The following is a 57671-nucleotide window of genomic DNA, read 5'->3' as shown; positions in this document are numbered from 1 at the left end:
ACAAAGGGGATAATCAGGTCCAGTCCCGCCTCTTCGTACATCCGGGCGAGCTCCTCCTTATAGGCCGCAGGGTCCGGCACACTGCCGAGATCCTCTTCCACCATGGCGTTGAGCTCTCCATAGGCGGACTGCATCTCCCGAATCCGAAGCTCCGCCTTTAAAAGATACCCGTCCTGGCTGTCCGGGTCCAGCTCCAGGAGCTTTTTAGCCGCCTGCATCGCATATTCGTATTTTCCCTCGTCGCCGTACTGCCGGGCGAGGGTCTCAAGCGCTTCGGCAGAGGCGGCGTCCGTGATGGCTTTTTCCTCCGAAGAGATTTTTGATGCCGAGGAGGAGGCGCAGGAAACAAGGCCCAGAACCAATATCAGGCTCAAAAACAGGCTGAATAGTCTTTTCATCTTCCGTTTCTCCTTTGCCGGAAAATCTCAGGCGGTGCAAACCGGGCTGCAAAAAACGCCCCACAGGCATTGTACCATGCCCGCGGGGTGTTTTCCAGATTCAACCTTTTCCTTTTACCGGTTCAGGCGGCAAGGCTTAAATAAATCTTCTCCAGATTGTCCTCCATCCGCTCCAGATAGGACTTGTCATCCTCGGCGCTCTCCATGGTGTAGATCGTCTCCACGGAGGCGCCCACCTCCCTTGCCAGGGTCTCCGAAATGTCGGGGCTTGCCATCTCCTCGGCAAATATGGTGGTAACGCCGTTTTCCCTGCAGTAGTCCACCAGTTCGGTCAGCTGTTTGGCGCTGGGCTCTCCCTCGGCAAAGACGTCCTCCACGCTGTTCTGCTCCAAACCAAAATCCCGGCAGAGATAGGCAAAGGCCGCGTGCCCGGTGACAAAACTCTTCTTCTCCGTAGAGCCGAACTTCTCGCTGTACCGGGTGTACAGAGCCTCCAGCTTCGCGATATACTCACTGCAGTTGGTCTCATAGTATTCCTTATTGTCGGGGTCGGCCCGCACCAGGGCATCCTTGATGTTTGTCACTTCCGTTTCCGCCCCCTTGAGGCTCAGCCAGACATGGGGATCATACTGCCCGTGTTCCTGAATTTCATCCTCCTCAGCGTTTGAGATGGGGGTCACGCCGTCGGAGGCTTCCACCACGATCAGGTCCTTGTTGTCCGCCGCCGCAACGGCATCCTCCGCCCAGGCTTCCATGTCAAGGCCGTTATAAACGAATACCTGCGCTGTGCTCATTCCCGCCAGATCCTGGGCCTTCGGCTCAAAATCGTGGGGTTCCGTCCCGTCGGGGATCACCGCGGTGACCTCCACCTTGTCTCCTCCCACCGTCTGGGCGAATTCCTTCAGCGCGTTAAAGGAGACATAGACCTTCAGCTTTTCGTCCTCGCTAGTTTTACCCGAAGCGCCGCAGGCTGTGAGGCTCAAAACGGCCGCCAGGCACAGCAGCAGTGCAATCCACTTCTTTTGCATTTTGCGGTTCCTCCCAAAATTTCACTTGCAAATGATTCGCATTTGCGTCTATAATAGATGGTAGCTCCACAGGAAGAATCTGTCAAGAGGAAAATGGACAAATCCCGAGGCGTGATACACGGCCGTCAAAAACCGATGTTTCCCGATGGAAGCGCAGAAAGACCGCGTCTTATCCAGGGCGCGCAAAGCATGGCAGAAGAATCAGACCGAATAAAAGGTGATGCGCAATGATACAGGCAGAAAATCTGGCTTTTTCCTATACGGGTTCCCCTCCCTTCGTGCTGGACGGCATCCGGTTTGCCGTGGAGGACGGAGATTACGTGTCGATTTTAGGTGACAACGGGTGCGGGAAGAGCACACTGGTGAAGCTTATATTACGGTTTCTACGGCCGACCCGCGGGAGCATCGAGGTCAAGACAAAGCGGATCGGCTACGTGCCCCAGCGAAGCGACGCGGCAGCTTCCGGCTTTCCCATCACGGTGCATGAAATGCTGGATTCCTACCGGAGGCTTCTTAAGCTACGGGACAAGAGCGTAATTGAGGAAAGCCTGAACCGGGTCGGGCTTTCCGGTTGTTCCGGCGCCCTCATGGGCACCCTTTCCGGCGGTCAGAGCCAGAAAGCGCTCATCGCCCGGGCCCTCATGGGAGACCCCGAGCTTCTCATCCTGGACGAGCCTTCCGCCGGCGTGGACCAGGACAGTCAGCGGGAAATCTACGGACTTATCAAGGCGCTCAACGCGGTGAGGGGCATCACCGTGGTGTCCGTGGAGCACAATCTGGAGGCGGCGGTGGCCAACTCCACTCTCATCTACCACCTTTCCGGAGGAAGCGGACATATGTGCACCCCCCGGCAGTACGTGTCGGAATACCTCAAGCCGAAGGGGGACGAGGATCATGCTTAGCTATTCCTTCATGCAGAACGCCCTCTTCGTCTCCGTTCTCATATCCATTCTCTGTCCCTGCATCGGAATTTTCCTGGTTCTCCGGCGGTATTCCATGATCGGGGACACCCTGTCCCACGCCTCCCTGGCGGGGATCACCATCGGCCTTTTATACAACCAGAGCCCCGTCCTGGGGGCCTTTCTCTTCACGTCTTTGTGCGGCGGGCTCATCGAGTTTCTCCGGGGTTACTTCCGAAAAAACGCCGATCTGATCCTCTCCATCGTCCTGGCTCTGAGCGTGGGCACCGCCATCACGGTTATCAGCTCGGGGAAGCTCCGGGCCAACGCGGACTCCTTTCTTTTCGGCAGCATCCTTACAGTGACGCGCTCCGACATGATTTTGATTTCGATCCTCAGCGCCGTTTCCGTCCTGACGCTGATCCTTCTCTACCACCAGCTGGTCTATATCGCCTACGACGAGGAGGCGGCCAGGATCGCGGGGGTAAAGGTGCGGATCATCAATTATATTTTTTCCGTCCTGGTGGCCTCGGCCATCGCCGCTTCCATCCGGATCACGGGGGTTCTGGTCCTCAGCTCCATGATCGCTCTCCCGGTGGCGACGGCCCTGCAGCTGGAGCGCGGCTTCCGGCCGACCCTGATTTTTTCCGTCGTCTTCAGCTTCATCGACATCCTGACGGGGCTTTTCGTCTCCTATTATTTAAACGTCGCTCCCGGCGGATTCACGGCGCTGGTCTCCGTGGCCGTCCTTGCCGCCGTCATGATCGGAAAAAAGGTATATTCCGGCTTCCGGGCAGCCATGGTATAGGCTGTTACCGTTTCGGGTTATAAACGGCATATCTCAGCACTTAAAGTATAAAGGAGGGAGCGGCATGAAGAGTTTTACTCCTCTCAGAACGGAGCGGCTCGTTCTGCGCAGACTTTCTGCCCCGGACGCGGGGGACTTCTTCCGGTACCGCTCGCTTCCGGAGGTTTGCGCCTTTCAGCCCTTCCGGCCCAAAAGCGTCCGGGAGGCGGCCGGGTTCATCGCCGGGATCGCCCAGGAACCGGACATTCCCGGCACCTGGTTCCAGCTTGCCCTCTGCCTAAAAGAGGGCGGGGGGCTTATCGGCGACGCCGGCATCCATTTCATCGACGCCGACCAGGCCGAGATCGGCTATACCCTGGCTCCCGCCTTTCAGGGCAGGGGGTATGCCACGGAGGGAGCCGCCGCGATGTTCGCCTGGCTCTTCCGGGATCTCAAAAAGCATCGGATCACGGCGTCGGTGGACCCCGAAAACACCCGGTCCGTCCGGCTTCTCCAAAGGCTGGGCATGCGCCGGGAGGCCCATTTCGTGCAGAGCATCCGCCTGAATGACCGCTGGACCGACGATCTGGTCTTTGCCATCCTCCGGGAGGAATGGGAACAGACGATATCGGAAAATGATATACTTAACTGATTAAAAAAGTTAAGCGTGATTTGAAATAGCCGCCTCATAAGTACTTCTTTCCGCAGTACTTATGAGGCATTTTCATTTAAAAATGAGCCTCCCGCCTTGCCTCCCCCGGCGAGAGATGCCCGGCTTGACACTGTCTCTCCCGCATGATACGCTCCCTGTGGAAACAAATCCCTGCCTGATGCGCAGTCCGGAAAGGAGACGGGACGAAATGAGTAAAATCCTGCTGGTGGAGGACGATCTGGCCCTCGTTGAGGGGCTCACATTTTCCCTTCGGAAAAACGGGTACGCGGTCACCGTTTCAAGAACCGTGGGAGAGGCTCTCAGGGCGCTCGCGGAGGGAGATTTCGATCTGCTGCTTCTGGATCTGTCTCTGCCCGACGGCAGCGGGTTTACAGTGTGCGAGGCGGCACTGCGGAAATCCCGGGTCCCCATCCTCTTCCTCACCGCCTCGGACGACGAGGTGAACGTTGTGCGCGGCCTGGACATGGGCGGCGACGACTATATCACAAAGCCCTTCCGCCTCAACGAGCTCCTGTCCAGGATCGGGGCCGCCCTGCGCCGGTGGGGGATGACCGCCGGAACGGGAGCGGAGCTTCACTCCGGCGGGATCACCGTGAAGCTGGAGGAAAACCGGGTACTGAAGAACGGGAAAGAAATCGAGCTCACCGCCGCGGAATACCGGCTTCTTTGCCTCTTTCTCCAAAACCCCAATGCCGTTCTCACCCGCCCGGTGATCCTGGACCGGCTCTGGGACGGGAACGGCAGCTTTGTAGACGACAACACGCTTTCGGTCTATGTGCGCAGGCTGCGCGGCAAAATCGAAGACGATCCGGAGCATCCGGGCTGTCTTCTGACGGTGAGAGGAGTGGGATACCGGTGGAACGCTTCCAGATAACCGATGTGGGCATGCAAAAACAGCTTCTTGCGGTGTCTTTGTTCCTTTTAGCTTTTCTCCTGGCCGGGCAGCTTTCGTCGGCCTATATGGCGCAGGAGTACAAGACCGCCATGGCCGCTCACGACTCCGCCCTGGCAGGATATCTGCTTCAGAGCGGGAACGCGGGTGGGGGAAGCATCGCCGCGGTCTTCACCTCGGAAAAAACGCAGGCGGAGCAGGAGACGGGAGCGGCCCTGCTCTCCTCCTACGGATACGGCGCCGACATGCAGACAAGCCTTCTTCCCGAGGTTATGGAGTTTCGTCTGAGATCGGCGCTGATCATACTCGCGTATTCCCTTATATTTTCTCTTGGAATTCTCTTCGTTCTGCACCGGGGCTGCCGCCGCCGGGACGAGGAGCTGGACTTTGCCGCCCAGACGCTCCGGCGCTTTATGGACGGGGACTCCGGCCTTCGCCTTCCGGACTGCGGAGAAGGCAGCCTCTCCCGGCTTTTTGCGGAAATCAACGCCCTGGCCACCTCCCTGACGGCACACATCCAGCGGGAGCGGGAAAGCCGGCGGTTTCTGAAGGAAACCATCTCCGACATCTCCCACCAGCTGAAAACGCCCCTTTCCGCTCTTATGATGTACAACGAGATCCTCCGTGAGGAAGAGACGGAGCGTGAAACGGCGGCGGCTTTCACGGAAAAAAGCCGCCGGGAGCTTGAGCGCATGGAGCATCTGATCCAGAGCCTTCTCAAGCTGGCAAAACTGGACGCCGGAACCATTGAGCTCAATCAAGAGGTTCATCCGCTTAAAAGCTTCCTGGAGGGATGCCTGGAGTCCTTCTTCCAGCGGGCGGAGCACGAGGGAAAACACCTTCTGCTTTCCTGCGGGGATTGTGCGAAGCTGGCTTTCGACGAGCTGTGGCTGGGGGAAGCGGTGGGCAATCTCATCAAAAACGCGCTGGACCACACGGATTTTGGCGGTCGGATCGAATTGAGCTGCGGTGAAACAGCCGCGGCGGTGACGATTACGGTCAGAGACGACGGCGCGGGCATCCATCCCGAGGATCTTCATCATATATTCAAGCGGTTTTACCGGAGCCGCTTTTCCAAAGATTCTTCCGGCGTGGGAATCGGGCTGTCTTTGGCGAAGGCCATCGCGGAGAAGCACGGCGGTGTCCTCACGGTCCAGAGCGAGTTGGGCCGTGGGGCGGAATTCGCCATGCTCTTTCCACGGCTTTAAGCCGCCGGGGATTCCGCCCAAGCTTACAAAACCGTAAGATTCCATTCACCGCAATGTAAGACGGACGTGGTATCCTCTCTTGTATAAAGCCGTATGCGGGATGGTTTTTCACGGGAACCATATCCCTTGCCGCAGAAAAGCGCCGGAAGGCGGCACACAGAGGCGGGGGCGCATACAGCCTTCTTAAAGCGAGGTGTGAGGATTGAATATACTTTCCGTGCAGAATCTTTGCAAGACTTACGGCGAGGGCGAGGCCAGGGTGGAAGCCCTGAAGAACGTTTCCTTCTCCGTATCCAAAGGCGAATTCATCTCCATCATCGGGCCCTCCGGCTCCGGGAAGAGCACGCTTCTCAATCTCATCGGCGCTCTGGATTATCCCACGTCCGGTACCGTCACGGTGGACGGCAAGGACATCTTCGGGATGAAGGAGGAGGAGCTTTCGGTCTTCCGCAGGCGGAATATCGGCTTTGTCTTTCAGACGTACAACCTGGTGCCCGAGCTCAACGTGGAGGAAAATATGCTCCTGCCCATCCTGCTGGATCAGCGGAAACCGGACATGGGGTACATTCAGGAGCTTCTGGACATGCTGGGTCTTACCGCCAGACGGCATCATCTTCCGCATCAGCTGTCCGGCGGGCAGCAGCAGCGAGCAGCTATCGGGAGGGCCCTGGCTGCGCGGCCCGCCATCGTGCTTGCCGACGAACCCACCGGCAACCTGGACAGCAAAAACAGCCGGGACGTCATAGCTCTTCTCCGGCTCTCGGTGGAACGCTACAGCCAGACGCTCATCATGATCACCCACAATCCCGGCTTCGCGTCCAATGCCGACAGGGTCCTCGGCGTGGAGGACGGCGTCGTCACCGAGCTCGGGGGTGCCTGCGTATGACGGGGTATCTGGGGCTTTCCGCCAAAACCCTTTCCGCCCACAAAAAGAGGACCCGGCTTTCCACCTTCAGCATCATCCTGTCGGTGGCCTTGGTGGTGGGGATTTTCTCCATGCTGGACGTGCTCCTGAAGTTTGAAAAGCTGCAGGTCATAAACGATTACGGCAACTATCACATGTATATAACGGATGCAACGGATGCGGAAATAGGGGCGGTCTCCGGGCGCGCGGACGTGAAGAATACCGGCACGTGGATTGCTTTCAACAGCGGCAGCATTGCCGGAATTTCTTGTGATATCGTCGCTTTGGATGAAAATTTCGCCCCCAATATGGGCATCCGTCTGCTGGAGGGGACCTATCCCGAGGCCGGAGACGAACTGATGCTGGAAAGCTGGGCGGCGGATAAGCTGGGCGTCAGCGTGGGAAGCCGGATCTTTTTTTCTTTCCCGGGTCAGGAAGAGCGGTCCTTCAGAGTGAGCGGAGTCTTTTCCGATTTCAGCAGCACAAAGGCTACAGGAGAACCGGTAGTCATACCTTCCATGCAAGCCGCCGGATCTGCACAGGCAGAAAAGAAGCTTCTTCTCATTGAATTCAAGGAAAAGGCCAATATGCGCAGGGCAATCGAGGAAATCCGGGAAAATCTGAAGCTTTCCGACGAACGCGTGGGGCTGAACGACCGCCTGTTGGCCGTCCTGGGGCAAAGCGATTACAAAGCCGCCTTAGAGCTTTACCGGGTGGGTGCGGTCCTGTTTCTCATCGTGCTGGCAGCCGGGATCATGATGATCTACAATACCTTCAACATTTCCGTCATGGAGCGGATGCGCTCCTTCGGCCTTCTCAGGTGCGTGGGCGCGTCAAAAGCCCAGATCAAGCGGCTGGTCCGCCGGGAAGGATTTTTGCTTCTCCGCTGGGGTCTGCCGCTGGGTATCCTTCTGGGAATGGGCGCCACTCTATTCTGCTCTGCGCTTCTCAAATACTACAACGGTTATCTGTTTTCCGAGATCCCCCTCTTTACCCTCAGCCCCGTCGGGATTGCCGCCGGCGCCGCTGTGGGCGTGCTCACCGTCGCTCTGGCCTCCTCCCTGCCCGCTAAAAAGGCTTCCAAGGTATCTCCCGTGAGCGCCGTATCGGGAGCCGGCGAGATCCGGACGAAGAAGGCCGGAAAGCAAGGGCTCCTGACCCGGCTCCTTCCGGTGGAAACCGCCATGGGGATCGGCAGCGCTCTCATGAAGAAGCGGACCTTTCTCCTCATGTCCCTCTCCATCGCCGTGAGCATCGCGATGTTTCTGGGCTTCAACGTACTGGTCAACTTTATGTACAGCAGTCTGAAGACCACGAAGCCCTATACGCCGGACATCACCCTGACGGCGGAGGCCGGCTTCGATTCGGAGCTTTTTTCACGGCTCCGGGAGCTGGACGGGGTCAAATACGTCTATGGAAGAATGTTCGGCCATGTGACCGCCGCCTTCGACGCCGACAGGCTCACCGATACCTACCGGGAGCAGGCGGGGAATATCGAAACCGATGAAAACGGCCTTCTGATTCCCACGGAACAATCCTGGCTCATCTCCTATGACGCAAACCAGCTGAAGTGGGCCAAAACCGACCTCGCCGAGGGGACCCTTTCCCAGGAAAAGCTGATTGCAGAAAACGGCATCATCGCGGTATTCTCGAACATCCGGAAGGGCGTAACCACCACGACGGCAGATCTGAAGCTGGGAGACAAGGTCTATATCGACACGGCGTCGGGAAGAGAAGAGTTCACCGTCATGGCGATATTGCGCTCCGCACCCTTTTCCGACAGCAGTCTGAACCTGGCCACCTTCATCACGACGGAACAGCAATTTACGAATCTCACAGGAGACACCGCATACGACGTCATAGACATCCAGCTGAGAAACCATGATCAGGAGGCGACCGTATCCCAAATCAAAGCTCTGGCGGGAGCCGATACGACCTTCCTGGATTCGCGGCAGAAAAACAGCGAGATCAACCAGACCTTTTTCACCATGGCGGTCTTCGTCTACGGCTTTACGGCGGTCATCGCCCTCATCAGCATCCTGAACATCGTAAACACCATGCAGACCACCGTCTCCTCAAAAACGCGGTATCTGGGCGTGCTGCGCGCCGTGGGCATGTCGGGCAGGCAGCTGGGGCGCATGGTGGCTGCGGAGGCTCTAACCTACAGCATTTCCGGCGCCGTTTTCGGGTGCGTCCTGGGTGCTTTTCTCCAGTGGGTGCTGATCGCCCGGCTGCTCACGGCAATCCGGATCACCTGGGCCTTCCCCGCGGTACAGATCCTTTTCATCTTCCTGATTACAATTCTCGTATCCCTTTTTTCCAGCGCCGCCCCGCTGAAACGCATCCGCGCCATGGGCATTTCCGAAACCATCGGTTCCCTGCAATAAACGTTCCGACCACAAGAGGCTGTTGCAAAGTGCACATATTACACAATTTTCAATGGGATTCCCCCCGCGGACGGCGGGGGGAATCCCATTAAAAATCCAGTGTTTTTGTACATTCTTTGAATGATGCAGCAGCCCCTTGTGTCGATTCATTAAAAGAATCTCCCACCTGCAGCAAACCGATACCACAGGCAGTTTTTATCCTTCCGGCAATCCCGGCAAAAAATCAGCGGGGCATATCGGCAAAAAATACCGCAACTCCTGCTCTTCCGGCAGTTTCCTTCTTGCAAATTGTTCCATCAGGCATATATAATGATAGAAAAGTAATTTGAATACTTTTATGGGAGATGGCCGCATGTCGGAACTTAACCAAACAAAAATTAACCTCTACGATCTTCTTATCTGCCTGACAAACGCGGGGGATCTCATCCGTCCGGAGGTATCCAAACATCACCAGCAGGTGGCCTACCTTGCCTTTCGTATTGCCGATCAGATGAAACTGTCCGCGGAACAGAAAAAAGAGCTGATGCTGGCGGGGCTTACCCACGACGTGGGAGCCTTTTCCCTGGACGAAAGGCTCTCGCTCATCGAGGAGGAGCCCCCCACATCCCAGGATCATGCTTTCCGGGGGGCGCGGCTGCTGGAGGGCTTTTCTCCCCTTGCCGGCGCAGCGGGGATCATTCGGTACCACCATATCCCCTGGAGTAACGGAGAAGGCCGGACATTCCGAGGGGAAGAGGTATCCCCGCTGAGCCATATCCTTCACCTTGCGGACCGGGCGGCCGTCGCCGTGGATCGGAAGACCGACGTCATCGGTCAGATCAAGAATATTCAGGGGAGAATCCTGAAACTCAGAAATTCCGTCTTCATGCCGGAGGCAGCGGACGCTTTTCTGGAGATCAGCGAACAGGAATATATCTGGCTGGACATGGTATACGAGCCGCTTCTATACATACTTCCGGATATTGTGGTGTTCGACACGGTGGAACTGGACCTGGACGAGCTGACGGAGCTTACCAAAATTTTCGCCAATATCATCGATTTCAGAAATCCCTTTACCGCGACCCATTCTTCGGGAGTGGCTGCCGCGGCGGAGAAGCTTGCGGAGCTGGCGGGCTTTTCGAAAAACGAGTGCAAAATGATGCAGTCGGCGGGCCATCTGCACGATCTGGGAAAGCTGGCGGTAAGCCGAAGCATACTGGAAAAGCCCGGCGCTCTGGACGCTGACGAGCTTAACCGGATCCGAAGCCACACCTTTTACACCTACCGGCTGCTTCAGGCAATCCGCGGATTTGAAACCATCAACCAGTGGGCGTCTTTTCATCACGAAAGGCTGAGCGGAAACGGGTATCCGTTTCATCTGGGCGAGAACAGTCTCTCACTCGGGTCCAGGATCATGGCTGTGGCGGATATCTTTACGGCCATTATGGAAGACCGCCCCTACCGGAAAGGGATGGCCCCAGAACAGGCGGTTGCGGTGCTCAACACCATGGTTCTGGAGAAGGCCATCTGTCCCTATGTCGTTTCCATTCTCATGGAAAACTTCGACGCCGTGGACAATGCGCGGCGGAGGGCTCAGAGCACCTCATCCGGCAGGTACGACTATGTCATGAACGCCCCTTTATAATGCCCACGGAGCAAATGCGATTGCAAAGCGCGCCAAAGGCCCGCTGTGAACGGCAACCAGTCCGGGTTGCCGTTTTCATATCCGCTTATTCATTGTCCGGTTCGATTTAAAATCATCTCATCCGACATTTGTCTTAAATCTGAGCGGCGGCCGAACAGCCGCCGCTCCCGTTTAATCGGAATCAGAACCGGATCGCCGAGGAATCGATGCTTTTCAGATCTTTCGCCCCGGTGAGGCTCATAACGCGGCGGAGCTCCTCGTTCATGCCGGAGAGGATCTGTTTGGCTCCCTCCTTCCCCGAAACGTCGTATCCGGCCAGCACCGCGCTCCCCGCCAGCACACCGTCGGCCCCAAGAGCCAGGGCCTTGAAAGCGTCGGTTCCCCTGTCGATGCCTCCGTCTATGAATACAGGAATTCTTCCGCCCACCGCCTTTGCGATTTCCGGCAGAATTTTCAGGGGCGGCACCGCGCAGTCCATGACGTTGCCCCCGTGGTGGGAGACAACAATGGCCGCCGCGCCGGCTTCCAGCGCCTTATACGCGTCCTGCACGCTGAGAACGCCCTTGAGGATAAAGGGAAGCCTGGTTGCCTCAACATAGCTCCTGATGTCGGTAAGAGTCTTCGGGCCCATGAGGTCCGGGCGGATCAGGCTGTCCCCCACCTTCCCTCCGAATACGAAGTCGATGTCCATCCCCAGGGCGAAGGCGCCGTGTTTCTCCGCTTGGTCGATTTTTTCGAAGATCAGATCGGTATCCCTGTAAGGTTTGATAATCTTGGCGACTTTCGCTCCCGTTTCGATCATGGCCACCAGTTCGGCCTCGTCGCCGATGCCCGCCCACATCACGGCTCCTGTTTCCGCCGCCGCAGACGCGATTTCGGCCATTCCCTTTCCGAGCCCGGAAATCGCGGCCACCATTATGGGGGTGGAAAAGACCTCACCAAAATAACTTGCTTCCGTGGAAGCGGGAATCGCGTCGATAACCCGCATCTCGATGGTCAGTGAATCGATGTAATCCCGTGAGAGTTTCAGGACGTTTCCGGTTTCCGCCCCTCTCTTCCGGACCGTTTTGCTTCTGCCTTCCGCCAGTAATTTCCCTATCATGCCAGTCGCCTCCTTATTTTATGTTACATTCCGCCTGGTGTACCATGCCCGCATCTTAAAGCGCGGGTATTTTCTTTATTCACCTCCCCGTATCCATTTGCCCTTGCAGGCTCATCTGGATACTGTGCCGAATATGTACCAACCGCCCGGTACATTCTATCGATGCAACCCCGTTTTTTGCCTTTCACCCGGCGCGGTGCCCGGAAGCATAAGAGGCGACCAAAAAGCGGATCCAGTCCGTCACGTCCCGGAGCGCCGCTATATCCTGCCTGCTCTTCATCAGGAGGATGCCTCCCTCGATCATTCCGACGATGCTCCCGGCGAGCCTATTCACTTCTTCCGCCTCCGCTGTTCCGCGGGGTTCGAACATCTCATCAAGGACCCGCCGCAGGTTTTCCGACCAAGCCTCGAAAACCTCCGTCAGCTTTGCCCGGAAGGCTTCGTCATGCTCGCTCATCTCCAGGGTCAGGTTGCCGAATATGCAGCCGCTCTTCGCCTGCATGGATCCGTGGAAGGAAACGACCCACTTGAGCATCTCGTCAAACTTCACTTCCGGAGCCTTGCCGGAACCCAGAACCCCCAGGAGCAGGTTCCGGTGAAAATATTCATAGTTATAATCCAGCACGGCAAGCCCCAGCTCCCGTTTGGATGCAAAATAGTAATAGAACTGCCCCTTCCCGGTGTCCGTTGCCTCCAGAATATCGCTGAGCTTTGTGTTTTCATAGCCTTTTGAACGAATCAAGACGGCAGCCGCCTCTATCATTTCCCGTTTTTTGTTCATTCCCATGCCGCTCCTTTTGTACCAACCGGTCAGTTTTATTTTATGTCAAAGATCTTTCTCCTGTCAAGGATATTTTATACTATACTTCAATAAAACTGTTGATACAATAAGTGAAGCAGTATGGTTGTCCTCCCGCCGGAGGCAGGGGGGCAACCATACGTCTTGTTTAATCTTTTTATTGGATCATAGTATTACGGTGCAGGAAAACAAATTCAAGCGCCCGGCGTTCTGTGTATATTCCAGTGCGCAAAGCGCAGAAAGCTTTGCGGGAAACGTTCCCCCAGAGCCTCGCCGTACGCGGCGCCGCCGAGGATCAGAACCGCGCCGAAAAGCTGTGCGGGCGAAAGGCGCTCTCCCAGAAACGCGGCTGAAAACACCAGAGCGGACAGGGGCTCCAGATACCCGCAGACCGCCACCGACTGCACCGGAAGACGCTCTACGGCTGAAAAATACAGCCAGCATCCGACTCCCGTGTTGACCGCTCCAAGGAGCAGGACCGCAAGGATGTTCCCCGGCGCAAAGAAGAAAGTAAAACCCCGATTTATGAGCAGAAAAGCGGCAACGGTGACGAAAGCGGAGGCTAGCTGCCAGAGGGAATTTTCCAGGCCTCCTATGCCGGCCGCCTTTTTGCTGAACACCACCATGACGGCGTACATCACGGCAGCCATGCCGCCGCAGACCATCCCCCAGGAAAAGCCGCCCTGTCTCAGCGCGGTTTCGCCCAGAAGCGCCATCCCCAGGACAGCCGCCCCGATCCCGGCCGTCTTTCCCGGCACCAGCTTTTCTTTGAACACCAGGGGCGCCAGCGCCATTACGATAACAGGGCCGAAATAATACTCCAGAGTCGCCGGGCCTACGCCGAGGCGCCGGTATCCCTCATACAGGAACATCCAGCCCGCTCCCAGGGCCGCACCCGAAATCATCAGATACGAAAAGTGCCCCGGTTTTTGAAACGCCTGGAACTTTTCCCGCTTGATCAGGAATACGGCCAGCAGAAACGCACTGCCGATGAGCGTTCTTAAAAATACAATTTCCATGCTGCCCATGGGGATAAAACTTGCCACAATCCCGTTGGTGCCGAAAATCAGAAGCGCCGATATGTACTTCAGATAAGATTTATTCGTATTGAAGCCGCCTTCCTCTTGCAGTTTTTCCCGCATTAGTATACCATTCGATTTAGCATAACAAAAACGAATCTTTGTCATTTTGTCAATGACGATTTCAGATATACGGAGGCGGCTTATGAGCATTCAGAAGTATACAGCCTTTGTGAAGACCGCGGAGTGCGGCAGCTTCACGAAATCGGCGGAGTTGCTGGGGTATTCCCAGTCCGGGATCAGCCGGATGATCGGCGATCTGGAAGCGGAGTGGGGCGTGTCCCTTCTGGACAGAAGCCGAAGCGGCGTGTGCCTCACCTCCGACGGGCTTCGTCTGCTTCCCCACGCCCAGAGCATCTGCAACGAATACCGGAAGCTTCGCATGGAGGTGGACGAGCTGCACGGGCTGCAGTCCGGGATCATCCGGGTCGGCACGTTTTCCAGCGTGGCGACCCACTGGCTTCCCAACATGATAAAGGAGTTCCAGAAGAGCTGCCCCAACATCGATTACGAGCTGCTGCTGGGCGATTATACGGAAATCGAGCAGTGGATCCTGGACGGGCGTGTGGACTGCGGATTTCTCATTCTGCCTGTGAAGGCCGAGCTGGAAACGATATTTCTGGAACAGGACCGCCTGCTGGCGGTCCTGCCGGCGGATCATCCTCTGGCAGGATGCGAAAAATTCCCGGTGGCGGCCCTGTGCGGCGACCCCTTTATGCTGCTGGAAAAGGGCGGTAAAACGGAAATATCCGAAATCTTCGAGCAAAACGGCATTTCACCCCAAATCCGCTTTACAACCTGGGACGACTACGCAATCATGTCCATGGTGGAAAGCGGCCTGGGCATCAGCATCCTGCCGGAGCTCATCCTGCAGCGCATCCCGTACCGGATCGCGGTAAAGGAACTGGACGTGCCCGCCTACCGCAGCATCGGGCTCGCCATGAAAAGCCAAAAAACCGCTTCCGTAGCTGTAAAGCGGTTTTTGGAGTATCTGCCGTACCGGCACAAAACAGCGGAGTGAAGAAATGTAGTCCGGTCAGCATCTGGCATGTTAAACCAGCCTGTACCCGAGAGTTGTACCACGGCTTTCTGTCCGGCGGAGAAGGGGGATTGCCGCTGCGGAGTGCAGGGGGCACGGAATAACGGCTTGTCATTTGTCAATTTACAATTTTGTTTCTGCTGCTGACGGATATATCACACTGAAAAGTTTAGAACGCGGAGCACGACAAGAGCGGTTATACATTCAAGTTCACGTACAAAAGAAGTTAATCCGTAACGCTTCAATGTATGGTATATTGTTCTTACTATCTAAAAAGCAGCCCGTACGAAACGGGGTGACTGGATATGCCGGGAGGAAGAAAAATCAATAAACAGTGCCTGTATTTCACCGAACGGCTCGCGCAGGCCATGCGTGATATCACAGAATATCCGCTCACCGTCGTTGAGGCACCAATGGGCTACGGGAAGACGACGGCGGTCAGGGAAGCGTTTCGCAGCAGCGGAATCACGCCGCTAAGACTTCATATTTTCTCCAACGATACGGACGGCTTCTGAACGGCTTCGTCGAACTGATCGGAGAGCTTGACAATGGCTGCTTGAAAACGCGGTCTACGCCTCCATACCAGAGGAAGCGACAGGTCTTCTTCTGTCCGTGTGCATCTTCGACGGCTTTACACGGAAGCAGGCCAAATACATTTGTGGCGAAAGCGACCCGGAGCGAATCCTTACAGAGCTTACGGACAGCAATTTATTCGTCGCCTATGACAGCAGATCAAGAATGTACTATATCCACAGCATTCTCCCTTTTAACAAATATGTTATAATTTATTACGATCATTTTTAATCTTCCACACGTGGGGGATGTGTAAATATGAAGCAGAAAAACATAAACGAGCCGCATTATTATTCCGACCGGCTCAGAACAAAACTGAATATGCTTCATTCGGCGCCGGCGGCGATCTTCGAAGCGCCTTCCGGATATGGAAAGACGACGGCTGTACGTGATTTTCTTGAGAGAGAGTTGCCCAAAGACACGCCGGTTTATTGGTTTACCGCCGCGGAGGAACTGCCTACCGCCGGCTTCAGGCGGTTATGCGGAGAAATCAATAAAATAGACGGTGCGGCCGGAGAACGTCTTTTGAAAATCGAGCTGCCGAACGCCGCCAACGTCGGTGAAGCGTGCGATGCGTTCAGATCTGTCCGCTGCGGGCAGGAATCATATTTTGTGATTGACAATTATCAGATACTGCAGGACTTTTTGCTTCCGCCGTTCTTTTCCGCACTGATCGAGCACGGTATAGACGGACTGCATATCATTATTATTTCTCAAATACTGAATAAAAATTTCCGTTCCATTCTCAGCAGCCGCGGGGTGCTGCATATTACTTCTGCGGATCTGCGGCTTGATTCTGAAGATATATGCCGCTATTTCAAGGCTGCCGGAGCGGGAATTTCGGCAAATGACGCGAAAAGCCTTGCGCAGTATACCGAAGGCTGGATCATAGCGGTTTTTCTTCAGTTCTGCACTTTTCGCGAAACAGGCACCTTATCCGACACCTCCGGTATTATGATGCTGATGGAACAAATCGTCTGGGACGTTCTGACCGAGGAACAGAAAACATTTCTGCTTTTGGTATCGGCCTTCGATGTTATAAACGTACCACGGGCGTGCAGGCTGCTTGATTGTGAAACGCTGCCGGAATACGCCCTTAAGTCGCTGGAAAATCCGTTTATCCGTTATGATCCGGCCGAGCGGCGATATGAGCTGCACGGCATCATGTCTGAAATGCTGGTTCTCAAGCGCGCGGAACGCGGGGCTGACTTTGAAAACGCGTGCCTGCTGAAAGCGGGAGATTGCTGCAGGGACGAAGGCATGACCGACAAAGCCCTGAGTTTTTATGTGCAGGTCAAGGACTATGAGCGAATGCTTTCCATTGATTTCTCCCAGTTGCTGCTGGCGGAAATAGGGAATACTCCTTTTGAAAAAATTGCTCTTGATATCGCGATGAACTGCCCGGCCGATCTGAAAAGACGCCATCTGTTTTCTATGCTGCGGGTTGCGTGGGCGCTGCTGATGTTCAGTATGACCGAGGCCTTTGACGGACTCATGGCGGAAATACAAGTCATGCTCACCTCCTGCCGCGACGCGGACCGTTCCTGGCTGTTGGGTGAATGGACGCTTTTATCCTCGTTTAAGGCATATCCCCATCTTGCGAAAATGACAGTGATCGTTCGCGAGGCGGCAGGATATTTTAACGGGAAATGTTCCCGGGTTATCCTGCCGACCATCCCCTGGTGCTTTGGGGAGTTTTCACCTTTTGCCGTATTCCATACAACGCCCGGCGAGGCAGATCGTGAAGCGGATGCTCTTGAAGAATACCTGGCGGTATACTCAAAGCTCACAAATGGCAGCGGCGCTGGGGCCGACGTGCTGTTTCGGGCCGAGCTTGCTTTTCTGCGAGGGAATCTGACAGACGCCGAAATTCTCACCTATCAAGCGATTACGCTGGCCGAAAGCAGCCAGCAAAGCATGGTGCATCTGCGGTCAACGCATCAGCTGGCAGAGATCGCTCTGCAAAAAATGGATCTGGTGGGCTGGCAAAACGCAATCCGATCCATGGAGCGTGCCGCCTCTTATGCGGCTCAAAACACGTTCGTAACACGTTTGAACATAGACATACTCAGGGGGATCCTCCTGAACGAAATGCACGAACAGCAGAAAGTCGCCGAATGGCTTCAGAAGGGCGATTTCTCCGGGCGAAGGACACTGCCGGCAATTGTGTTCAGCGCGCGGTTTGTATATTTCAGCTTTCTCATGCAGCAGGGTGAATTTACGAAGCTCGTCGGCATTTCACAGGCTTATCTGGCATCGCTGAAAGAAGACCTTACTCCTTTCAGCACAATGTTGTTTTACCTTACATTCGCGGCCGGTTATACCGCTGTCGGCAATATTGCAAAGGCGGCCGAATACATTGAATATGCCGCCGACAGGGCGTTTCCGGACGGGCTCATCATGTCGTTTGCTTCCTTCAGCGCCAGGCATGATGCTGTTACTGAGATGCTGATCAATAATAAATATCCCGCACTTTTAGAAAAATATCAGCAGGTCAAGGCGCGGTTCGTTTCCGGCAAGGAGGAACTGAGAAGAGCCCTGCATTCCGGAGATTTTCCCTCGGATCTCACGGCGCGCGAATACGAGGTGGCAAAATTGGCCGCCGAAGGTCTTCGCAACAGCGAGATCGCCGAAAGGCTCTTCGTGACCGAAAGCACGGTGCGCGCGCACCTGCGGGTGGTATTTCAGAAACTCGAGATAGACCGCAGGGCAAAGCTCATGGAAATTCTCAGATAGGATAAGCAAAATTGTCCATTCGGACGATGCGCAGATTTTAATCCCATCCTACAATGTCTGTAGGATGGAATTTTTGTATTGTGAGGGGGTGGATATATGAGTTATATCAAAGCGGTGGTTCCCATGAAGAATCACCGGCTGTTTATGGAGATGGAAAGCGGCAGCACCGTAACGGTCGATCTTTCCGTCAAGCTGAACACCATCAAATACGCGGATCTGAAGGATGATGGAGTTTTTATGACCGCCGTGACCGACGGAAATCACGTGATCTGGGGCGGCGGGCAGGTGAAGCTAAGCGTAAACGAGCTGATGGATGCCGCGTTGTTGGGGTGATGTCCTTAAATTATTATTATGTAGGGGGAATCCGAATGAAAACGAAGCGTTTGTCGAGCCTGCTTATCTGCGCGGCGCTGCTGCTGACGCTGTTACCGCCGGTGGCGCTGGCGGCTGTGGTAACGGTCCCCGGCGGCACCGTGAGCAGCCTCGACCAAGCCGTGCTCGATGCTGCGCTTGGAACCGGCAACTGGGAATGGTCGGCGACGGCGACGACGGACGACACGGTTAAACTCAAGGCAGACCTCACGCTGGCGGCGGAACTTGTTGTTGCAACGGACATGATCCTTGATTTAAACGGCCATGTTTTGTCCGGGGCCGTAGGGACATATGGTAACGAAGACGTCCCTGCGCTTTCCGTTTCCTCCGGATATACGCTGACACTGCTGGATAGCGTAGGCGCCGGCGGAATTACAGGCGGAAACGGCGGTGACTACAGTGGCGGCGACGGCGTCGCTGTTTATGGAACGATGAACATGCTGGGCGGCAGCGTCACAGGCGGCAGCGGCGGCTACGCATTCGGCGGCGACGGCGTCGCTGTTTATGGAACGATGAACATGCTGGGCGGCAGCGTCACGGGCGGCAGCGGCGGCAGCGGCGGCTACGGCATACTGTTATATTTGTCAAACCCATCGGCGAGCATCGGCCCTGACGCTGTGATCAGCGGCGGCGATGGCAGCCTTCAAGGTGGCGCCGGTGCTTATGGTAAATCTGGCAGTATATGTAACAGCGGCAGCATTTCCGGCGGCGCCGACGCCGCCAGTGCCCTCGGATCAGGTGTACTCCTTGAACCGGCCTGCTCGCTCAATAATGACGGAGAGATCACCGGCAGATATGGGGTGAACGGCAATGGGAATACCGTCTGTGTCTATTCCGACAAAGCCACCGGCGATGGGATCACAGGAACGATCAGCCAAACAGGCGGCGCTATAACGCTGGACACTTCCACGGATAGGCCCTCGCTCTCGGCAGCAGTATTTGCCGACTTCGGCAGCGCGGACTTGGGGTATGACGCCATACAGGCGCAAACCGTCACCGTCGGATATGAAAGCAACCTGCTCGCGCCGGTGCAGATCACGCCGTCGTCAAGCGCCTTATTTTCCGTCAGTTCCACTGCCTCGGACCTCATCGGGCAGTACGGATACATTCTGCCGGGGAGCGAATCCCTTTCTTATCTTGTCGCCCCCGATACAGGCCTTGCTGCGGGAAGCTATGCCCTGCGCTTTTCAGACTCCATGAGCCAAACGGTTCAGACGTCTTCCTTCTCGGTGGCCGGACCTTTCATAACGCTTCATACGGACGGCATTTCCGGCGGCGCATCGAATTGGGTATATTACGGCGAATACGACGCAACGAATGACAGCATCGACAACCCAACGCCGATTCTGTGGCGGGTGCTTGATGCGGACGCCGGAAACGCCACGGGAACGGGTGATTCCCTCAGCGACGGAAGCAACCCGGTCGATAACGAAGACGCCATGTTTCTGCTGGCGGAAGATATATTGGCTTCCTACGTGGATTTTGACAGCAATGGTTTAAGTAACGCATGGCAGGGCAGCGACGCGCAGAGCTGGTGCATCAATCTATACAGCAATCATTTTGACCCTGTCGAACAAGCAGCCGTCGCGGCCACGACGAAGACAGATGCAGCAACTGATGTTTTCAGCAGCGCGGTCCTGTCAGGCGATCCTTTATTTTTCCTTTCGGCTGAAGAAGCAGCGAATCCTTCTTACGGTTTTTTATTGGATCAAGATAGAATAGCATCTTTGCTCTCGTCGGCTTCAACCCCCTATTTGTGGTGGCTGCGCTCGCCTCTTGGGAGCCCCGGAGATTCTGTGGGCGCCGTTGACGAAACCGGCAACATTTTTACTGAAGTCTTTGGCGACGGTGTAAACGATGATGGCTCCGTTGGTGACGGCACCATGGACAGCCATGAAGGCGTCCGTCCCGCTTTCAATTTAAATCAGAACGCAGTTCTGTTCGCGTCCGCCGCCGCAGGCGGCAAATCCGCAGCTGGCATGGAGAGCGGCCTGACGACTGTTTTGACCGGCACGTCCATGGCGTGGAAACTGACGCTTTTGGACACCGGCAGGAGCTTTGATGTATCGGAAACCGCTGCAACCTTGACGCCCGGCGACACTGTCACACTGCATTATACGGGTGCGACCGTTTATGACGGCGCCACCGCGCCGAGCGAATACATCTCCGCCATGATCGTCAAATCAGACGGTAATATCCTTTACTACGGCAGAATCGCGCAGCCGACCGGTACAAACGGTACGGTGAATATCAGCATCCCATCCGGTCTTGCGGAAGGTAACTATAGCCTGAAGGTATTCTCCGAGCAGTATAACGGCGATTACGAAACCGACTACGCCAGCGCCTTTTCCGCTGTGGACCTGACGGTAAACCCTGCGTTCTCTGTCTCCGTCACCCATTATACCATTACAGCCACGGCGGGAGCGGGCGGCAGCATCAGCCCCTCGGGGCGTGCATCCGTCGCTTATGGCAACGACAAAACCTATGCCATCGTCGCCGAAGAGGGCTATAAGATCGAAGATGTTCTGGTGGACGGTGTTTCCGTCGGTGCGGTGTCCGGTTATACCTTTGAGAACGTGAAAAAGGCGCACACCATAACGGCTTCGTTCACAAAAGCCATAGTCAATCCGTTCACAGACGTCACTGCGGACGACTGGTTCTATGAAAATGTCCTGTACGTCTATGAAAACGGCCTGATGAAAGGGACGGGAGGCGGTATGTTTGCACCGAACAGCACGCTGACACGCGGAATGTTCGTCGCCATCCTGTACCGAATGAGCGGCGATACCGGCAGTTATACGAATACTTTTTCTGACGTACCTTCCGGCGCGTGGTATGAAAATTCCGCGGCGTGGGCCTATGAAAACGACATAACAGGCGGTATAGGTAACGACCTCTTTGGTCCCGGCATCGCAATCACCCGCGAACAGCTTGCCGTAATGCTGTACCGTTACGCGCAGTATATGGGATACGACGTTTCCGTCGGCGAGGACACGAATATCCTCTCCTATAACGACGCGTTTGATATTTCCGATTATGCTTATTCCGCCCTTCAGTGGGCCTGCGGCTCGGGCATAATAAATGGAGATGACAACGGCAATCTGAACCCACAAAGCTCCGCCACCCGCGCAGAAGCGGCGGCCATGCTGCAAAGATTTATTGAAATCGCTATCAGCTGATGCTGAAATAATAAAAACAGTCAAACTCCTGTAGTCATTGAAACTACAGGGGTTTGACTGTTGGCAAAAGACACGGGTTGGATACAAAATGCGCCCACCCTCGGACTTCCGTTTGAGGTGCATACATTTTTGATTTTTTTCGTTTGTTTCATGCGTTTTCCGTTTGATGGGTAAACACAGTGTTCATTTGCATTCTTGCGCTGTTTCTCAGTACAATGATTAAGTACAGGTCACATAATAAACCAATGGCTATGATTGCATTTGAGCTTGGCAGGTGACGTTATTTGACACTTACGTTTATTACTGCGCTCGTGTTTTTGTGGATTCCTGTTTATCAGTAATAATTCTATTTTACAATTATCCTGCAAAGCGAAATAAAGTAACACAAAAACACCCCAATAAATATTGCCAGCATGCCATATTGCAGAAAAGGATTCATTGTACCCTGCGGATAGACGATCTGAAAGATTATTCTTGTCAGCCATAAAGCACATGTTGCACTCAGAACAACCATCATCGAGTATCTGTTTGAGCTGCTGCCATAGGCAAGAAGCATGTTAGCGATTCCGAACAAAATAAGCGATAAGGAAAAGAATACATTTAATGCCCTAACAGCAAGAATCAATTCTTTTGCGCTGCTGTCAATATATGAATACCAATTCCATATTCCGGGGACAAACAGGTGCCACACTCCAAACCCGGTTGAAACGATACTCCCCATCATTATTAGTATGTTTGTCAGTTTCCCCATAAATTATCTCCTGCCTTACTCTCCGGGAACGCCGAAATCTTCTTTGTTATACAAAATATATGCGTACAGTATTTCTCTTAACATTTCAGCTTTATTCATAACGGTATAAATTCGTTTATTTTGTTGTCATTATGTTTTTCAGTCTCAGAGCAAACTCCGCCGCCTGCGCGAGATCGCGGTCGTCAGGCCGGCCTTTGTTGATTCCCCCGAACAGCTTGAGGAAGCTGTTCGTATTGAATCCCGCACAGCCGAATTCACCGACGATTTCGTAGCCTTCGACGCGCAGTTTTTCGCGGAGGACCGCATGGTCTTTGAACATCTTATTCTGTAACATGACCTCGTCTTTCACCACGGCGCGGGGCATGCCATCAGTGGAGAAAAGGAAGGCTTTCGTTCCGTTTGCTCGGGGCAATTTGTCCGCCAGCGCCAGAAGTCTCTTATGGTGCTTGCCATCATAGATGCCGGAGCCGAAACCGACGAGATCATATGCGACGAGAGAGCCTGGTTCCATGAGCTCCGGCGGCGTGACGCCGGCGTCCAGAATTTCCGCGATGCGCTCTGCGACCTTTTCTGTATTCTTGTGATGATAAGAGCTGACAACGACGATCGCTTTCATTTTCCTTCTCCTTTCACCTCGCGGTTGAATGCTTCGCCGCTGCTGGCCCCGAGGATGTCGGCCATTGGGGAGGCGAGCTAAAGCGGCGGGGAACGCTTGCTCGCCTCGATTGGAATTATTGTTTGCCGTATTACCTGTCAACCGGCTGAGCCGCGCCTTCTGTCAGCTTCCTTGAATATTTGATAATGAGCAGCATTGCCAGGATTTCCATTACCGCAAAGAACAGATAGTGCAGCGTCACAGAACAGCCGGCAATAATGTAAACGATGGTGATGACGCTTGCAATGATGTTTGCCCGGCGATTGACGCGCTCTTTTAATATCCTGCTCAGGTAGATCATAGCAATAGGTATCTCCTGTATAACGGCAAACGCCAGCATCATAACCTGCGTGACCTGAATCTTGTCTTCAGAACCCGGCAGCACGAAGGTGAAAACATCTGCGGCGAGAATATTTATCAGGACAATGATCCATAAGGTTGAAATCCGAGCTTTCAAGTCTTTTTCCGTGAGCTTCTTGACAATTGACATTTTGTCGCAACTCCTTTTTACAGTAATTTTCCTGATTGCGTAAGGATTCGCAATCAGACCTATGTCCAGGGTAATCTTACTTTTCGCTGACAGGCGCCGTCATTTTTGATTTCTTTACGCCCCAGATCAGCAGCCAAAACATAAACAGCAGTTCTGCGGCTGTCCCCGGGCATAAAAGTACGGTTTCCATCGACGTGTTTGAAAGTATGAAATGTACAAATACTGCCGCCAACCCACATATTGTCTCGACAATAAAAAGAATCCCAAGAAATTTCGGAATTGCGCCGGATCTGTAAATCAGCATACCAAGCGGCAATACCCACAATGCGAAGAACACCTGACCGATCATATATCCGTGTTCGTAAAGTCCGAAAAAGGTCAGCGCCAAAGATTGCCGGAGCATCGGGTCCAGCGCGCCGGCATAACCTTCGCCGGCCAGGATATACACAGGCGCAATTTCGTTCAGGATGTTAGCCAGGAGCAGGACGCTGCCGGCGGCGGCGAATATCACCATCAGAGCCGAGAGGCCTTTGTTGACCGAAACCAACAGCTTATACAGCATGACGGCCGTGAACAAATAGAACAATGCCATGAGCATATCGCTGACGATTCCAAGGCGGTACAGAGGTTCATTCGCCGTAATATTGTTAATTGTTGAAGCCAAATCATTCGGTAAAAAAAGCTTCTGCCTGAAGAACAATTCCGCAGCTAATCCGAAAACCACCATGAATAAGAAACAAAGTCCCGCCAGTCTTGCCGTTTTTTTATTTGGAGTCATTTAAAATACCTTCCTTCAGATTTATTGAATAAGTTTTTCGCAGCATGACGATCCCGAGCCAAACAATCATTCTTGATTGGATTTCATACGAGTAACTGAGATGAGCGGCATTCCCAGGTCGCGCACTTTTTTGATCAGTCCATGCAGCGTGGCCTGATCTTTAACGGAACCGGTTAAAAGCGTATCCCCGTTATCCTCCAAAGTCACGGTTAATCCCTCAAACCAATCTGCCCATTGAGCGCCCAAGTGACCCCCAACTCTGATCTGGTAGATTCCATTAGATTCAGTATCTCTAATCATAAAAACCTCCTAACCTCAAGTTTTCTAAGCACACTCTTAGAATACATAAGGCTAGGAGGTTTCAACACCTACTTAAGGAGGTTTCAGCACCTACTAAAGTAGGATAAATCCATCTGGCAAGTTATACGAGGCCGAGCGCTCCGGCCTTTGCTACCGCTTCCGTTCTTCTCCTGACATCCAGCTTTTCATAAATAGTTTGATTATATCCTTTCACCGTGCTCAATGCGAGGAACAGCCGGTTTGAGATTTCCTGATTTGACAGGCCTTCGACGATCAGGCCAAGAACCTCAAGCTCCCTTATTGTCAGCGGCTCAATGAGTTTTTGATTGGCCGATTCCTTCCTGAGGGGTTGTAAGTCATCCTTGGGAAGCTTAGCTTCTGCATCCTGCGGAAGATGATCGATAAATGGCCTGTAATAGTTATCCTCTTTTGCCAAAGCAACTGCTTCGTCATAAAATGACTGTCGTATCTGATTCTGCCCCAACGCCTCCTGCACTTTGCTCGCAAGAACCAGGTAATGAATAAGGTGGCCGTTCCTTTTCTGTGTTTTTGCACTGGCAACTAGGCCGTTACAGATCCCCGCCGCTCTTTTTAACATGTCATTATCTGCTTTTTGATTCAGAATTTGCTCGACTTGGAACGCCGCGGCGAATTCGCGGAGATACGGGATATGATCGGGGTCAAAAGAATCTGATGTTTTATATAAGTCTGTTTCCGTCATACCGTGTCCGCTTCTAAAAAGGATATAGCTCTCCATATCTTCAAGTGAGAGATAATCCGGAAGCGGATTCATGATGTACTCACTCTTGCTTTCTGTAAGACTTTCAAGGGCCCTGTCAAAAAGGCCCTGGCTTAAATAAAGCTTGGCAAAGAGCAGATAATACTTATATTTCCAGTCTATGAGCGCATACATTTGCCCATATTCCTTGCTTATTTTAAGGAGGTCATATACCCCCTGATTATTCCCTTCAAGATAAGCGATATTTGCCAGCCCCAAGTATAAACTCGCTAATACTGGCTGGACCCTGCCGGAGGAGTCAATACGCGCTATTGTTTTATCAAAAATCGACTTCGCCTCTTTCAAACGGCCCATTTGAATACATAATTCGCCAAGCACCATATAGAAGCTGTTGGAAGTAAAATCATTTATGTTTTTACCGAAACTATGCAGAGCATCGACAGTAATCTTCTCGGCTTCCAAAAGATCTCCGGATGACCAATGGGCCACCCCCAGGAGCATTGCAATAACAGCACTTTTCATAGGTTGATTCTGGGGAGTCTTGCGCAATGCATCTTCGGCATGGTAAAAAATACCTTCAATATCTTCCGTTGCGGCGGAAACGTACGCATGCGCTGATGCAACTGTCGCCGGGAGCAGTTCATATTGCTTTAAATCAGCAACTGGATATTCTTCAGGATTTTCCTGATGCAACGCATATAGTCTTTCAGCTGCTTCCAGCCATTTTTTACTTCCTTGGATATCCCCGGTATCGATAAGCGCCCAGCCGTAGCCCATCGCGAGAACAGGTCTCTTTTCAATCATGCCTGCAGGTAACTGCTTTGCCATTGCCAGCCATGTACTTGCCTGCAGCTGAAGATCCATCTCCGCCCATCTGCATTCAATGATATTTGCAGCTTCATCATAAAACGAGCCGGACAGGTAATGATGAATCGCTTCAGTAGACATGCTCACAGAATCAAACCATTTGCCGGCTCTGCGGTGCAATTCCTCGACTGTCAAACCTCCCGTCTCCTGAATATAGCCAGGTAATCGCTGGCTCAGGAGATCCCGGAACAAATGATGGTATCGATACCATTTTCTTTCCTGATCCATTGGTATGATGAACATGTTTCTATGCATCAAGTATTCGATCGTCCTCATGCTGGAACCATGACATGCATCCAGGAGCGAATCACAAAGATCGCAAGAGAAATAATCAAGCAGTGAGGTTAACAGCAAAAAGTTCTGCACTTCTTCGCTTTGCTTTTCCAGCACCTCTTCTATCAGGTAATCCATGATATATTTGTGGCTCCCTGACAATTTTTCAATAAAGCTGTTTATGTCCTCCAGGCCCTGCATAGACAGCGTGGCAAGCTGTATCCCTGCGACCCAGCCCTCTGTTCGCTTCGTAAAAAGCGCCACGTGTTCCTCATCGATGTCGCGTTGAAGCTGTTTGGATAGGAAAGCTTCTGCCTCTTCATTCGTGAATCTGAGGTCTGAAATTCGGATCTCCAGAAGTCTCTTGCTTAAACGATACTTTGACAGAGGGAAAGCGGGATCCTCCCGCGTTATAATCACCAGTTTCATTCTCGGCGGCATATGCTCGATCAGCATGTTAAGGAAAAAATCAATCTGATCGTTTTCAATGACATGATAATCGTCAAGCACCAGGACAAATTCCCTCTTAAGCTGATGAAGATTTGTAATAATGGAACGCATGAATGAGGGATAACCCACAGATTGGACGGATTCCAACAGTTGAAGCAAGTCGTCTCCTACAGTCTTATCCAGTCCTTTCATTCCTTCTATCAGGTAAGCAAAAAACAGTTGTATATCATTATCCCAATTGTCCAGCGAATACCAAATGTGTTCGTATTTGCAACGGCCGATCCATTCACTTATGACTGTTGTTTTCCCGGAACCAGCAAAAGAAGAAACGAGTATGACATCAGAGCGACGATTGTCACGAAGCTTATTTCCCAGGTCAATTCTGGCAATTGTTGATGCGCTTACCTCCGGCCTTATCAGCTTAGAATGCAATATTTCAAATTTCATGTAATTGACACTCCATCCAAATTTTGAATTACATCCCCTGTGCTTACTTCATGTATATTTTATATGGGAAGTTAAGGAAACGCTGACTCATACCCGTTCATCCCAAAGGATGATTTCATTCGTGATTTCCAGAAATTCATCCCGTTTGGTCTTTTTACGGCGGTCGGACATCCTCTCTACGTTTTTCTTAATTCTATTACACCATTTGACCAGACTAATTGCCCGATTAAATCAGTGTATCCTTAACACAAACACGTTATTTATAAAAAGTAAAGCATTTAATGTTAATCCAATTATAATTCTTTATTTTTGAAATATCAATTTTGGTCCTAAAGAATTCAAGAGCCTTGCAATTACCGGAAAGGTTTTGCATATTACAGATGAAACGGAAAGCAACTGTGTTTTATACGAGTTGACCGAGGCATTGTATCAATGCTTCGGTCAATTCTTGGCGGAGAAGGAGGGATTTGAAGAGGAAAACCTGAGTATTTTAGGATTATTTTAGTGTAATTATGTGGTAATTCGTTTGAAATCTATAAGAATTGGTACCAGTCAGTCCGGTTGTTTTATAGAATCTCAATCTCTAAAGGGTCAAAATAAGGGTCAAATTTACAATTGAAAGGACGAAGCACGGCAATGTTATTGTTGTGTTATCATCTCACCGGAGTATCTTCGGATAGATTGGGAGCCGAGGATTCAACCAAAACATCAAGCCGTGGTTTATTCTTCCATGCGTCTTAAAATATGATATAATTCTTTCGATATATCTGTTGTCGGCACATGCGAAACGGGGTGTCAGGATATGCCGAGGTCAAAAAAAATCAATACGCAGTGCCTGTATTTCACCGATCGGCTCACACGGGCCATGGGTGATCTCATGGAATATCCGCTCACCGTGGTTGAGGCGCCGATGGGCTATGGGAAGACAACGGCGGTCAGAGAAGCTGTCGGCCGCGCGGGTATCACGCCCCACTGGCTTCATGTTTTCACCGATGACACCGATGGCTTCTGGAACGGCTTTGCGGAGCTGATCGGAGCGCTTGACTCTGTCTGCGGCAAAAGCCTCGTTCAGCTTGGCTTCCCAAACGAGGCGGTTTCCATGAACGAAGCGGTAAAACTCATATCCCGCGTCAAATTGTCAACTCCGGCCGTGATCGTCATCGACGATTATCATCATCTGGACAGCGCCGAGCTGAATACGTTTTTTGAGCTTATGTCAGAGGGCGAACCATCCGGCCTGCATATCGTTGTGACCGCGCGGTATACAAAATTCAAGAGGCTGGAAGAACTCAAGCTGAAAAAACGCCTGCACCACATTGACAGTGATACCTTTGCGCTAAAGCCGCAGGAAATCGCCGATTACTTCAAAGCTTGCGGCATAACACTGAACGCCGACCAAGCCCAGCGTCTTTATAAGATGACCGAGGGCTGGATCAGCGCCCTTTACCTGTTTCTTCTCGAATACGTTTCCAACGGCAGTTTTACCAATTCGGAAAGCATTTACCGGCTTCTTGAGAAAACGGTCTACGCCACCATGCCGGAGGAGACGAAAAACCTTCTTGTGTCCGTGTGCATATTTGACGGCTTCACACGGAAGCAGGCCGAATCCATTTGCGGCGAAAGCGACCCTGAGCGAATCCTTACAGAGCTTACGGACAGCAATTTATTCATCACCTATGACGGAAGATCAAGAATGTACTATATCCACAGCATCTTCACGGATTTTCTCCGCGAACAGTTTGAGCAAAAAGACGCCGCCGTAAAGACAGAGGTATACCGCAGGGCTGCCGGGTGCTATCGACAGGAACGTGACTTCTCTAAGGCAAGAAAATACTTCTTTCTTGCCGGGGAATTCGACGGTTTGCTCACGGCGCTTGAGGAAGACCATGCCAACGATTATTCGCCCTATGACAAGGACTTGCTGAAAAGCTATATGGCCGCCTGCCCGGAGGAGGTAAAAGCCCGCCATCCCTATGCGCTGCTCATCTATGCTATGCACTTGTTCGTACATAAGGAGCTTGCGTTGTTTCACAACGTGTGTGAAGAAGTCAGTCATCATATGAATGCAGACAAGGGAATGGCGCCCGACTTGCGAAATCGACTTTTAGGGGAACTTGAGCTATTACTCAGCTTTGCTGAATTCAACGACCTTAAAAAAATGTCGGAACGTCACAAAAAAGCGTGGGAACTGTTGAATCAACCGACGTCAATTTATGACACGGGGACCAATTGGACGTTTGGCTCGCCCTCTGTTTTAAGCCTTTATTACAGAGAAAGCGGCATGCTCGAGGCGCATATACAGGATATCAAGGAGGGTTTGCCCTATTACTACCGCCTGACAAACGGACATGGTTCAGGCGCGGAATATGCGATGGAGGCCGAAAGTCTCTTTAATCAGGGTGACTTTGAAAATGCTGAGATTTCGGCGCAAAAGGCTATGCTCAAGGCGCAGTCGGGTCAGGATGACAATATTGTTTACAGCGCATTATATCTGCAGATACTCATTGCTTTTATGAAGGGCGATTTATCCGGCGTGATGAAGCGCATCCATGAAATGCACGAGGCTATGAACAAAAGAAACGAATCTCACTTTATACATATGGCGGAGATTTGCGAGGGTTGTATCTATGCTTATCTCGATCAGACGGATAAAATCCCGGAAAGATTGCTGGAAGTTGACTTGAGCAATCCTCTTCGGCTGAGATTTCCCGCACTCTCTTTTTTCACGGTCATGTACGGCAGGGTTCTCCTGATCAGAGGGGAATACTTAAAGCTCATCGGCAGCGCTGAGCACTTTGTCTCCATATCCTCCGTTTTTTCGAACCTTCTGGGGTATATCTATACATACATATACCTCGCCTCGGCATATCGTAAGATTTTCAGAGAAGAGGAAGCGCTGTCCAGCCTGAAAAAAGCCCTGGAAATTGCCATGCCGGACAGGCAGTACATGCTATTTGCGGAAAACTGCGATTTCATCGAACCTCTTCTTAGGAAAATCGCGGCGGAAGGCAGCTTCAGAGAGGATATTGCAGAGATTCTCACGCTGTATCAAATCTTCAAGCGCTCCAAAGAGCAAATGATACGGGACTATTTTGCAAAGGAGAAACCAAGCTTGACCGAACGGGAGCTTGAGATCGCCCGCCTTGCCGCGTCGGGAATTACCAATAGCGAAATAGGAAAACAGCTGTTTATTTCAGCCAACACGGTAAAAATGGCAATGAAGTCTATCTATACAAAGCTCTCTATTAACAACAGAACGCATTTACAGCAGTATTTGAATGACCTCGAACAGTAAAAAACCTGCGAAAGACTACCCGGCGGGTAGTATCGCTGCCAAAAATACCACGGTACAATGAATGTATCGTGGTATTTTTGTGCTTTTTGGAGGTATTTTTATGGTTCAAATCAAAAGCGTCGTCCCGCTGGACGGTCACCGGCTGGAGGTCGATCTGGAAAACGGCAGCAGCGTCACACTGGATTTCACCGCCAAGCTCGGAACCGTGAGGTTCGGACTTCTTTCAGATCCCGTGTTTTTCCGCCGGGCGGAAACGGACGGCACAATTGTTAAATGGGACAACAAAATCGAAATATCAGCCAGCGAGCTCTTTCAGCTGGCGCAGAAATGAGGGCAAAAATATGAAAATCAAAAAAAAGCTTTTATCCATTCTCATGACGGCGGCGCTGGTACTCTCGCTGCTGCCGGGGTTGACGCTGCCGGCCACCGCCTGGGCGGCACCGGTCATCTGCGGGGGTTTCGAAGTAACGGGCGATTCGAACTATTCATTCAGCGGCAATACCCTGACGTTCTCGGGCGACGGCACATGTGTTGTGAAGCTGGCCTCTAAATGGCTGGCAACTACCAACCAAATTGTGGTAAGCAGCGGCACCGTCAACATCACGCTGAGCGACGTCATCGTCAACGCATCCGGCTGCGCGTTTACCGTTGCCAGCGGCGCAACAGTAAACCTGACGCTCAGCGGCACAAACGCCCTGATCGGTTGCGGCTCGGGATACGACGGATTGCAAGTGGAGAGCGGAGCAACCCTGACGATAACCTCGTCAACCGGTGGCAGCCTTACGGCAACCGGCAGCGACGGCGGCGCGGGCGGCGACGGCGGCGCGGGCATCGGCGGCGACGGCGATATCAGTATAAGCGGCAGTGCCCATGTTGAGGCAACCGGCAGCTCCGGCGGTGACGGCGGGGTCGGAGACGGCTCCGGCGGCGACGGTGGCGCGGGGATAGCCGGTAACACAATCAGTATAAGCGGCAGCGCCTATGTTAAGGCAACAGGCGGCAACGGCGGCGCGGGCGGCAACGCCGGCTACGGCGGCAGCGGCGGCGACGGCGGCGACGGCGGTGTGGGGATAGACAGTAACTCAATCAGTATATCCGGCAGCGCCCAAGTGAGAGCAGCCGGCGGCTTCGGCGGCGGCGGTGGCATCAGCTATATAAGTGACGGCGGTGACGGCGGCGACGCCGGCGCGGGGATTGATGGCGACACAATCAATATATCCGGCAGCGCGCAGGTAACGGCAACAGGCAGCTACGGTGGCACCGGCGGCAGCGCCCCCTTTGGCGTTGACGGCACCGGCGGCAACGACGCGGCGGGGATAGGCTCAAGCGGCAGCTCTATCACGATAAGCGGCGGCTTCGTAACGGCGACCGGCACCGATACCGACACCTCATATGACATCAGCGGAAGTTCCGTTACAATAACCGGCGGTTCGGTTTATCTATCACGGAACAAAGTTAATCCTTTGCCTACCGATGGCTCTGACCGCGTATATCTTGTTTACGTGACCGGTTTGGCCTATGCCGCCAGTGCAGCCACATCCTACTCAATAAACGGCGGCTCAGCTCTTTCAACGAATACAGTTTCCAGCGGCATTTTGTATCTCTGGCTGCCGGCGACGGAAAGCAGCACTGAAATTTTGCTTAACGCCGGGGGCAAAGAGTATAAGGCGGCGGGGGATAAGATCAGTTATGTAAATGCGACCGATATGTTTGCATTAAACCCCCCGCTGGCCGCCAAATTTGTCCTCACACCCTGCGGTAACGGCACGTATTTCGTTAAGTCCGACGGCGACTCGGCTTATACCGGCAGCTATAACGATGAGAGCTTCCTGACACTGACGGTGGACAGCGGCGTCACCGGCTTTAAATACTTTGGAGTCGATATTACAGTCGCCGAGACGGGCCACAGCGGCACGGAGACCTGCGTGTTCGTGCAGACAAGAAACGGGGTGCAGATCGCCATAAACGCCACGACCGCTGATTTTGATACGGTGGGCACAGCGACGGCGGGCTTCAACGTCAAGCCCGGCGATGTGATCGAGGTTTATATTGTGGACAGCCTGACCAATGGTTCCGGGACCAGCCCGACGGTGTTATAATTTTCAAATACAAGGAGTCAGGATTATGAAAAGGTTAAACAGTAAAAAGCTTTTATCCATGCTGCTGACGGCGGCGCTGGTACTCTCGCTGCTGCCGGGGCTGTCGTTACCGGCAATGGCGGTGAGCCATACCTATTACATCGATTACGGCTTCATCACGATTTCACAGGATGCGTCGGACGCCTCGTATCTGGACGTCACCTACAGCGCCACGTTGGGTGCCGTGTCCTCAATGGACATAATCCCATCCTCCGACGAGATCGTCATTACACAGACGGACAGCAGCACGGCTACAGCAAACGTCATCACGGTCAGCAGCGGTACGGTCAGAATAACGCTTCAGCAGGTAAATATCAGCACCATCCCCCATAGCTGCATCTCCATCATCTCCGGCGCTGCCGTTGAGCTGACGCTTTCGGGCGCAAACCAGTTGTACGCATTGGGCAATGACACGGGAATTCAAGTGCCAAGCGGGGCATCGGCAATCATCGACAAAAAAACGAGCGATACCAGTGATACGCTGACAGTTCAAGGCGGATTCAACAGCGCAGGCATCGGCGGCGGCGTCAAAGGCTCGGGCGGCACGATCACGATCAATGGCGGTACGGTAACGGCACGCACTTACGGTCTTGGCGCGGGCATCGGCGGCGCCTACGAAGGCTCGGGCGGCACGATCACGATCAATGGCGGCTGTGTGTACGCAGAAGGAGGCAAGGGTGGCGGCGCGGGCATCGGCGGCGGCGTCAAAGGCTCGGGCGGCACGGTTAAGATTTCCGGCAGCGCAAAAGTGACTGCTATAGGAAATACCACCTTGGATTATTTTGAGGATGAATATTACTACGAAAGCGGTGCTGGCATCGGCGGCGGCGATTCAGGTGCGGGTGGTACGGTAATCATCAGCGGCGGTACGGTAGTGGCAACCGGTGGTACATATGGCGCCTCGGATATCGGAAAAGGCGCAAACGTCTCCGGTGACGGCGACCTGTATATCAGCGGCGGCTCGGTAAACGCAGACTTTTCCGGTACCGTGTATCAGACGTCGGCAAAGGAAACCGCGGTGTATAAAACCGTCGTCAGCGGGCTGCATGTAAGCACCGACATGACCTGTGCGTATAACGGCGGCGCTGAATTCTCTTGCGCGACTGACTCGAACGGATATTTATACCTTTGGCTGCCGGAGGGCAACGGAACTGTATATGCATATAATGACGGCTCCTATTGTAAGGCGGCGGGGACAATCGACACGTCGAACAGCAATACGCTGATCGCTGTGTGTATCAGCATCTCAACAGCGAGCCTGCCTGTCGGCGTGGCGTACATAGACTACAGCGAGACGCTTGTTGCCACCGGCGGCAGCGGCACATTTAGCTGGTCAACAAGCTCCGCTCTGCCCTCAGGCATCACGCTGAGCACCGACGGCGTGCTTTCCGGCAAACCCGTCAACAGCAGCGCCGGCAGCTACAGCGTTATCGTCACCGTGACGGACGCGTCCGATCCAAGCCTTACCGCGACGAAAACCTTCACCTTGACGATCCAAGAGCACTGTGGGAACGGCGCGTACCTCATCGCGTCCGATGGTGACGGGGCTTACATCGGCAGCTACACAGGCAGCGGCATCCCGACGCTGACGGTGAACAGCGGCGTCACGGGCTTTAAGTATGTCAGGGTCAATATTACGACAGATACGGGACACGCCGGGGCGGAGACCTGCGTATTTGTTCAGATACGGAACGACCAGCAAATCGCGTTCTGCTTCCTGACTGCTGATTTTGATATAGTAAGCACCGCGGGCGCTGGCTTCAACGTCAGGCCCGGCGATGTGATCGAGGTTTATATTGTCGATTCGCTGTCCAATTCCGGCGGCAGCCCGACGATATTATAAGGGAGATTTTAATATGAAAAGAGGACTTTCAATTTTCTGTATTCTTGTGGTGCTTTTATGTGTTTGCCAAACAGCGGCCCTGGCGGCCGACCCGATCACGGTAGCTGTGAGCGCCGCGACTGCGCAGGCGGGCGATACGCTCACCGTCAGCGGCACGACGACCGCCGATACCTGGGTCAGCCTCAGGGGACTTGACGGCGACGGGAGCATCGTCTATTTCAGCGCCGTCTTGTCCGACGCGTCCGGTTCTTACAGCCAGATCTTCAAGGTGCCCGAAATGGCGGACGGGACGCTGACGCTTGTTGCCGGAAACGGCAGCATGACGGCGAGCGCGGAAATAACGATTTACACATCGTCAAGCAGCGGAACATCGAGCAGCGGTTCGGGCAGTTCATCTGCGTTAAAAGTCAGCGTTACTTTTGACAGCGTGGCTCAGGCTGCGCTCAATGAAAAGACTAACGGGAGCTATACCGTTAAGGCCAATGAAGTTTCGGTGTCGTCTCTTTCTGACGCGGCGAAGGCGCTTATAGGTTCCCGTCCGGTGTATGATCTGCGCGTCGTCTCCGGCGATACAACGATTTCCTATTTCGGCGGAGGCTGGGCCACGGTGCGCATCCCCTATACATTAGCCAGCGGCGAGGATGCAAACCGGCTTGTCATTTGCCTTATTACAGATTCCGGCGCGCCCGGTATTATGCCAAACTGTGTCTTCGATGCCCACACCGCTGAAATGGTATTTACGACGACTCACTTTTCGACCTTCGCGGTCGCATACAATCCCGTGAGCTTCTCGGATGTTTCCGACAGCGCGTGGTACGCGGACTATGTAGCTTTTCTTGCTGCAAGGGGCATCGTCGGCGGAAACAACGGAGCATTCAGACCTGACTCGAGCATTACAAGAGCTGAATTCGTGACCATCCTCGCCCGGATGTCCGGCGACAATCTGAGCGGCTATACAGCAACACCATCCTCGTTTACCGACGTGACGTCATCCGACTGGTACTTCGCCATGGTTCAATGGGCGTATGAAAACGGCGCGGCCTCCGGCTATGACGGCAAATTCAATCCAAACGCGGTGATCACCCGCGAGCAGATGGCAGTAATGCTCTACCGCTACGCCAAATACGCGGGAGATGTATCCAATGCGGAGGGTATGTCCGCGAGAGAATTTTCCGACTACGACAGTATTTCAAGCTGGGCTCAGGCATCCGTCCAGTGGGCTATGAACAACAGCATAATCGAAGGAAACGATGACGGCAGCTTCGCTCCCGCAGCAAACGCCACCCGTGCACAAGCTGCGAAGATGATCGCGGTAATGTTACAACGCATGATTGAAAGCTGAACCACATGAAGAAAAGACATTCGCCCAAATAACAGAGTGAATGAAAAAGGAAAACCCTGTAGTCGTTGAAACTACAGGGTTTTCCTTTGGCGGAGAAGGAGGGATTTGAACCCTCGCGACGGTTTCCCGCCCTACACCCTTAGCAGGGGCGCCTCTTCGGCCTCTTGAGTACTTCTCCAGATGACGAATATAAGAAATATAATCGTATTGTCGTGGCGGAGAGAGAGGGATTCGAACCCCCGGCCCTTTCGGGTCACTGGTTTTCAAGACCAGCTCCATAAACCGCTCGGACATCTCTCCATTTTACATATCTTTTCAGATACAAGCGAAATGATACCATACCGGTACTTCTTTGTCAACCCAAAACCCGGCCAGAGGAAAACCGCTCCGGGCATAGCGCCGGGGGGAACCGCGGCGGCGGAAAACACCGTATGACGGAGAACGGCCGGGGCTTTCCTTCCGTGCCCACCGGACGACCGCAGGAAACGAAGCGGGGATCTTTCCCCGCTTCGTTTTTAACCAAAAACGGCTGTCTTATACTGATATGCGATGGGATTTACATCCGGCTCCCGTTTGTCTCCTTGCCCATGAGCATAGTCATGACGGCTTTCTGAACATGCAGGCGGTTTTCCGCCTCGTCAAAGATCTCCTTGGCGTGGGCCTCGAAAACCTCATCGGTGATCTCCTCTCCCCGGTGAGCCGGGAGGCAGTGCTGCACCACGGCGTGGGGCGAGGCTTTTTTCATCACCGATTCGCTAATCTGATATCCCTTAAAATCCCGCCTGCGTTTTTCTGCGTCGGCTTCCATCCCCATGGAGGCCCACACGTCGGTCACCAAAACGTCTGCTCCCTCGGCCGCCTCGAGGACGCTCCGGGTGAGGGTGAACTTGGTCTCGGTGACGGTTTCGGCGAAAGCAAGCACGTCCGGGTGGGGCTCGTAGCCCTCGGGGCAGGCGACGGATACGTGCATCCCGCATTTGAGGCCGCCCACGATGAGAGAGTTTGCCATGTTGTTCCCGTCCCCAACATAGGCAAGTTTCAGGCCCTCCAGCCGGGACAGGTATTCCCGGACGGTCATGAGGTCGGCCAGCACCTGACAGGGATGGGAAAAATCCGTGAGCCCGTTAATCACCGGGATGGAGGCGTATCTGGCCAGGTCCTCCACCACCTGCTGCTCAAAAGTGCGGATCATGATGCCGTCGCAGTACCTGGAGAGAACCCGGGCAGTGTCCTGCACCGGTTCTCCCCGGCCGATCTGAGAGTCTTTTCCGCTGAGAAAAAGTGCGTGGCCACCCAGCTGGTACATGCCGGTCTCAAAGGAGACCCGGGTGCGGGTGGAGTTTTTCTCGAAGATCATAGCCAGGGTCTTGCCCTCCAAATAGGCGTGGGGCAGCTTGTGCTTCTGGTTGTATTTCATCTGGTCGCCCATATTCAGGATCTTGATGATCTCGTCCTTGCTGAGATCCAGGAGCTTTAACAGGTCTTTTTTCATATCCGGTCTCCTTTACAGCACGGCCTTCAGAATTTTCAGGCCCTTGTCGATTTCCTCTTTGGTGATGGTGAGCGGCGGAAGAAGGCGCAGGGTGTCCTGCCCCGCGGTGAGGCAGACCAGGCCGTTGGCCAGAAGCATGTTCACCGCTTCCTTATGGGTCATGTCCTTAATCCTGACTCCAATCATGAGCCCCAGGCCGCGGACCTCCGCGATGTAGGGACTTTTCATCTCCCGGATGCTCTCCCGGATATAGTTTCCCTTGTCCTCCACCTGAGCCAGGGCCTCCTCGTCCAGAATGTCCATCACCGCGAGAGCCGCGGCGCAGCAGACGGGGTTTCCGCCGAAGGTGGTGGCGTGGGTCCCCGGAGTGAGAACCCCCCGGGTGCGCTCGCTGCAGAGAAACCCTCCCAGGGGAAGCCCTCCCGCGATGCCCTTGGCGAAGGTCACCACATCGGGCAAAATACCATACTGCTGGTATGCAAAGAAGGTGCCGGTGCGGCCGATGCCGGTCTGGACCTCGTCCACGATAAGCAGCCAGTCCCGCTCGGCACATAGAACCGCCAGGGCGTGAATAAACTCCCGGTCCAGAAGATACACGCCACCCTCGCCCTGCACCAGCTCCAGCATCACCGCGCAGACGTCGGGTCCCCCCTCGCGCCGGACGCTCTCGATATCATTGGGTTCGGCGTACCGGAACCCCTCGGGGAAGGGGAAAAAGTAGTTGTGAAAGACATCCTGCCCGGTGGCGGCCAGGGTCGCCGCGGTCCTGCCGTGGAAGGACTGCTTCAGGGTGATGATCGTGCCCCGGCCCTTGCCGTATTTGTCGAAGCTGTATTTCCTCGCCAGTTTGATGGCGCCCTCGTTTGCCTCCGCGCCGGAGTTGGCGAAGAAGACCCCGCTCATCCCGCTGCGGCGGCAGACGACCTCCGCCAGATCCGCGTAGGGCTGCGTATAATAAAGATTGGACACATGGCCCAGCTTCAGGGCCTGCTCCAGGATGGCCTCGGCCCACTTCTGGTTGCCGTGGCCGATGCTGGCAACACCGATACCGCTGGAAAAATCGATGTACTCCTTACCGGAAAGGTCGTAAAGGCGGGCGCCCTCCCCCCGCTCAAAGGCGACGGGGTATCTGGGATAGGTGGCCAGCACATAGGCTACGTCTTTTGCCTTCAGCTGCTCAAAGGTCATGACAATCGTCCTTTCCGTCCGGGAAACCCGGCGTCACAGTATCATGGTTCCGATGCCCTCGTCGGAGAGCATCTCGATTAAAATCGAGTGGGGGATCCTGCCGTCCAGGATATGGGTGCGCTCCACGCCGCACCGGACAGCCTCCACGCAGCAGTCCACCTTGGGGATCATGCCGCCGCCGATAATCCCGTCCTTGACAAGGCCCGGAACGCTGGAAACCTGGACCACATGGAGCAGGGTCTCCTCGTTTTTGGGGTCCCGCAGAAGGCCCCGGACGTCGGTGAGCAGAATCAGCTTTTCCGCCTTCAGGGCCACGGCCAGTTTGGCCGCCGCCGTGTCGGCATTGATGTTGTATGCGGTCTCGGCGTCGATGCCCAGGGCGACGGTGGAGATCACCGGGATATAGCCCTTTTCCAGAGCGTCGGTCACGGGGTTGGGGCAGACCTCGGTGATCTCCCCAACGAGACCGTAGTCGTTTTCCCCGTCCTGCAGCTTCACGGCCTTCATCATGCCGCCGTCCATGCCGCAAAGACCCAGGGCCTTGCCTCCCATGCGGTTGATGGTGGCCACCAGATCCTTGTTCACCTTGCCGCACAGGACCATCTGCACCACGTCCATGGTTTCCCCGTCGGTGTAGCGCAGGCCGTTTACAAACCGGGAGGGCTTGCCGATCTTTTTCAGCATGTCGCTGATCTCGGGGCCGCCCCCGTGGACCACCACGACGCGGATACCGACTAAGCTTAAAAGCACAATGTCGCTGATCACCGCCTGGCGCAGCTCTTCGCTTATCATGGCGTTGCCGCCGTACTTCACCACCACGGTCTTGCCGTTGAATCTCTGAATATAGGGCAGGGCCTCGGCCAGTACCGTCGCCCTGTCCACATGGGAATAGGTCATATATACCTTCCGTTCCGCCGCTGTGCGCCGGCTGGGATTGGGTCCGCCGCCGGGCACAGTATGCCGGCGGATATCGATTTCATACCAGCTTCCATGTTTTTTCAGGTTCTGTAATCTCCGTTGATGCGGACATAGTCGTAGGTAAGGTCGCAGCCCCAGGCCTCGCCCGTTCCCCCGCCCTCACTGAGGCGGATATCGATGATGATCTCCTTTTCCGAGAGGATGCGCTTGGCCTCGGCCTCGTCGAAGGAAATCCCCGTTCCCGCGCTGCAGACCAGGATTTCTCCCGATTTGGAACGGAAATACACGTCGGTCGCCTCGGGACGGAAGTCAGCGCCGGAGTAACCCATGGCGCAGAGGACCCTGCCCCAGTTGGCGTCGGCGCCGAACATGGCGGCCTTCACCAGAGAAGAGGAGACCACCGCCATGGAAAGGGCCGCCGCGGTCTCGTTGTCGGATGCTCCGCCGACTTTGGCGGTGACCAGATGGGTGGCGCCCTCCCCGTCCTCGGCCATACACCGGGCCAGATACCGGCAGACATGGACCAGGGCATCCAGAAAGGCTTCGCTGTCCTTCCCTTCCGCCGCGATCACGGTATTTCCCGCCAGACCGTTTGTCAGCACGGCGCACATGTCGTTGGTGGAGGTGTCCCCGTCCACGCTGACACGGTTGAAAGTACGCTCCGCCGCGGCCAGGAGGAGTTTTCTGAGGTAAACGGGCTCCACCGCCGCGTCGGTGGTGATGAAGCAAAGCATGGTTCCCATGTTGGGATGGATCATGCCGGATCCCTTGGCGATGCCCCCCATGGTGACGGTTTTACCGTCCAGGTTAAAGCGCACCGCGATCTCCTTTTTCATAAGGTCGGTGGTCATGATGGCCCTGGCCGCCGCGTCCGACCCGTCTTTCGACAGGGCGGAAACCAGGGCGGGGATGCCCGCTTCGATCACTCCGATGTTCAGCGGCTGGCCGATGACCCCCGTGGAGGCCACCACCACGTCGCTCTCCGGGATGTTCAGGGTCCTCGCCGCAGCTTTGCACATCGTCTTCGCGTTTTCCGTTCCTCCGGGAGCGCAGGCATTGGCGTTGCCGCTGTTGCAGATCACCGCCTGAGCCTTTCCGTCGGACAGGTTCTCCATGGTAACCCAGATGGGCGCGGCCTTGACCCGGTTTTTGGTGTACACCGCCGCGGCAGCGCAGGGAACCTCTGAGTATATCAGGGCCACGTCCTTTTTCTCCGGGTTTTTATTTTTCACTCCGCAGTGGATCCCCGCCGCGGTAAAACCGATGGGAGCGGCGACGCCCCCTGTAATTTCCTGCATAACTATCTCCTCCCGCCAAATGCGGCGATACTCGTTTATTCCAGTCCCGCGCCCTCGTCCAGCCCCAGCATGAGGTTCATGTTCTGGACGGCGGCACCGGAGGCGCCTTTCCCCAGGTTGTCGAACCGGGCAGCCGCCACAGCCTGCTCCCCGTTTCCGCAGAGGGTGATCTCCAGGCGGTTGGTTCCTTCGAAGCCCAAGGGGCTCAGCATCCCGGCGGTCTTCACCTCGGGAGAGACGGAAACGAACCGCTGCCCCGCGTAATACCCCGCCAGAGCTTCCCGGAGTTCCCGGGCCCCCAGCCCCCCGGTGAGCTCCTTATGCAGGGGGACGAAGACGGCCATACCCGCGTAAAAATCCGCCACGATGGGGGAAAAAACGGGCGGTGTGTGCAGCCCGCAGACGGTTTTCATCTCCGGAAGGTGCTTGTGGGAAAGGTTCAGACCGTACTGCCGGGGAGCGGCAAACTCGGCGGCCCGGCCGGGGTCCCGGTACTCGGCGATCATCTTTTTCCCGCCGCCGCTGTAACCGGTGAGCGAGTGGCAGGAGAGAAGGCTTGCCGGGGAGAGGATCCCCATCTTCACCAGGGGGTATACGACGGAGATAAAGCCCGTGGCGTGGCAGCCGGGGTTCGCCACCCGCCGTGAGGCCGCTACGGCGGCTCTGTGTCCGGAAGACAGCTCGGGGAACCCATAGTCCCAGCCCTCCGCCGTCCGGTGTGCGGTGGAGGCGTCGATCACCCGGGTTTTCCCGTTTTCGATCATGGAAACAGCTTCCCTGGCGGCCTCGTCCGGCAGGCAGAGAAACACCAGGTCGGCTTCGTTCAAAAGCCTGCGGCGCTCGGCCGGGTCCTTGCGCAGGGCGTCGGAAATGGAAAGAAGCTCAAGCTCCCGCCGGCCGGCCAGTCTTTCCTGGATCTGCAGGCCGGTGGTCCCCTCCCTGCCGTCTATAAAAACCTTACTTTTCACCCGTTCTCGCCTCAACAAATTTCAAAATCAGATCCATCTGCCGCCGCACCTCCTCCGGCGCGGGGCCGCCCTCAGTCTTCCGCTGGGCGACGCACTCGTCCAAAGAGAGGGCCTGATACACGTCCCCGTCGAAGGCGGGGGAATATTTTCGGAGTTCCTCCAGAGAAAGCTCCTCCAGGGTTTTCCCGGCCTCGACGCACTCGCGCACCAGGCGGCCGGACGCGGTATAGGCGTCCCGGAAGGGAACGCCGCGCTTGGCAAGGTAGTCGGCACAGTCGGTGGCGTTGAGAAAGCCCTTTTCGGCGGCCTTCCGCATGTTATCCGGGCGCACTTTCATGGTGTCCACCATGCCGGTGAATACCGGGAGGCAGAGCCGCACCGTGTCCAGAGCGTCGAAAACCGGCTCCTTGTCCTCCTGCATATCCTTGTTGTAAGCCAGAGGCAGAGACTTCATCACCGTGAGCAGGGTCACGAGAGAGCCGTAGACCCGTCCGGTCTTTCCCCGCACCAGCTCGGCAACGTCGGGGTTTTTCTTCTGGGGCATGATGGAGGAGCCGGTGGAAAAGGCGTCGTCCAGCTCCACGAATTTGAACTCCCAGGAGCACCAGAGGATGATCTCCTCGGAAAACCGGGACAGGTGCATCATAAGGATGGAGAGGGCCGAGCAGAGTTCTATGGCGTAGTCCCGGTCGGAAACCCCGTCCAGACTGTTTTCCGTGATCCCGGCAAAGCCCAGAAGCTCCGCCGTTTTTCTGCGGTCCAGAGGATGGGTGGTACCCGCCAGGGCGCCGGAGCCCAGGGGGGAACGGTCCATCCGCCCGAGGCAGTCCTCCAGCCGGGTCACGTCCCGGCAGAACATGTTGGCATAGGCCATCATGTGATGGGCGAAGGTAATCGGCTGGGCCCTCTGAAGATGAGTGTAGCCCGGCATGACAGTGTCGAGGTTCTCCTCCGCCTTTTTCACCAGCACCCTCTGAAGGTCCAGGATCTGTTCCAGAACCTTCGGAATCTCCCGCTTTAAGTACAGCCGCAGGTCCACGGCCACCTGGTCGTTCCGGCTCCGGGCGGTGTGCAGGCGCTTTCCCGTCTCCCCCAGGCGCTCGGTCAGCAGGGCCTCTATGTTCATGTGGATATCCTCGTTATCCGGGGAAAACTCCACCTTGCCGGCCTCGATGTCCGCGAGGAGGTCTTCGAGCCCCGATACCAGCTTCCGCGCCTCCTCCGGGGAGATTATCCCTTGCTCTCCCATCATGGAAGCGTGGGCGATGCTGCCCCGGATATCCTCCCGGTACAGCCTTGCGTCAAAGCGGATGGAGGAGTTGAAGTCGTTTACTTTCCCGTCGGTCTCCTTCTGAAACCGGCCCGACCACAGTTTCATATGCGCTCTCCTTTTGGGGATGTATTATTTTACGGCGTCTTCCCGCTGAGCGTCCAGGGTCGCCTTCACCTTGATCGGAAGGCCGAAGAGGTTTATAAAGCCCTCGGAATCCTTCTGGTTATAATCGCTCTCCCCGAAGGTGGCCACCGACTCGCTGTAGAGGGAATAGGGGGACCAGACGCCGGCGTTCATGACGTTGCCCTTATAGAGCTTCAGACGCACCGTGCCGGTGACGGTTTGCTGGGTCTTATCCACAAAGGCATCCAGGGCCTCCCGCAGGGGGGTGAACCACTGGCCGTTGTAAACCAGGTCGGCGTATTTCTGGGCCAGCTGGGTTTTCACCCGGAGGGTCTCCTTGTCCAGGGTGATGGTCTCCAGGACGGTATGGGCCCGGTAGAGAATGGTGCCGCCGGGAGTCTCGTACACGCCGCGGCTCTTCATGCCCACCAGGCGGTTTTCCACCAGGTCCTGAATCCCCACGCCGTTGGCCCCGCCGAGAACGTTGAGCTGCCGAATCACTTCTGTGGCGCTCATCTCCTCCCCGTTTACCGCAACGGGGACACCCTTGTCGAAGTCAACGGTGACATAGGCCGGCTCGTCGGGGGCGGCTTCCGGGGTCACGCCCATCTCCAGGATGGACTCCAGGTCCGGCTCGTTGCCGGGATCCTCCAGGTCCAAACCCTCGTGGCTCAGATGCCAGAGATTCTTGTCCTTGGAATAGTTGGTCTCGCGGTTGATCTTCAGGGGTATGTTGTGGGCCTCGGCGTAGTCGATCTCATCGTCGCGGCTTTTGAGATCCCAGATGCGCCAGGGAGCAATGATGGTCATCTCGGGGGCGAAGGCCTTGATGGTAAGCTCAAAGCGCACCTGGTCGTTTCCCTTCCCCGTGCAGCCGTGGACGATGGCGTCGGCTCCCTCGGCCTTGGCGATCTCCACTATCTTTTTGGCGATGATGGGCCGGGCGAAGGAGGTACCCAGGAGGTACCCGTCCTCGTACACCGCTCCCGCCTTCATGGTGGGGATGATGTAGTCGTTAACAAACTCGTCCACCAGGTCCAGAATGTAGAGCTTGGAGGCTCCGGTTTTCAAAGCTTTCTGCTCCAGGCCCTCCAGTTCGTCCCCCTGGCCCACGTCGGCGGAGACGGCGATCACCTCGCAGCCGTAATTTTCCTTCAGCCATGGGATGATGATGGAGGTATCCAGTCCTCCGGAATACGCCAGAACGGCTTTTTTGATCTGTTTCATGTTTGCTCCATTCCGCCGCCGCAGCGGCAAGTTCTATCGGAATTTACAGTCCCCGCCGCGGGCGGCGGGGAACCGCAGCTGTATGGCTCCGTTTTAAAAAGAATACCACAGGGTGAATGATTATGCAAGCCGAACTTTCTTATTTTACATCATATATTCTTGTATATAATGCTTATTCCTCCATTCCCAGATGAATATATTCATGTATATTCATTATAATATGCATATTATGCACGCTTTTTCAGACATGGAATCTTCGCCGCGCCTCTTCCCGGAGGGCGGGGCGGCGGCGTACGACGATCAGGGGGATCATGAGGGCGGCACAGATGGTGCACACCACCAAGGACCAGCTGACGCCGGGGCTTTCTATCAGATACCGGTCCAGGATCCATTCCACCCCCAAAGAATAGACCCCCGCGGCGCCGATATAGGAAATAATGCCGGTAAGCAGCGACCGGCGGCGGCGGTGCAGCAGCAGGTAGAGCAAGGATACGAACACCATCGCCCCCCCGATGAGGGGAAGGGCCACCGCCGTATACCAGTCTGCGCCCCGGAGATCCAACGATATGAGCCCCACATAGAGGGCGACTGCGCAGCCGTCCATGAGAATGTGCGGCAGCCCCCGGGCCCGGCGGGTGAGGAAGGGGGGCACCAGAATCACCCAGAGCATGACGCAGGCGCCGATGATATACAAGGACCAGCCGCGTCCTGGATTGAGCACAAGAAGGTTTAAAAGGCCGCAGGCCGCCGAGACCGAGGCGAGCATCGCGCTGACAATAAGGGCGATCTCCCGCCGGCTCACGGGGGGAACCTCCCCTTTGTCCGCGGGATAGGGCTTCGGGGAAACCGTGTCCGCGGGGCACTTGGGATTGCGGACGGGGGTTTTGCACAGGGGGCATTCCCCCGCCGTTTCGTGGAGCTCCACGCCGCAGTTCACGCAGTATGACATCCGTTTCCCTCCTCCCGGTTGCTTTCCACCCGGACATGAATCCCGTCCCGGACCAGGCGCCGGAAAAATTCCCGTTCCACGTCGGGTTCCACGATGGAGCCGGCAAAGGTGATGGCCATCGTGTTTCCAAAACTGATGCAGCCGCAGTTTGCTCTTGCGGCAAAGGACTGCCCCAGCATCATCTCGGCTCTCTGGATGTGCTCCCGCATGGCCGCGGGAACCCGGAAAACCCCCGGATTGGTAAGGGTCGCGGAATACTGCCGGTTGCCCATCCTCTGATAATTGATATAGAGAAGGGGATTTTTCATCACCAGGGGTATGCGGGAAACAAAGGGGTTGAAGCGGAGCCTCACATTCCCGGTCATCTTGGCGCGCAGGTACTGGCGGCTTAAGTTCAGGCGCATGTAATGGTGCACCTGGCGGACGATTTCCTCGAAGGTATACTCCCCCATGCCGGGGTTCACGGCGGGACAGACGTTGAGAATGAAATTGCGCAGGGTGTCCGAGGGAAAAAATCTCCGCAGGTCGATGGGGACCGCCAGGGCCACGGGGCGGAGCCTGTGGGGCTGCTCCCGCTTCTGCTTGTCCAGCAGCACCCGGATAAGGACCGCCGAAAGGTATTCCGTGATGGAGGCGCCGTAGCTTTTCGCCGTCAGGCGGAGCTCGTCCAGAGACACCAGACCCGAAATTACGTTCAGAGTATAAAAGGGAGCCCGGGTCCCGAGGCCCGGATAAGCCTTGTCCTCCTTCATCCCGCGCGGGGTCTCGGAGGTGGCGTACCGGATGTAGGCGTCCTCGGCTTCCTCCTCTTCCGGGGGCGCGGCTACGTCTTTGACCCCAAGGGTGCAGGGAATCTCATATCCCTGCAGGCGCAGGTACTCGGCCAGCAGAGTCTTTAAAAACACCATCGCCCCCGCCCCGTCGGTAAGGGCATGGTACATCTCGACGGAAATGCGTTTTTCATAAAAATAGATTCTCAGCAGATACCCGTTATCCTCCCGGAACCGCACGGGCATGCAGGGATTGGCTATATCCGGCTTGACAAAGGGGCCGGGCTTGAGGTTCGGCTCGAGATAATACCAGAACACCCCTTTTTTTATGCACACGTTGAAAACGGGAAATCTCGGCATCGTGAGGTCCACTGCCCGCTGAAGAAGCGCGGGGTCGACTCGTTTTTTCATCACCGCGGAAAACCGGTAAATCGCGGAATAATCGTCCCGCTGGATAGCGGGATAGACCGCGGCGGAATTATCCAGCCTATACCAGCCGCGGCTTTTTTCCGCTCCGTTTTTTTCCTGCAACTTTCCGCCCCCTTTGTTTTGACCGGGCCGGCGCGTTTCCCCGGTCTGTATGATAACTCATTTACCAGTATTGTATCATTGCCATCCGGCGGAGGCAATATTATCAGGCAAATCAGGCGAAGGTTCCGCCGCCGAAAGGCGCGCTTTTCCAGAGAAACGGAGAAACATTCGGCAAATCAGAATGATTCTATTTTCTTCCGGAATGTGGTATGATACCTGCGAGGGTTTCAGAGAGCTCCCCCAGACGGATAAGATCCGTGCGGATCTTCACTCTGCCGCCGGAGGGCGCCGGCTTTTCCGTCAATACGGCACGGCCGCAATGAAAGCACCGCTCCCTTGTGTGTGGGAGATTTTATATTTGGGTTGCGCGCATACGCGCACAGGAGGTTATTTATGAGCAGCCGCTGGTTTCCCGAGGGATTTGGTTTCAAAGTCCTGCAGGATAAAGCCACCGACAAGGAACAAATGGGAGAAAAGAAGCTCCAGCCCATCATGGCCGCCCTTCGCAACGTGCACAGCGCCATCGACGACATGGGCCTCGAGCGCCAGCGCCAGGCCCAGCGCCTTCTGGGCAAGCTGGTCTCCCCCATGCTGGGGATGCAGTATCAGCCCTTCGACATCGACGGGATGCCCGCGGCCTGGATCCGCCCGGAGCGGGGCCACAGCCGCAAGAACGCCATTTTATACTGCCACGGGGGCGGTTTTTTAAGCGGCGGACTGAGCTACGCCCGGATCCTGGCCTCGAAGCTTGCCTCGGCCACGGGTTTCGACGTTCTGCTCTTCGAATACCGGCTGGCCCCGGAGTTTTCCTTCCCCACCCAGCTGGAGGATGTCCTGCGGGCCTGGGACCATCTCATGTACCTGGGCTACGGGGCCGGGCGGGTGGTGGTGGCCGGGGAGTCGGCGGGGGGCAACCTGACCCTCGCCCTTACACACAAGCTCCGGCAGCAGGGACGGAAACTCCCCCGGGCGCTCATCTGCATGTCTCCCTGGACGGATCTCACCGGCTCCGGAGAGTCCCGGAAGGAACGGGCCGAAATCGACCCCATGCTCACCAATGATTATCTTGCCTCCGCAGTCCGGGCCTATACCCGGGGGCACGACCTGAAGGACCCCCTGGTCTCTCCCCTTTTCGGGGATTTCACGGGATTCCCGCCGGTCTTTCTACAGGTGGGGGAAAACGAGATCCTGTACAGCGACTCGATTCTGCTTCACGAGCGCCTGCTCCAGGCCCAGGTGCCCTGCCGCCTGGAGGTCTGGGAGGGCATGTGGCATCTCTTCCAGATGTTCCCCATTAAAAAGGCGGGGGAGGCCGTTTCCAGCATCGGGCGCTTTCTTCTGGACCTGTAATATTGATACAAACGGGAGGCTAAACCATGTCGATACTCATTACCGGAGGCGCGGGCTATATCGGCAGCCACTGCGTCTCTGCGCTTTCCCGCCGCGGCGGCGACGCCGTGGTGGTGGACAATCTTTCCAAGGGGCATAAAGAGGCCCTGTCGGGCGGCCGGCTTTACGTGGGAGACGTGGGCGACCGGGCCTTTCTCCGGAGCGTGTTTGAAAAGGAGCAAATCGACGCGGTCATCCATTTCGCCGCCTTTTCTCTGGTGGGGGAGAGCATGACCGTGCCGGAAAAATACTTCCGCAACAACTGCATGGCGGGGCTGTCCCTTCTGGAGACCATGGCGGAGTTTGGGGTGCGCCGCCTGGTCTTTTCCTCCACCGCCGCGGTCTACGGGGAGCCCGAGAGGGTCCCCATCGGCGAGGAGCACCCGAAAAGCCCCACCAACCCTTACGGGCAGAGCAAGCTCATCGTGGAAGAGATGCTCCGCTGGTTCGATGCCGCCCACGGCCTCAAATACGCGGCACTGCGGTACTTTAACGTTGCCGGCGCCCGGGAGGACGGAGGCATCGGGGAGGATCACCGGCCGGAGACCCATCTCATTCCCCTGGTCCTGGCCGCCGCCCAGGGAAAGCGGGAGAGCCTCACCTTATTCGGGACCGATTATCCCACCCCAGACGGGACCTGCGTGCGGGACTACATCCACGTGGAAGACCTGGTGGACGCCCATTTCCTGGCCCTTCAATACCTGGAGGCGGGAAACCCCAGCGCCGCCTTCAACCTGGGAAACGGCCGGGGCTTTTCCAACCGGGAGATCATCGAGGCCGCCCGGCGCGTCACGGGAAAACCCATCCCCGTGAGCGAGGCGCCCCGCCGCCCGGGAGATCCCGCCGTCCTGGTGGCCTCCAGCGAAAAGGCGGAAAAGGTCCTGGGCTGGAAGCCGAAGCATCCGGATATCGAAGAGATCATCGCCGACGCCTGGCGGTGGCATGAGGCTCATCCCGAGGGATATGGGGGATAAAAATAATATTATACCGCTGAGTTTCAAGATGTTCTTTATTCCGAACGGGGTTCAAACGGGAGCTGCGCGCTCCCCGCTGGGGGTAACTTTTCCTGCATAGGAAAAGTCACCAAAAGGATGCCAAGAGGCTCCGGCCTCTTGGATCTCCATGGGGAGGGTGCTCCGGTAGACGCTCTTAGCTAGTAATTGACTATCGGCAGTTTCGAACGCACGGACAGCTCTGTGGCAAGAAGTCCATTTTTCAGCCCGCAATCGGGGCTCTCTGGGTTTTGGCTTGTGGGGCTTATTTAGTCTTCGAAAACGTATTTCGCGCGACGTTTAAGATGATCGGCTTTTTCAAATTTCCGGCTCTGGGACATGTCAGGATTTTAATGATCCCGCCAGTTGTTATATGTATTATGTTAACTGAAAAGGTACGTCCCTTGCCAGGAAAATCTCTTCAACGTTGGGAGCAGCATGTTTTTTCAGATTTTCTGAGCCGCTGGAACCGGTTGTTGGAAGGCCGGTTGCGGGTTTTAAACAAAGTTTCTCCTTTTGAGCTGCTCGTGCGGTTCATTCTGCCAACGGCCGGGGCTTTCCGGAGGCGCGTTTACCGCAGAGCCCTCCTATGGGAATCCAAGGGGTCGGAACCCCTTGGTCTGTTTTTGGTGACTTTTTGCAGAAACAAAAAGTTACCCCCAGCGGGGAGCGCGCAGCTCCCGTTCGAGCTCCAGTAAGCATATTCCGAAGGACGGCCCACTGTATTAAATCCAGAAATAAAACCAGGGGGACAGTCTTTGACTGTCCCCCTGGTTTTATTTATCTTTATTTCAGCTTAAAATTGGGCTCGCGGCGGTTTAAGAAGGCGTCGATGCCCTCGGTGGCGTCCTCGGTGCTGCCCAGGATGGCGAACTGGCCGTTGGCCATGTCGTAGGCCTTGGAATACTCCAGGTCGGCGCAGGCGTAAAAGGTGCGCTTGCCCATCTGGACGCCCAGGGGACTCTTGGCGGCGATCTTTTTAGCCAGTTTCCAGGTTTCCTCCTCCAGCTTGTCGTCGTCCACCACCTTATTGATGAGGCCGATGCGAAGGGCCTCCTCCGCGTCGATGATGTCCCCGGTGAACAAAAGCTCCAGGGCCCGTTTGCGGCCCACGCTCTTGGACAGGGGTATGGCGGGGCCCATGCAGAACAGGCCCACGTTCACCGCGGTGGTGCCGAACCGGGTGCTCCGGGCGGCGACGGCGAGGTCCGCCGAGGCCACAAGCCCGGCCCCGTTGGCAACGGCGATTTTATGTACCGAGGCGATCACCGGCTTTACCATCCGGGACATGGTGAGGCTCGCCTCCTGGGTGGGGCCGGTGAACCAGTAAAGCTCGGCCGCCGAATGGCCCTTCATCATATTCACGTCGATGCCCGCGCAGAAGCCTTTTCCCGCGCCGTTGAGGATTACCACATACACGTCGTCATCCCTGTCCGCCTCCCATAAGGCGGCGTCCAGCTCCACCGCCATCTCCAGGGAAAAGGTGTTCAGGCTCTCGGGCCGGTTGAGGGTAATGGTGGCGATATGCTCCTTCTTGCTCGTAAGGATCGTTTTATACTCCATTTTTATCCTCCTTCGTCGATTCGGCATTCCGGCAGTTTGATTCTTTTTTAATAGTATATCCTGACAGACGGGCTGTCAAGAAAACACAATCGCGAAAACCGTATCGTCATATATATACATCCGGCGGGCCCTGCCGCCTTTTCCCGGAAAAACCTCTCTTTCCGTGCGTTCCAACGGGTCTGTGCGTTGACAAGAGCCGGTTTTTCGCATATCATATTAGAATTGAGTAATATTACAAAGGGGACTTTGGCATGATGACGCTGGAAAAATTCAAGGAAGCCAGGGCGACATTGTCCGGAGTGCTGCTGAAAACCGATTTGGTCTACAGCAAGTACTTCTCTCAGGCAACGGGCAACAACGTGTACCTGAAGCCCGAAAACCTGCAGGTCACGGGTGCCTACAAGATCCGGGGAGCGTATTACAAGATCAGCACGCTTCCGGAGGAACAGAAGCGCCGCGGGCTCATTACCGCTTCGGCGGGGAACCACGCCCAGGGCGTGGCCTACGCCGCCCAGGTAAGCGGGATTGATGCCACCATCGTCATGCCCACCACCACGCCCCTCATGAAGGTGAACCGCACAAAAGAGTACGGCGCCAACGTCATCCTGGAGGGCGGCAGTTTTGACGACGCGGCCGCCTGTGCCATGGCGCTTTCGGAGGAGCGGGGCCTCACCTACATTCCTCCCTTCAACGATCTCACCGTGGCCACGGGGCAGGGCACCATCGCCTATGAGATCTTCAAGGACCTGCCGGACACGGATATCATCCTTGTCCCCATCGGCGGCGGCGGTCTGGCCGCGGGGGTTGCGACCCTCTCCAAGCTTTTAAACCCCAACGTGAGGGTGATCGGCGTGGAACCCGCGGGAGCAGCCTGCATGCTGGCCTCCGTCCGGGCCGGCAAGGTGGTTTCTCTGCCCAAGGCGGAGACGATTGCCGACGGCGTGGCGGTGAAAACGCCGGGAGATCTGGTGTTCCCCTATATCCAGAAATATGTGGACGAGATCCTCTCCATCGAGGACGACGAGCTGGTGGACGCCTTTCTGGACGTGATGGAAAACCACAAGATGATCGTGGAAAACGCGGGGCTGCTGTCGGTGGCGGCTCTGCACCACCTGGACGCCAAGGGCAAAAACGTGGTCTCGCTTTTAAGCGGAGGAAACATGGACGTCATCACCATGGCCTCTCTGGTGCAGTACGGGCTTATCAACCGGGGCCGGGTCTTCACCTTCTCCGTGCTTCTTCCCGACCGGCCGGGCGAGCTTCTCAACGTGGCGCGCATCGTCGCCGAGCAGCGGGGCAACATCATAAAATTGGACCACAACCAGTTTATCAGCATCAACCGGCAAAGCGCCGTGGAGCTCCGGGTCACCCTGGAGGCCTTCGGCCACGAGCACAAGGACGCCATCATGCAGGCTCTCGCCGACGGCGGATACGAAGCCCGTGTGGTATCCTCCAAGAGCGTATACAGCTGCTGACATACACAGCCTGACAACGCAGCGGGGACGGACTGTCCGTCCGTCCCCTATATGAAGCGGCGCTCCGCGGCCCGCCGGTCAGGGCCGGACGCTCTGTGGGAGCGGCAAGAAGGATGCCGCCGGCCGGCCGAAGGTCCCGCCGCCTTCTGTATCCTATGCTTCCCCCGCCCGCGCCGTTCCGGGAAGGCCGGCAGGCGGAAGGGCGGAACATAGCGGAAAAGGCGGGAACCGCAACGATTTTTCTCCGGGAGGACTGAACCATGATCAAAATCGCCCCTTCCCTTCTTTCAGCCGATTTTGCCTATCTCAAGCGGGATATCGACCGGATCTCCACGGCGGACTACGTCCATGTGGACGTGATGGACGGCATCTTTGTCCCCAACATCTCCATCGGTGTGCCGGTGGTCCGTTCCATCCGGAAGATCACGGCGATGCCCCTGGACGTGCACCTGATGATCGACCGCCCGGTGCGATATATCAAGGCCTTCGCCGACGCCGGAGCGGACATCCTCACCGTTCACACCGAAGCGGACACGCCGGAGCAGATCACCGCCGCCCTGGAGGCCATCCGCGCCGCCGGAGTCCGCCCCGCCCTTTCCATCAAGCCCCGCACTTCCGCCGAGGCCCTGCTACCCTGGATCCGGGGAATCTCCATGGTACTCGTCATGACGGTGGAGCCGGGCTTCGGGGGACAGGCTTTCATGGCCGATCAGCTTCCCAAGATCCGCGCCGTACGGGAGATGATAGACCGCTATAATCCCGGGTGCGAGCTGGAGGTGGACGGCGGAATCGGCCCGGACACCGCGGGGCTCGTCATCGAGGCGGGAGCGAACGTGCTGGTGGCCGGCAGCTCGGTTTACGGAGCCGCGGACATTCCGGCGAGGATTGCAGAGCTTCGGAAAGGGTAACGCATTTCTGAGGGCCGGTTGTTTTTTTGGCCGTTTATCCGGCGGGATCTGCCGGTGTTCCCGTTTCAACACATTTGTTTCACGGGCGGAGCCCTGCCGGGCATCCGTATTCAGGGAGGATGAAATCCATGCAGTATTTTCCCGCCGCGCTGGACAGGCTCACCGAGCAGTTTGCGCGCCTTCCCGGGATCGGGACAAAATCGGCCCAGCGGCTAGCCCTGTATATGCTTTCTCTTCCCCCGGAGGAGGCAGAGGCTTTCGCAAACGCCATTCTGGAGGCAAAGCGCACCGTGACGTGCTGCACCGTCTGCCGCAATCTCACCGACGGAGAGCTGTGCCCCATCTGCCGGAATCCCAAGCGGGACCCGTCCGTGGTCTGCGTGGTGGCCGATCCCAAGGATGTGGCGGCCATAGAGCGGACAAAAGAATACCGGGGCCGGTACCACGTGCTCCACGGGGTGATCTCTCCCATGAACCATGTGGGGCCCGACGACCTGCAGATCAAATCCCTTCTGGAACGGGTGGCGGCGGGGGGAGTCGACGAGGTTATCATGGCCACCAACCCCGACACCGAGGGAGAGGCCACCGCAATGTATCTGTCCCGTCTTCTCAGACCCTTCGGCGTGAAGGTGACCCGGCTCGCCTACGGCATCCCCGTGGGAAGCCATCTGGAATACGCGGACGAGGCGACGCTGCTGCGGGCGCTGGAAGGCCGCAGGGACATGTAAGGGCTTTTCATTCAGTGGGATTTTGTGTCCCGGGATACAAAGCCGGGCGCAAAACTGCAAAAGCGACGGACTTATTCGACGGACCGGCCGCAGGGACATGAAACGCCCCTGCGGTTGTTTTTCTGATATTTTAGATAAAATGTAAATTTTCTGATATCCGTTTGACAAATTCTTCTGCGGATTCTATAATAATTTTGTTGTAATCCGTTCATTATTCGGTGAGATTTTTCGCAGCCGCCTTTTAGAAAGAAGCGGAACGCTCCACGGCACAAACCCCACCGCCGGACTTTCTTCAGGCGTTTTTTCTATGTCCGCGGCATTTGCGCAACGCCCGGCGGCCGCCGGTATCTGTATATATGAAATAGGAGGAGCATTATGGGTATCAAAAATGTAACCTGCTTCGGCACGGGACTCATCGGAAGCGCGTGGGGAGTCAACTTCCTGATTAAGGGCGTAAACGTAACCCTGTACGATCTGGACGAAGCCAAACTGGCGGACGCCAAGGCTCGGATTACCGCCATGCTGGATTTCTACAAGGAAATGAAGGTTCTTGACGACGCGCAGTACGCCGACTGCGTGAAGCGGGCAAAGTACACCAGCGACGTAAAGGAAGCCGTTAAGGACGCCGAGTTCATCCAGGAAAACGGGCCGGAAAACATCGCCATCAAGCAGTCCATCATCAAAACCATCGAAGAATACTGCAAGCCGGACGCCATCATCGGTTCCAGCACCTCGGGCCTTCTCGTTTCGGACATCGCGGCATATGCCAAGCACCCGGAGCGCATCGTGGGCGGCCATCCCTACAATCCCGTTCACCTCATTCCCCTGGTGGAGCTGGTCAAAGGAAAACACACCTCTCAGGAAGCCCTGGACAAAGCGGTAGCCTTCTACCGCGAAATGGGCAAGGAGCCGGTGGTCCTCAACAAGGAATGCCCGGGCTTTATCTGCAACCGGATCCAGGTGGCGGTGAACCGCGAAGCTTACGAGCTGGTGCTCCGGGGCGTTTGCACCGTGGAAGACGTGGACAAGGCCGTCGTGTTCGGTCCGGGCCTGCGCTGGGGCCTCATGGGCCCGCACCTCTGCGGAGAGCTGGGCGGCGGCAAGGGCGGAATCAAATTCCTGCTGGATCATATCGGACCCACCACCAAGGCCTGGTATGAAGATATGGCAACCTGGACCGAAATCCCCGAGGGGTATGCGGCCAACTACGCCGTGCCGGGCGTTGCCGAAGAGCTGAAGCACAGGACTCCCGGAACCGGACGGGACGACCAAGAGCTGGCCAAGTGGCGCGATGTCGGACTGGTTCAGCTGCTGAAATATCACGGCAAACTTTAATTTCTGGCAAATCCGTTTTTTCACTCAAATACCGGGGAGGAAGAAATCAGATTTCTTCCTCCCCGTTCTATTTGCTACGAACACTCTATAAATTTTGTATCCGGACAGTATCTGAACTTTCCTCTTTCTTCCTCCGATATTGACAGAATCCACCAGCCGGTATAAAATAGTATTTCTAAATGCAAATGATTCGCAAGTGGCCGTTTTCGCCGGACTGTGGATCCGCAGCGGAATCTGCCGCATCCGGAAACCGGTTTCCGGCCTTACTCCGATACCCGCGCGTTTTCAATCGATGGGAGGGATTTCCATGACGCCGTCGGATTACGGGGAGCATCTTAAACAAAGCGGCTTGAAAAACACCAGGCATCGGGTGGCCGTGCTGGATATCCTGGGACAGAGCAGCCAGCCCCTGGCGGCGGAGGAGGTTTTCCTTCGGCTGAAAGACAGGGGCGTTTCCGCAAATCTCTCCACCGTGTACCGGACCCTGGAGGTTCTGGCGGAAAAGGGTCTTGCCACAAAGCTTCACATCACGGGGGACGGCCGGGCGCTGTTCGAACTCAACCGCATGCTCCACACCCATTATCTGGTGTGCCTTGGCTGTAAAAAGATACTGTCCATCCGGCACTGCCCCCTGGAGGCCTATGAAAAATCCCTTGCCGACGAAACCCGGTACTCCATTGCGGGGCACCGGCTGGATATTTACGGATACTGCCCGGAATGCCAGGAGAAGGGCCGTGAAAAATAATGTCCACTGAACAAATGCGTTTTTTTGAAACGCATTTGCAAAAAGAGCAACCGTTGCTCTTTTTGACGGCAAAACGAGGGCGTTTTTCCGTTTCAGATGCATTGATTGACTTCCTGTGTGACTTTGCGGACACACGCCGCAAAGTCACGGTGCACGGTTTTTGAGTGGAATCGCACAAAAACCTTGCACCTGAATCATTCAAAAGCACTGTTTAAACATTGGTATTGTTGTGTTTTTGAATGGTTCAGCAGTCATGAATTAATTCCGCAGGGAGGAACCCGCCATGAATCGCTGTCCCTGGTGCCTTAACGGGGAGCTCTACATCCGGTATCACGACGAGGAGTGGGGCATCCCCGTTCACGACGACAGAAAACACTTTGAATTTCTGGTCCTGGAAGCGGCTCAGGCCGGCCTGAGCTGGCTTACGGTTCTCAAAAAGAGGGAAAACTACAGGAGAGCTTACGACGGGTTTGATCCTGTCAAGGTGGCAGCCTATGACGAGGCCAAGGTGGAAGCGCTCCTTGCCGATCCCGGAATCATCCGGAACCGGATGAAGATCCGGGCTTCCATCGCCAACGCCAAAGGATTTCTGGAGATTCAGCGGGAATTCGGCAGCTTCGACCGATACATCTGGGGCTTTGTGAATGGAATTCCGGTCACGGGAAACTATGAGAGCATAGCCGAGATCCCCGCCACAACGGAGCTTTCCGACCGGGTGAGCCGGGATCTGAAGGCCCGGGGCTTTCAGTTCATGGGTTCCACCGTCGTCTACGCCCACCTTCAGGCCACGGGGATCGTGAACGACCATATCAACTCCTGCTTTTGCAGGACAGGGAAGTAACTCAGACCCGCCCCCGCCGGGCGGGTATAAACATTCCCGCCGATGCGCGGGACGGATTGGGAAAGGAATCGGGATATGCAGTCTTTCAACGAGTTATACGGCCGTCTGGTAAAGGCCGCCGCGGAAAACAGAACGGAAGCGGAACTGGAGCAGATCCGGAAGGAGGATTTCGATCCCCACCATCTGGACTGCCTGTTCCGTCCGGAAAAACACGCGCCCGTCTGGCGTATCGGGGAATGCGGCTGCGGGGAAGACGCCGCCTGCGCCGCCAACTGCCTGTTCGACGCCCTGAAAAGGGACGAAAAGGGCAACATGGTGGTGGACAAGGATCGCTGCGTAGGCTGCGGGGAGTGCATCGAACGGTGCAACGCGAAAAACCTCATCGAAAGCCGGGACATCCTGCCTGCCCTCGCCGCAGTCAACCGGGCGGAAGGCCCCGTCTACGCCCTGGTGGCCCCCGCCTTTATCGGACAGCTGGGCCCTGCGGTCACCCCCGGAAAACTGCGCAGCGCCTTTAAAAAGCTGGGGTTTTCCGGCATGGTGGAGGTGGCCCTGTTTGCGGACATCCTCACTCTCAAGGAGGCTCTGGAGTTCGACAGGACCATCCTCACGGACAAGGATTTTCTCCTCACCAGCTGCTGCTGCCCCATCTGGATCGCAATGATCCGAAAGGTATACCACCAGCTGGTGCCCAATCTGCCCGGCGCCGTCTCTCCCATGGTAGCCTGCGGCAGGGCGGTGAAAAAGCTGGAGCCCAACGCGACCACTATCTTTATAGGCCCTTGCATCGCCAAAAAGGCGGAGGCCCGGGAGCCGGACATCGCCGACGCGGTGGACTTTGTCCTCACCTTCCAGGAGATGCGGGATATCTTCGAGTTTTTCCAGATCAACCCCGGCGAGATGGAAGAGGA

50 protein-coding genes and 2 tRNA genes (2 of these 52 cut by a window edge) are annotated in these 57671 nt (G+C 55.6%); 29 read left to right on the top strand and 23 right to left on the bottom strand.

Features of this window, described 5'->3' with window-relative positions; translation table 11 throughout:
* A protein-coding gene (locus B9A13_RS08485; protein ID WP_084234706.1) for a DUF5050 domain-containing protein crosses the window boundary here: on the bottom strand, positions 1-398 show its 5' portion. It extends 922 nt beyond the left edge of the window; only the first 398 of its 1320 coding nucleotides appear in the window; it begins with the start codon at positions 396-398; its stop codon lies off the left edge, out of view.
* A gap of 122 nt (positions 399-520) precedes the next feature.
* On the bottom strand, positions 521-1426 hold the full coding sequence (locus tag B9A13_RS08480; RefSeq protein WP_084234705.1) for a metal ABC transporter substrate-binding protein: 906 nt from the start codon (positions 1424-1426) through the stop codon (positions 521-523).
* Between the two features lie 227 nt (positions 1427-1653).
* Here B9A13_RS08480 and B9A13_RS08475 point away from each other — a divergent pair, with 227 nt between their 5' ends.
* From B9A13_RS08475 to B9A13_RS08440, 8 genes are all read left to right on the top strand, one after another.
* Entirely contained in the window at positions 1654-2328 is a 675-nt protein-coding gene (locus B9A13_RS08475) for a metal ABC transporter ATP-binding protein (RefSeq protein WP_084234704.1), read from the top strand.
* The gene (locus B9A13_RS08470; RefSeq protein WP_084234703.1) at positions 2321-3133 is read left to right on the top strand and encodes a metal ABC transporter permease; all 813 of its coding nucleotides are present in this window, start codon (positions 2321-2323) and stop codon (positions 3131-3133) included. The genes B9A13_RS08475 and B9A13_RS08470 overlap by 8 nt, the downstream gene beginning before the upstream one ends.
* Before the next feature lie 64 nt (positions 3134-3197).
* A complete protein-coding gene (locus B9A13_RS08465) occupies positions 3198-3764 on the top strand; it encodes a GNAT family N-acetyltransferase (RefSeq protein ID WP_084234702.1) in 567 nt (188 codons plus the stop codon).
* Between the two features lie 208 nt (positions 3765-3972).
* Positions 3973-4659: a response regulator transcription factor gene (locus tag B9A13_RS08460; protein WP_084234701.1), complete on the top strand. Its 687-nt coding sequence runs from the start codon at positions 3973-3975 to the stop codon at positions 4657-4659.
* A complete protein-coding gene (locus B9A13_RS08455) occupies positions 4641-5885 on the top strand; it encodes a sensor histidine kinase (RefSeq protein ID WP_242942824.1) in 1245 nt (414 codons plus the stop codon). The genes B9A13_RS08460 and B9A13_RS08455 overlap by 19 nt, the downstream gene beginning before the upstream one ends.
* A gap of 202 nt (positions 5886-6087) precedes the next feature.
* A complete protein-coding gene (locus B9A13_RS08450) occupies positions 6088-6771 on the top strand; it encodes an ABC transporter ATP-binding protein (protein WP_084234700.1) in 684 nt (227 codons plus the stop codon).
* Positions 6768-9176 carry an ABC transporter permease gene (locus tag B9A13_RS08445; protein ID WP_084234699.1) on the top strand — a complete coding sequence of 803 codons (2409 nt, stop codon included), beginning with the start codon at positions 6768-6770 and terminating at the stop codon, positions 9174-9176. The genes B9A13_RS08450 and B9A13_RS08445 overlap by 4 nt, the downstream gene beginning before the upstream one ends.
* Positions 9177-9528: 352 nt before the next feature.
* Positions 9529-10800: an HD domain-containing phosphohydrolase gene (locus tag B9A13_RS08440; protein ID WP_159448076.1), complete on the top strand. Its 1272-nt coding sequence runs from the start codon at positions 9529-9531 to the stop codon at positions 10798-10800.
* Positions 10801-10981: 181 nt separating this feature from the next.
* On the opposite strand, the gene B9A13_RS08435 is transcribed toward B9A13_RS08440, so the two are convergent.
* From B9A13_RS08435 to B9A13_RS08425, 3 genes are all read right to left on the bottom strand, one after another.
* Positions 10982-11902 carry an alpha-hydroxy acid oxidase gene (locus B9A13_RS08435; protein WP_143806919.1) on the bottom strand — a complete coding sequence of 307 codons (921 nt, stop codon included), beginning with the start codon at positions 11900-11902 and terminating at the stop codon, positions 10982-10984.
* A 184-nt stretch (positions 11903-12086) separates the two neighbouring features.
* Positions 12087-12683: a TetR/AcrR family transcriptional regulator gene (locus B9A13_RS08430; RefSeq protein WP_084234697.1), complete on the bottom strand. Its 597-nt coding sequence runs from the start codon at positions 12681-12683 to the stop codon at positions 12087-12089.
* A gap of 212 nt (positions 12684-12895) precedes the next feature.
* The gene (locus tag B9A13_RS08425; RefSeq protein ID WP_084234696.1) at positions 12896-13843 is read right to left on the bottom strand and encodes a DMT family transporter; all 948 of its coding nucleotides are present in this window, start codon (positions 13841-13843) and stop codon (positions 12896-12898) included.
* Positions 13844-13925: 82 nt separating this feature from the next.
* On the opposite strand from B9A13_RS08425, the gene B9A13_RS08420 reads away from it, so the two are divergent.
* The 6 genes from B9A13_RS08420 to B9A13_RS08395 all read left to right on the top strand — a co-directional run bounded on the left by B9A13_RS08420 (position 13926) and on the right by B9A13_RS08395 (position 21679).
* On the top strand, positions 13926-14801 hold the full coding sequence (locus B9A13_RS08420; RefSeq protein WP_084234695.1) for a LysR family transcriptional regulator: 876 nt from the start codon (positions 13926-13928) through the stop codon (positions 14799-14801).
* 323 nt (positions 14802-15124) lie between these two features.
* Entirely contained in the window at positions 15125-15334 is a 210-nt protein-coding gene (locus tag B9A13_RS08415) for a hypothetical protein (protein WP_084234694.1), read from the top strand.
* A 37-nt stretch (positions 15335-15371) separates the two neighbouring features.
* Complete coding sequence (locus B9A13_RS14710; RefSeq protein WP_479724529.1) at positions 15372-15623, top strand: winged helix-turn-helix domain-containing protein; 252 nt, start codon at positions 15372-15374, stop codon at positions 15621-15623.
* A 294-nt stretch (positions 15624-15917) separates the two neighbouring features.
* The gene (locus B9A13_RS08405) at positions 15918-18128 is read left to right on the top strand and encodes a LuxR C-terminal-related transcriptional regulator (RefSeq protein ID WP_242942823.1); all 2211 of its coding nucleotides are present in this window, start codon (positions 15918-15920) and stop codon (positions 18126-18128) included.
* Between the two features lie 96 nt (positions 18129-18224).
* Complete coding sequence (locus B9A13_RS08400) at positions 18225-18461, top strand: DUF2442 domain-containing protein (RefSeq protein WP_084234691.1); 237 nt, start codon at positions 18225-18227, stop codon at positions 18459-18461.
* A gap of 35 nt (positions 18462-18496) precedes the next feature.
* On the top strand, positions 18497-21679 hold the full coding sequence (locus B9A13_RS08395; RefSeq protein ID WP_159448075.1) for an S-layer homology domain-containing protein: 3183 nt from the start codon (positions 18497-18499) through the stop codon (positions 21677-21679).
* Positions 21680-22025: 346 nt separating this feature from the next.
* On the opposite strand, the gene B9A13_RS08390 is transcribed toward B9A13_RS08395, so the two are convergent.
* The 6 genes from B9A13_RS08390 to B9A13_RS14460 form a co-directional block, all read right to left on the bottom strand.
* Positions 22026-22430, bottom strand: coding sequence for a hypothetical protein (locus tag B9A13_RS08390; RefSeq protein WP_084234689.1), 405 nt, complete (start codon positions 22428-22430; stop codon positions 22026-22028).
* Between the two features lie 115 nt (positions 22431-22545).
* Complete coding sequence (locus B9A13_RS08385) at positions 22546-23046, bottom strand: flavodoxin family protein (protein ID WP_084234688.1); 501 nt, start codon at positions 23044-23046, stop codon at positions 22546-22548.
* Between the two features lie 130 nt (positions 23047-23176).
* Positions 23177-23575: a DUF6326 family protein gene (locus B9A13_RS08380; RefSeq protein WP_084234687.1), complete on the bottom strand. Its 399-nt coding sequence runs from the start codon at positions 23573-23575 to the stop codon at positions 23177-23179.
* A 76-nt stretch (positions 23576-23651) separates the two neighbouring features.
* Entirely contained in the window at positions 23652-24353 is a 702-nt protein-coding gene (locus tag B9A13_RS08375; RefSeq protein WP_084234686.1) for a DUF4386 domain-containing protein, read from the bottom strand.
* 66 nt (positions 24354-24419) lie between these two features.
* Entirely contained in the window at positions 24420-24653 is a 234-nt protein-coding gene (locus tag B9A13_RS08370) for a hypothetical protein (RefSeq protein ID WP_084234685.1), read from the bottom strand.
* A gap of 121 nt (positions 24654-24774) precedes the next feature.
* On the bottom strand, positions 24775-27429 hold the full coding sequence (locus B9A13_RS14460; RefSeq protein WP_084234684.1) for a winged helix-turn-helix domain-containing protein: 2655 nt from the start codon (positions 27427-27429) through the stop codon (positions 24775-24777).
* Between the two features lie 877 nt (positions 27430-28306).
* On the opposite strand from B9A13_RS14460, the gene B9A13_RS08360 reads away from it, so the two are divergent.
* The 5 genes from B9A13_RS08360 to B9A13_RS08340 all read left to right on the top strand — a co-directional run bounded on the left by B9A13_RS08360 (position 28307) and on the right by B9A13_RS08340 (position 36047).
* The gene (locus B9A13_RS08360) at positions 28307-30724 is read left to right on the top strand and encodes a winged helix-turn-helix domain-containing protein (protein ID WP_207651221.1); all 2418 of its coding nucleotides are present in this window, start codon (positions 28307-28309) and stop codon (positions 30722-30724) included.
* A gap of 100 nt (positions 30725-30824) precedes the next feature.
* On the top strand, positions 30825-31055 hold the full coding sequence (locus B9A13_RS08355; protein WP_084234682.1) for a DUF2442 domain-containing protein: 231 nt from the start codon (positions 30825-30827) through the stop codon (positions 31053-31055).
* A 10-nt stretch (positions 31056-31065) separates the two neighbouring features.
* Positions 31066-32823 (top strand): hypothetical protein, encoded by a 1758-nt coding sequence (locus B9A13_RS08350; RefSeq protein WP_084234681.1) that lies wholly within the window; start codon positions 31066-31068, stop codon positions 32821-32823.
* A gap of 25 nt (positions 32824-32848) precedes the next feature.
* Positions 32849-34705 (top strand): putative Ig domain-containing protein, encoded by a 1857-nt coding sequence (locus tag B9A13_RS14595; RefSeq protein WP_084234680.1) that lies wholly within the window; start codon positions 32849-32851, stop codon positions 34703-34705.
* A 13-nt stretch (positions 34706-34718) separates the two neighbouring features.
* A complete protein-coding gene (locus tag B9A13_RS08340) occupies positions 34719-36047 on the top strand; it encodes an S-layer homology domain-containing protein (protein ID WP_084234679.1) in 1329 nt (442 codons plus the stop codon).
* A gap of 87 nt (positions 36048-36134) precedes the next feature.
* Here the strand turns inward: B9A13_RS08340 and B9A13_RS08335 are convergent.
* The 11 genes from B9A13_RS08335 to B9A13_RS08285 form a co-directional block, all read right to left on the bottom strand.
* A tRNA-Ser gene (locus tag B9A13_RS08335) sits at positions 36135-36225 on the bottom strand.
* A 35-nt stretch (positions 36226-36260) separates the two neighbouring features.
* Positions 36261-36347: transfer RNA gene (locus B9A13_RS08330), tRNA-Ser, on the bottom strand.
* Positions 36348-36603: 256 nt separating this feature from the next.
* Positions 36604-37539 carry an ornithine carbamoyltransferase gene (gene argF, locus B9A13_RS08325; RefSeq protein WP_084234678.1) on the bottom strand — a complete coding sequence of 312 codons (936 nt, stop codon included), beginning with the start codon at positions 37537-37539 and terminating at the stop codon, positions 36604-36606.
* 12 nt (positions 37540-37551) lie between these two features.
* Positions 37552-38727, bottom strand: coding sequence for an aspartate aminotransferase family protein (locus B9A13_RS08320; protein WP_084234677.1), 1176 nt, complete (start codon positions 38725-38727; stop codon positions 37552-37554).
* 33 nt (positions 38728-38760) lie between these two features.
* Entirely contained in the window at positions 38761-39624 is an 864-nt protein-coding gene (gene argB / locus B9A13_RS08315) for an acetylglutamate kinase (protein WP_084234724.1), read from the bottom strand.
* A gap of 101 nt (positions 39625-39725) precedes the next feature.
* Positions 39726-40943 carry a bifunctional ornithine acetyltransferase/N-acetylglutamate synthase gene (gene argJ, locus B9A13_RS08310; RefSeq protein ID WP_084234676.1) on the bottom strand — a complete coding sequence of 406 codons (1218 nt, stop codon included), beginning with the start codon at positions 40941-40943 and terminating at the stop codon, positions 39726-39728.
* A gap of 35 nt (positions 40944-40978) precedes the next feature.
* Entirely contained in the window at positions 40979-41911 is a 933-nt protein-coding gene (gene argC / locus B9A13_RS08305) for an N-acetyl-gamma-glutamyl-phosphate reductase (protein WP_084234675.1), read from the bottom strand.
* Positions 41901-43289 carry an argininosuccinate lyase gene (gene argH / locus B9A13_RS08300; protein ID WP_084234674.1) on the bottom strand — a complete coding sequence of 463 codons (1389 nt, stop codon included), beginning with the start codon at positions 43287-43289 and terminating at the stop codon, positions 41901-41903. Before argH ends, argC begins: the two co-directional genes overlap by 11 nt.
* Positions 43290-43313: 24 nt before the next feature.
* The gene (locus B9A13_RS08295; protein WP_084234673.1) at positions 43314-44534 is read right to left on the bottom strand and encodes an argininosuccinate synthase; all 1221 of its coding nucleotides are present in this window, start codon (positions 44532-44534) and stop codon (positions 43314-43316) included.
* A gap of 241 nt (positions 44535-44775) precedes the next feature.
* Positions 44776-45483, bottom strand: a complete 708-nt coding sequence (locus B9A13_RS08290; RefSeq protein ID WP_084234672.1) for a DUF6320 domain-containing protein — start codon at positions 45481-45483, stop codon at positions 44776-44778.
* Positions 45468-46784 (bottom strand): hypothetical protein, encoded by a 1317-nt coding sequence (locus tag B9A13_RS08285; RefSeq protein ID WP_084234671.1) that lies wholly within the window; start codon positions 46782-46784, stop codon positions 45468-45470. Before B9A13_RS08285 ends, B9A13_RS08290 begins: the two co-directional genes overlap by 16 nt.
* Before the next feature lie 393 nt (positions 46785-47177).
* Between B9A13_RS08285 and B9A13_RS08280 the strand changes: the two genes are divergently transcribed.
* Together B9A13_RS08280 and galE are read left to right on the top strand one after the other, a co-directional pair.
* Entirely contained in the window at positions 47178-48134 is a 957-nt protein-coding gene (locus B9A13_RS08280; RefSeq protein WP_084234670.1) for an alpha/beta hydrolase, read from the top strand.
* A gap of 26 nt (positions 48135-48160) precedes the next feature.
* Positions 48161-49147 (top strand): UDP-glucose 4-epimerase GalE, encoded by a 987-nt coding sequence (gene galE, locus B9A13_RS08275; protein ID WP_084234669.1) that lies wholly within the window; start codon positions 48161-48163, stop codon positions 49145-49147.
* An 804-nt stretch (positions 49148-49951) separates the two neighbouring features.
* Here the strand turns inward: galE and B9A13_RS08265 are convergent.
* On the bottom strand, positions 49952-50728 hold the full coding sequence (locus B9A13_RS08265; RefSeq protein ID WP_084234667.1) for an enoyl-CoA hydratase/isomerase family protein: 777 nt from the start codon (positions 50726-50728) through the stop codon (positions 49952-49954).
* Between the two features lie 251 nt (positions 50729-50979).
* On the opposite strand from B9A13_RS08265, the gene ilvA reads away from it, so the two are divergent.
* The 8 genes from ilvA to B9A13_RS08230 form a co-directional block, all read left to right on the top strand.
* The gene (ilvA, locus tag B9A13_RS08260; protein WP_084234666.1) at positions 50980-52203 is read left to right on the top strand and encodes a threonine ammonia-lyase; all 1224 of its coding nucleotides are present in this window, start codon (positions 50980-50982) and stop codon (positions 52201-52203) included.
* 260 nt (positions 52204-52463) lie between these two features.
* On the top strand, positions 52464-53111 hold the full coding sequence (gene rpe, locus B9A13_RS08255; RefSeq protein ID WP_084234665.1) for a ribulose-phosphate 3-epimerase: 648 nt from the start codon (positions 52464-52466) through the stop codon (positions 53109-53111).
* Positions 53112-53239: 128 nt separating this feature from the next.
* Positions 53240-53839 carry a recombination mediator RecR gene (recR, locus tag B9A13_RS08250; RefSeq protein ID WP_084234664.1) on the top strand — a complete coding sequence of 200 codons (600 nt, stop codon included), beginning with the start codon at positions 53240-53242 and terminating at the stop codon, positions 53837-53839.
* Positions 53840-54214: 375 nt separating this feature from the next.
* Positions 54215-55174 carry a 3-hydroxyacyl-CoA dehydrogenase family protein gene (locus B9A13_RS08245; protein ID WP_084234663.1) on the top strand — a complete coding sequence of 320 codons (960 nt, stop codon included), beginning with the start codon at positions 54215-54217 and terminating at the stop codon, positions 55172-55174.
* 307 nt (positions 55175-55481) lie between these two features.
* The gene (locus B9A13_RS08240; RefSeq protein ID WP_159448073.1) at positions 55482-55919 is read left to right on the top strand and encodes a Fur family transcriptional regulator; all 438 of its coding nucleotides are present in this window, start codon (positions 55482-55484) and stop codon (positions 55917-55919) included.
* Complete coding sequence (locus tag B9A13_RS14105) at positions 55919-56083, top strand: hypothetical protein (RefSeq protein ID WP_159448072.1); 165 nt, start codon at positions 55919-55921, stop codon at positions 56081-56083. Before B9A13_RS08240 ends, B9A13_RS14105 begins: the two co-directional genes overlap by 1 nt.
* A 119-nt stretch (positions 56084-56202) precedes the next feature.
* Positions 56203-56760: a DNA-3-methyladenine glycosylase I gene (locus tag B9A13_RS08235; RefSeq protein WP_084234661.1), complete on the top strand. Its 558-nt coding sequence runs from the start codon at positions 56203-56205 to the stop codon at positions 56758-56760.
* Positions 56761-56835: 75 nt separating this feature from the next.
* Positions 56836-57671: the 5' portion of a [Fe-Fe] hydrogenase large subunit C-terminal domain-containing protein gene (locus B9A13_RS08230; RefSeq protein ID WP_084234660.1), read on the top strand. It continues 409 nt past the right edge of the window; only the first 836 of its 1245 coding nucleotides appear in the window; it begins with the start codon at positions 56836-56838; its stop codon lies beyond the right edge, outside the window.

The organism is Papillibacter cinnamivorans DSM 12816 (assembly GCF_900176335.1).
GTDB classification, from domain to species: domain Bacteria; phylum Bacillota; class Clostridia; order Oscillospirales; family Oscillospiraceae; genus Papillibacter; species Papillibacter cinnamivorans.
This window is presented reverse-complemented; position numbering and strand designations above follow the sequence as displayed.

Bases quoted from the DNA above. Each gene is read 5' to 3' on its own strand.
- B9A13_RS08480 (WP_084234705.1), bottom strand. From the start codon at position 1,426: ATGCAAAAGAAGTGGATTGCACTGCTGCTGTGCCTGGCGGCCGTTTTG.
- B9A13_RS08475 (WP_084234704.1), top strand. From the start codon at position 1,654: ATGATACAGGCAGAAAATCTGGCTTTTTCCTATACGGGTTCCCCTCCC.
- B9A13_RS08470 (WP_084234703.1), top strand. From the start codon at position 2,321: ATGCTTAGCTATTCCTTCATGCAGAACGCCCTCTTCGTCTCCGTTCTC.
- B9A13_RS08465 (WP_084234702.1), top strand. From the start codon at position 3,198: ATGAAGAGTTTTACTCCTCTCAGAACGGAGCGGCTCGTTCTGCGCAGA.
- B9A13_RS08460 (WP_084234701.1), top strand. From the start codon at position 3,973: ATGAGTAAAATCCTGCTGGTGGAGGACGATCTGGCCCTCGTTGAGGGG.
- B9A13_RS08445 (WP_084234699.1), top strand. From the start codon at position 6,768: ATGACGGGGTATCTGGGGCTTTCCGCCAAAACCCTTTCCGCCCACAAA.
- B9A13_RS08440 (WP_159448076.1), top strand. From the start codon at position 9,529: ATGTCGGAACTTAACCAAACAAAAATTAACCTCTACGATCTTCTTATC.
- B9A13_RS08435 (WP_143806919.1), bottom strand. From the start codon at position 11,902: ATGATAGGGAAATTACTGGCGGAAGGCAGAAGCAAAACGGTCCGGAAG.
- B9A13_RS08430 (WP_084234697.1), bottom strand. From the start codon at position 12,683: ATGAACAAAAAACGGGAAATGATAGAGGCGGCTGCCGTCTTGATTCGT.
- B9A13_RS08425 (WP_084234696.1), bottom strand. From the start codon at position 13,843: ATGCGGGAAAAACTGCAAGAGGAAGGCGGCTTCAATACGAATAAATCT.
- B9A13_RS08420 (WP_084234695.1), top strand. From the start codon at position 13,926: ATGAGCATTCAGAAGTATACAGCCTTTGTGAAGACCGCGGAGTGCGGC.
- B9A13_RS08415 (WP_084234694.1), top strand. From the start codon at position 15,125: ATGCCGGGAGGAAGAAAAATCAATAAACAGTGCCTGTATTTCACCGAA.
- B9A13_RS08400 (WP_084234691.1), top strand. From the start codon at position 18,225: ATGAGTTATATCAAAGCGGTGGTTCCCATGAAGAATCACCGGCTGTTT.
- B9A13_RS08395 (WP_159448075.1), top strand. From the start codon at position 18,497: ATGAAAACGAAGCGTTTGTCGAGCCTGCTTATCTGCGCGGCGCTGCTG.
- B9A13_RS08390 (WP_084234689.1), bottom strand. From the start codon at position 22,430: ATGGGGAAACTGACAAACATACTAATAATGATGGGGAGTATCGTTTCA.
- B9A13_RS08385 (WP_084234688.1), bottom strand. From the start codon at position 23,046: ATGAAAGCGATCGTCGTTGTCAGCTCTTATCATCACAAGAATACAGAA.
- B9A13_RS08380 (WP_084234687.1), bottom strand. From the start codon at position 23,575: ATGTCAATTGTCAAGAAGCTCACGGAAAAAGACTTGAAAGCTCGGATT.
- B9A13_RS08375 (WP_084234686.1), bottom strand. From the start codon at position 24,353: ATGACTCCAAATAAAAAAACGGCAAGACTGGCGGGACTTTGTTTCTTA.
- B9A13_RS08370 (WP_084234685.1), bottom strand. From the start codon at position 24,653: ATGATTAGAGATACTGAATCTAATGGAATCTACCAGATCAGAGTTGGG.
- B9A13_RS14460 (WP_084234684.1), bottom strand. From the start codon at position 27,429: ATGAAATTTGAAATATTGCATTCTAAGCTGATAAGGCCGGAGGTAAGC.
- B9A13_RS08360 (WP_207651221.1), top strand. From the start codon at position 28,307: ATGGAATATCCGCTCACCGTGGTTGAGGCGCCGATGGGCTATGGGAAG.
- B9A13_RS08355 (WP_084234682.1), top strand. From the start codon at position 30,825: ATGGTTCAAATCAAAAGCGTCGTCCCGCTGGACGGTCACCGGCTGGAG.
- B9A13_RS08350 (WP_084234681.1), top strand. From the start codon at position 31,066: ATGAAAATCAAAAAAAAGCTTTTATCCATTCTCATGACGGCGGCGCTG.
- B9A13_RS14595 (WP_084234680.1), top strand. From the start codon at position 32,849: ATGAAAAGGTTAAACAGTAAAAAGCTTTTATCCATGCTGCTGACGGCG.
- B9A13_RS08340 (WP_084234679.1), top strand. From the start codon at position 34,719: ATGAAAAGAGGACTTTCAATTTTCTGTATTCTTGTGGTGCTTTTATGT.
- argF (WP_084234678.1), bottom strand. From the start codon at position 37,539: ATGAAAAAAGACCTGTTAAAGCTCCTGGATCTCAGCAAGGACGAGATC.
- B9A13_RS08320 (WP_084234677.1), bottom strand. From the start codon at position 38,727: ATGACCTTTGAGCAGCTGAAGGCAAAAGACGTAGCCTATGTGCTGGCC.
- argB (WP_084234724.1), bottom strand. From the start codon at position 39,624: ATGACCTATTCCCATGTGGACAGGGCGACGGTACTGGCCGAGGCCCTG.
- argJ (WP_084234676.1), bottom strand. From the start codon at position 40,943: ATGCAGGAAATTACAGGGGGCGTCGCCGCTCCCATCGGTTTTACCGCG.
- argH (WP_084234674.1), bottom strand. From the start codon at position 43,289: ATGAAACTGTGGTCGGGCCGGTTTCAGAAGGAGACCGACGGGAAAGTA.
- B9A13_RS08295 (WP_084234673.1), bottom strand. From the start codon at position 44,534: ATGAAACAGATCAAAAAAGCCGTTCTGGCGTATTCCGGAGGACTGGAT.
- B9A13_RS08290 (WP_084234672.1), bottom strand. From the start codon at position 45,483: ATGTCATACTGCGTGAACTGCGGCGTGGAGCTCCACGAAACGGCGGGG.
- B9A13_RS08280 (WP_084234670.1), top strand. From the start codon at position 47,178: ATGAGCAGCCGCTGGTTTCCCGAGGGATTTGGTTTCAAAGTCCTGCAG.
- galE (WP_084234669.1), top strand. From the start codon at position 48,161: ATGTCGATACTCATTACCGGAGGCGCGGGCTATATCGGCAGCCACTGC.
- B9A13_RS08265 (WP_084234667.1), bottom strand. From the start codon at position 50,728: ATGGAGTATAAAACGATCCTTACGAGCAAGAAGGAGCATATCGCCACC.
- ilvA (WP_084234666.1), top strand. From the start codon at position 50,980: ATGATGACGCTGGAAAAATTCAAGGAAGCCAGGGCGACATTGTCCGGA.
- rpe (WP_084234665.1), top strand. From the start codon at position 52,464: ATGATCAAAATCGCCCCTTCCCTTCTTTCAGCCGATTTTGCCTATCTC.
- recR (WP_084234664.1), top strand. From the start codon at position 53,240: ATGCAGTATTTTCCCGCCGCGCTGGACAGGCTCACCGAGCAGTTTGCG.
- B9A13_RS08245 (WP_084234663.1), top strand. From the start codon at position 54,215: ATGGGTATCAAAAATGTAACCTGCTTCGGCACGGGACTCATCGGAAGC.
- B9A13_RS08240 (WP_159448073.1), top strand. From the start codon at position 55,482: ATGACGCCGTCGGATTACGGGGAGCATCTTAAACAAAGCGGCTTGAAA.
- B9A13_RS14105 (WP_159448072.1), top strand. From the start codon at position 55,919: ATGTCCACTGAACAAATGCGTTTTTTTGAAACGCATTTGCAAAAAGAG.
- B9A13_RS08235 (WP_084234661.1), top strand. From the start codon at position 56,203: ATGAATCGCTGTCCCTGGTGCCTTAACGGGGAGCTCTACATCCGGTAT.